The following is a 57,671-nucleotide window of genomic DNA, read 5'->3' on the forward strand; positions in this document are numbered from 1 at the left end:
GCATAGCCCATCCAGGGATTTCATCGTCGGGTCTGTTGACCAGCAAGATCTTCAACTGGCTTTCAACAACTGCCACAATCGCAAGGTCAACGGCAACACTGGGTTTGGCATATCTGGCTAAGTTGGTCATATCTTATATCCATATCAGTTATTACTTATATAGATATAAGATCAGTAGGCGTCAACCCCTGCGTAAATCGCTTGCAGGTGCGAAATGCTGCATCCTGCACAAACGGCAGCTTTCGGGATGGTGATAGGCCGGATTTGCTGTGGGTCGAATGGCGGCTTCGGGCCGTCCACGATGGTGCCCCTGGTCTCCCACAATGCAGATGCTGCGCCGCATCCGAGGTCGGCAGAGAGCCCAAGGTTACCGATGCTGCAAGGTGCGCTTACGTCCGCTTTGAGAGCGGAACGTAAGGCGCAGGCCTTGCTGATTGGGTCGCAAAACTGGCGTAGGTTGCGCACGGTATTTGTGCATGCAAACACCATTTGGACAAGCATCAGAATACAGTTTGATGCCGCTAGCTTGGCTCACTCCTATTTCACCACATCAATCTTGCTACGGTTAAGTGAAATCGCAATGGCCGCGATGAGCAAAATACCGAGGGCAACTTGGCTCCAGGACGGTGGCACACCAGCGATCGTTAATCCGTTGCGCACAATCGTCAGGGTTAAAGCGCCGATAATCGTTTTGACAACGCTACCATATCCGCCGGTCAGGGGGGTCCCTCCGAGTGCGACTGCAGCGATTGCGTCAAGCTCCATCATCATACCTGCCTGCGGTGTGGCCGCTCCGGCGCGGGCCAGGTTGATGCAGGCCGCGAGGCCCACCATCAACCCGGCGGCTGCAAACACTTTAATTTTGAAGGTCGTGACATTGATGCCCACGAGGCGCAGCACTTTCTCGTTGCCGCCGACGGCGCGCAATTGCTGACCAAACACGGTTTTCTCGTAGAACGCCCACATAAGAAGCGAAACGATTGCCGCGAGGATGAAGATTGCCGGGAACTTACCCATCGAAAGCAGCCAAGGTGCCGCCACCGAAGAAATATTGCCCCCGGAAGCCCCGCTATCCGACGTGATATAGATCGATGTCCCATCAGACATGATGATGACCAGCGCGCGGACGATGATGAGCATGGCCAGCGTCGTGACAAAGGACGGGATCTTGAGAAGCGAGATGATACAGCCGTTGACCATGCCGACAAACCCGCCTGCAAGGACACCGAGGATCAGGCCGACATCACCAAACCAAAGCATCCCAAGAGCCCCTAAGAAGGCCGAAAAGGCCAAGCTTGAGCCGATGGAGATATCAATCGACCCGGTCGTGACAATCATCAATTGCGCAAAGGCAAGCAGCAACAAAACCGGTGTTTGCTGGGCAATGAATGTCCAGTTACGTACGGACATAAAACGGTCGCCCGAGATGGCCCAAAACATCAAGATCACCAATGCGATGGCGATGAAGGGCACATAGTCTCGCAGTTTCTCAACCCTCTCAGGATGCAGGAATGGTTTGGTTGTTGTTGTGGTATCTGACATGGTGTTTCTCCTCATTCGCCCAGTGTGATGGCTTTGACGAGCCGGTCTGAAGTGATTTCGTCGCGTTTGAATTCACGCGATGTGACACCGTGGTGGGTGACAATGATCCGATCGGCTAAGCGCCGCACTTGATCAAGGTTGTGACTGATCAGGATAAATGATGTGCCGTGTTGATCGCGGACATCCTCGACCAATCGCTCCACTTCGCCGGTTTCATTGGGCCCCAAGGCCGCGGTTGGTTCATCAAGAATGACAATGTCGCTGCCCCAGGCGATGGCGCGGCCGATGGCGATGCTTTGCTGCTGCCCACCCGACATCGATGAAATCGGCTGAGACAGGTCTTGAACTGTTGTGACGTTGAGTTGCTTCAGTACCTCGCGCGTCTTCGCACGCATCTTTTTTTCGTCAACGAACAGCCCCCACTTTCGGGGAATACGGCCAAGAAACAGATTGTAGGGGGCAGTCATATTGGGAACCAGCGCAAGGTCCTGATAGACGACTTCGATCCCGCTGGCCTGCATATGAGACACGCTATGATCTGCTCGTGAAACCTCGACCCCTTTGATGCAGATGCGTCCGCTATCTGGCACGTGGGCACCGGACACAATCTTGGCCAGAGTCGACTTGCCGGCTCCGTTTCCGCCGACAATTGCAACAACCTCGCCGCGTTTAAGGTCAAATGACCCATCCCGCATGGCCTGCACACCACCAAAGGATTTCGTCACGTGTTCCACCGTCAAAAGTGGTGCTGTGTCTGATCCATCCATTTCCATTCTCCCTGTCACCCAGTATCGCTGGTGATTTTGTCCTGAGTTTCTCGCGCCGGCCCCAAATAGGTCTGTGAAAACACGTCAAGAAACGTGCCTTTGAGCACGGTGTCTTCGGTCAAACCGCTGAGTTCGATGTCGACCGAGCGGTACACGCTCGGAAGGACCGCCTTTTCCACATGGCGTTTGATTGCGTTCAAAAACGGCTCACCCAGCAAGGCATATTCGTCGCCAATGACGATTAGATCCGGGTTCGCGAAATTGATGCAGTTGGTGATGCCCTGAGCCAGATAACGCGCGACCTTGTTTACTTCTTCGGTCGCAACCGGGTCGTGATCTGCATAGGCATCCACCACGTCCGAGAATGTGGCATCTTTGGTCAGGCGAGCCGTCGCCCGTTCGCGAATGGCTCGCAGAAGTGCAATTCGAGAGGCAAATATTTCAAGACAACCGGTATTTCCACATTTGCATTGTGGGCCATCAACCTTGATTGACATATGGCCCATTTCGCCCGCCAGACCGAGCGCTCCTCGGTAAACTTCACCGCCGACAACAAGGGCCGAGCCGATGCCCTGACCGGCAGAGACATAAAGCAGGACTTTCGCCCCGCTGGTACGCGCGGTGTGCCTCCATTCGGTGAGTGCCGCAGCCTTTGCGTCGTGGGTGGAATGCAATGGTATGTTAGGGAAACGCGCCCGAAGCTCTGGAATAAGATCAAAACCCTGCCACTCGGGGCTTTCGGTAATCAGAATGACACGTTCATCGCGTTCAAGAAATGGTCCGGGCACCGCGATACCGATACCATCAATCTGCTTGAAACCTGAGATCCGCCGCTCCATCGCCTGCGCAATACCGGAGAATGTCGCGGCAGCGGGCTGCCCCCTTGGAATAGGAAATTCTTCCAGCTCGACGGGTTCTCCACGCAGATTAAAACCCGCTATTGAGAAGCTGCGTCTTTGCAGTCGCAAGCACAGGATATGCCGCCCGCTTGCGGAAAAATCGAGGTTGATCGACCGCCTGCCGCGCCCCCCTTTGACAAGACCCACTTCTTCAACAATCCCGTCGTCCAGCAAAGGGCCAATGGCGCGCGTGACTGTCGCCTGGTCAAGTCCTGACACCACGCTGATGTCCTTGCGCGAACATGTGCCGAGGTCGTGGAGTGCTTTCAATATAACCTGTCGATTGTGGCCCTGTACGCCTTCAATCGACAATCCTTTTTGTGTCGCCCTCATTGCTCGCACCCTCCAAGTTGCTGATATTTCCAGCATAGTGGGAGTTGCTTGCAACCTACAATGAATTGATGGCCGCGATCAGTCATCTGCGCGCTCGTAGAACAGAATGTCTTCGACCTGTCGTTCGTTTCTGATGGTCTGGGCGTTTGGCATATCAGTGCGATCGATCTTTTCAAGCGCTTCGCTTTGCGCCCGCCCGCTTTTCTGGTGCCGGTTCAAAAGCCTCTGGCGAAGAGTTTCATCCGGTGCATCGACAAAGATGCGAAGGTTGAACGCGTCGCCTGCCGCACGCCAGGGCTCTGCTTCCGAAAGCACGTAGTTTCCTTCGATAACATATACGCCCTCGGCCCCGGAAATGCTGGTCCCTTCAGGTATGGCATCATGTCTTTGGCGCGAATACACCGGCCACCAGAAAGAGTCTCTGGCCGTCAAACGCTGGACGGCTGCGACAAAGGCTTCTGCATCAAACGTATCAATGCGGCCTTTCGCCTCGCGCAGATCCTGCGCGTCCAGCTGTGCATTTGTCAGGTGAAATCCGTCCATGGGACAGAAGCATGCTTTTGTCCCGGCGACGTTGAGATCGGTGACAAGGCGCTCCGAAAGGGTGGATTTTCCGGTCGCAGGTGGCCCCGCGATCCCGATCAGGAAAGGCGCAGCGGCGCCTTCAACCCGATCCACGATGATTTCCATCAACGCGTCGTATGAGTGAATAATCTCAGGCACGCATCCAGCTCCGAGTGCCAGCAAATTCGCAAGACTTGGCGGCGATCCGGTTGGCACTGTTCAAGGCCTCAACAAATTCGCCACTTTCGGCGTAAGCGTGGCAAAACGCGCCGTGAAAGATATCACCAGCTCCAAGCGTATCTACAGCGGTAACCGGAATTGCCGGAATTTCCCCTGATGAGCCGCCATCATGCCAGATCACGCCATTTGTCCCTCGTGTAATGGCCCATCGCGATAGCCCGAGATCGTTACACATCTCGGCGAATGCATGGGGTCCTTCAGGAAGGAATACTTCCGAGACGACAGGCACATCAGCAAGCCGAAGAAAATCGGGCGACCATTCTTTCCAGCTTCCCCCATCTAGAATTACCGGACCGTCAAAGGCTCGGATGTCGTCAAAGTTCTGTCCGACGAAGGGGTGCTCATATTGATCCAACTGGATCAGGTTGTAATCACTTGCGAACAGATCACGTCCATCTTTTAAGCGGCTACAGTCATCCTGCGCGCCGTTGACGATCATTCGCGTACCGAGGCTGCGTGTCGAAACGACCGTCGATAGTGGGATATGATAGCTGGGGTCATCGCAAATGTCGCGCAGATCGATGCCGTACTTCTTCAAGTCATCGGTCACAAAGTTTCGAACAAGCCCCTCTGCACCCATAGAAGTTGCCAATGTCGCATCGCCACCCAGATGCGAGAACACAATGGCGGCGTTCAGCGATGATCCACCCGGTATCAGATCATTTGCCAGCGCCTTGGTTTTCCCATCTGGACCGGGAAAGTCATCGACCAAGGCTAAGACATCCAACACAGAGCGTCCGATGAAAAGTGCGCGGCTCACGACGCTGCGACGCGCGGATCAAGCACGCCCTCCGCATAGCGCTTTGCCATGTCGGCCACGGTAATTGGTTTGATTTTGTGCGCCTGTCCGACGGTTCCAAAACGCTCAAACCGATCGCGGACCAGAGTTTCAAGTTCCTCCATCGCTGCCAGAATGAACGCGCGCGGATCAAAGGACTGCGGGTTTTCCTGCGCAAACTGGCGCATTGCCCCCGACATCGCCATCCGACAATCAGTGTCGATATTGACCTTGCGAACACCATGGCGAATGCCGCGTTCGATTTCTTCAACTGGCACGCCCCATGTTTGTGGCATCTCGCCACCATGGGCATTGATCACGTCCTGCAAATATTGCGGTACAGAACTGGAGCCATGCATCACCAGATGCGTTTCGGGCAGGCGTTTGTGGATCGCCTCGATTTGGGCCATCGACAAGATGTCGCCATCGGGTGCACGGGTGAACTTATAAGCTCCGTGAGACGTCCCACATGCAATCGCCAACGCGTCAACTTTGGTCGCCTTAACAAACGCAGCGGCCTCGTCCGGATCGGTCAAAAGCTGATCGCGGTCCATTTTGCCTTCTGCACCTGATCCGTCTTCTTGGCCGGCTTCGCCTGTCTCCAGAGAGCCGAGCACGCCAAGCTCACCTTCAATTGACGCACCAATCCAGTGGGCGATCTGTGCCACCCGCCCGGTGATATCGACGTTGTGTTCGTAGTCGGCCGGTGTCTTTCCGTCACCCATCAACGAGCCGTCCATCATCGCCGAGGTAAACCCCGCACCGATGGCACTGACGCAGGCCTGTTCATTGTGGCCATGATCCTGATGCAGACAGATCGGATTGTCGGGGTACATTTCGGCCAGTGCCTCTACGATCCCGACAATCATCCTGTCGCCCGCATAGACGTTGCGCACATTCAGGCTGGCCTGCAGGATCACCGGTGCGTCGCAGCCACGCGCAGCGTTCATGATTGCTAACCCCTGCTCCATATTCGAAATGTTGAAAGCAGGCACGCCATAGCCATGTTCGGCAGCATGATCGAGCAATTGTCGGAGGGTTATTAAAGGCATGTGTTTGGCTCTACTTTCGGAATTTCAGGTCATGGAATGTCGCGTCGCCTTCTTGAACGAAAAGCCCCCAAGCATCCGTGTTTGAGATGTCGTAGACTCGGAACGAGGCGACCACCTGTCCCGCCACGAAACATTCGATGGCAGACCCGTTTCGCAAAATCTGAACGCGATAACGTCCATCTTCGGGCGTAAAGGCCAGTGGGCGATCCACCAACGGGCTGTCGATTTCTTGGCTGACTTCGATCCCGTGGCGCTCGTTCAGAACCAAACTGTCCCAGAGCGGGTCCATAGCGGCAGGCCAGCGATCAAAAACCACGCGTTCCTTCATCGGCTCAATGGCTAGGCTATAACCACTGTCGAGGTGATCACCGCCTCGCGGTTCGAGCAGGATGCCCACAGCTTCGGTGTTGGCAGTGGGCTCAATGACAACATCGAGCAACACATCATCACGGTCAGGGCCATCCAGAAACGCGTAGGCATAGGTGCCGGTGGCGTCGCATTGTGGGCTATCGCCCTTAGTCCAATCGCCCAACACCGGGCGAACCTTGTGTTCGACAGGCGTGTCGTAGCTGTCATCCACCTCTTGCGGCAGCCGACTGACCAGCGTTCCGTCCGGCAAAGAGAGCAGTTCACGCGGGCTGCCCAGTTCTCCGCCCCAGACCCAACTGCGCTTGGGACCATGGTGTTTGCGGAACGGTATCCAGGCGAAACTAAAGCGGCGGTCGCCATCGCTCGCGGATTTGGCCGCATAGAAGCGACGCCCATCAAGGCTATCCAGCTTTCGGCTTTCCCAAGGGCCTTCGGGCGATTTTGCCACACGGTAAAGCGTTTGCATCCGCTCGGAATAGCGGCTTTCCACCAGATACCACCAATCCCCGAGTTTGAAGAATTCGGGGCATTCCGGGCAATGGGTCAACATGGAAGAGGCCAGCGGAGGGCCGACCTCCCAGTGGTCCAGATCGTCGGACGTGGCAACCGCCACGCAGCCACGACGAAATTGCGGGCCCTCCTTCAAGCGCGCCGAAATCAGCATCTTGAAGCAGCCTGCCTCTTCATCGCGGTAGACAAATGGATCGCGCCAATCGACGGTCTCGTACCATTGCGGATCAGGCGAGATTAGGGGATTGCCGCCGGATTTATCCCAGGTTTTCATATCAGTAGAAGTCGCCTTGCAAATGGTTTGCGGCGACGCGGATTGGCGATTGTAGCCCGTGTAAAAGAAGTGAAAGACGCCTTCGTGCTCAATAACCGAGCCGGTCCAGATGCCATCACCATCGCAATCCCCATGTGCACCGGGGCCGAACGCATCGGGCATAACTTTCCAGTTCACCAGGTCATCGGACTGCAAGTAGGCCGTTGAGACCCGGGCGCGCTCTACATATTCCCATGCGCCGACGGGGGGCTGGGAAAAGAACAGGTGCCATTTTCCATCATGGTAAAAGGGCATGGTATCGCCAGCAGCGGCACCTCTTTTGGGAGCATAGCCGAATAGTCTCATCGCGGACCTCAAAGTATTAGTTGATTGGGTGGTGCTCCCGACCTTTGTGGTCGGGAGCGCCTCGTGCATGGGAGATTATTGCACGTAGTTCTGCCAGTTCGCCTGCCAGTCATTGATGAAGCCCACCAGATCAGCATCGGGATTATGAACCTTGCTGAGGCTGCGCACAGTTTCGGGGGATAGGATACACCCGTTCAACAGGCCGTTTGCGTAGGTTTCAACATTTTCAGCCGTGACCGGGATGAGACCAACCTGTGGCTGAGTATCCGTGATCGGGTGGCCATGCAGGTAATCATAAAGCTGGATCAAGCCAAAACCGCCAACCATCCAGTGACCGCCGATCGAGAAATCAAGCTCGCCTTCAGCAATGAACTGAGCGACCTGTTCGTCAATATCCGTGGTGATGACGGCGATATCGTCGCGTCCGGCCTGATCAATGGCAAATTTGCTGCCCAGACCGGCAACCGCACCGATCACGATAAACGCGTCTACTTCACCGGGGGCAAAGCGCGCGATATACTGTTCAGCATATTTCTGACCGTTTTCACGGCTCAGCACATCCCATGCTTCCGCCACAACTTCGACGCCACCGGCTTCGAGTTCGCGCGCAACACCTTCCCAGATTTCGGTCGCAGAAATATTGCCCTTTTGGGTCCAGATCATGGCCACTTTTTCGTAACCAAGTTCAACGGTCGCCCGGCCCATGGCCTCGCCCCAAGTGGCGTTGTTTTGTGTGACCTGTGCGATGAAATCCTCGCCCTCATAGTCGTCGTCGTAGCTTGAAACGACCAGACGGCCGACCGCGATACCAGGAATGTCATTTTCTTCGAGCAGGCGTGCAACCTGAATACCCGCGGGTGCGGTGAGGGGGTTGAAGATCAACCCGTCAGGTTGACTCGACATGATGGATTCTGCTCGCGCGACATGCTGTTCTTCAGAGTTCTGATCGTCAAACTCTTTGAGTTCAACGCCAAGTGCGTCGGCGACGCAACGCTCAAACCGGTGACGATTGATCACCCATGGGTTGGTTTCGGGTTGGCCAAGGTCCGCGATCACCAGATCAGTGCGGGCATGGCCATCTGCGATTGCCGCGCTAGCGAGTGGCAGCAAAGCAGCCGTCGCAAGCAGAGTCTTTAGAATATTCTTAGTCATGTTCTTTCTCCTCCCTGGAGAGTTTCTATTTTGTAAGGCAAAGGTCGAATCAGCCCACTTAAATGCGTAACGCAATTAATTGCACCTCGCAATAAAGTATTAATCACACCGCAATCCTGTGGTCGTCATGTCGGCATCCGACCAAGCATCTTTGGCCAGTAAAGAAAGTGTGGGAGCGCAAGATAACTCCGTATTGCGGTTTTATCGACAGCGGCCATTGGTGCACATGCAGCGAATTCACAGTTTGTCTCGCAGACTGTTAATTCGAGTGGGCCAGGACTTTGCGCTTGTAGCTAACGTCCGGTTTGGCGGGCCGCACCGCAGCATCTTGATCCATTGACCAACGGCAGGAATGGGCCGGAAACAGACTCGCAGAAACCGAAGCGGCAACGGCCGTTCAGCGGACAAAGCCGCCGAAGGACAATTCATCTCGATTGTCGGCTCCCCAACCCAAAGCTGCCACTCGAAATCGTCAAACACGTTGCATTGCACCATACTCAGCCGCGACCAGCGACACTTGCTTGGTATCGGTTAAGGTCCGAGACGAGCGATTGGCCGGAAGCGACGCCCATCCGTTCGCAGAACTCTGCCCAGACGACAGCGTAAGGCAAGTCCTTGATCTCTTCCGTGACAACCAGTCGGGACGTGTTGTCGAGGCTGTCTTCCGCTGATTTCAGACTATCCCAAGGGGCCAGTAGCGCACGCAAAAGTGCCTTTTGCATGTTGCGCGTTCCGATGACCCAAGCTGCTGTCCTGCTGATCGTTGCGTCAAAGAAATCAAGCCCGATATGGGTGCGTCCTAATAGATCGGCGCTCACCAGTTCCTGGGCCATCTGCAAGATCGCGTCGTCCAAGAGGATCACATGGTCACTGTCCCATCGCATGGGGCGGCTGACGTGGAGCAGGATTTCATCGACGGACAATGCAACCGAGCTCAGTTTGTCGGCAACGTTCTCTGTCGGGTGGAAATGCCCCATGTCTAGGCACAGCAAGGTGCCTTTGCGGATCGCGTAACCCATGTAGAACTCGTGGCTGCCGACAGTGCATGCCTCAACACCGATCCCGAACAATTTGCTTTCAACGGCATCCAGTATCTGCGCTTTGTCGTGTGGCGTGGCCATCATCGCGTCAAGCGAGTTTTCCAAACGCTGGCGCGGTGACATGCGGTCAACGGGCGTGTCTTTATAGCCGTCTGGCACCCAGATGTTATTGACTACTGGCGAGCCTAGGGCCGCCCCCATCTGGGCTGCGATGTCGCGCGACCGTTTGCCGTGTTCAATCCAGAAATCGCGAATGCCCTGATCTGGATGGCTGAGCGTCAGGTTGTCGTCCGCCTTTTCGTGGGCAAAAAACGTCGGGTTGAAATCAAGGCCGAGGCCTTGGTCCTTCGCCCAATCAACCCAAGGTGCGAAATGGCTGTATTCAATCTCGTCGCGGTCAGGGTTCTGGTCGGTATCGAGGTAGCACGCATGCAGGTTCAGCCGGTGCTTGCCGGGGATCATTGAGTAGGAGAACTCTAGATCGGCGCGTAATTCATCAGGCGTGCGGGCACGGCCGGGGTGGTTGCCCGTGGCCTGAATGCCGCCGCCGGAACTACCGGTTTTATGCTCAAAACCAACTACGTCATCCCCTTGCCAGCAATGCATCGAGATTGGGATGTCAGCCAGCCGGTTTAGTGCTGTTTCAGTATCTACGCCCCAGTCTGCAAAGGCGGCTTTCGCGCTGTCATAGCTCATGTTGTCTCCTCCCATGGACGCCTAGCGCGTGAACGCCTCTTTATTGCCTGCATCGACGTTGATGATATTGCCCGTGGATTTGGCGGACAAGTCAGACCCAAGGAAATAAGCGGCTTCTGCGATGTCCTCAGGCAGCACTGAGAGCTTCAGCATGGAGCGATCTCGATACATCTCTTCCAGCCCGTCTTTGTCGGTTCCGTAGGTGTCCGCACGCTGGTCGAGCCATTCACCCTGCCAGATTTTGGATCCCTTCAACACCGCATCAGGGTTCACAACGTTCACCCGCACGCCCATCGGCGCACCTTCAAGGGCAAGACAGCGGGCAAGGTGAATCTCGGACGCTTTGGCGGTGCAATAGGCCGATGCATTCGGAGACGCAGCGAGGCCGTTCTTGGAGGCCACAAACACAACCGCGCCGCCCATATCCTGAACCTTGAACAGCTTGAACGCCTCGCGGCTGACAAGGAAATAGCCCGTGGACAGGATCGACATGTTCTTGTTCCACAGATCAAGGCTCGTCTTCTCGATGGGGGCAGAGCTGGCGATGCCCGCGTTGGACACAAGGATGTCGACGCCGCCGAATTCAGCGGCGATATCACTGTAAGCCGAAGCAACAGCGTCCTCGCTCGTGACGTTCATGTTGACCGTGCGCACCACGTCTGCGGAGTATTTCGCGCTGAGGCCTTCGAAAGCCACGGCAAGAGCCGCATCATCAATATCGGCCAACATCACACAGGCCCCTTCGCGCAGATACCGTTCAGCGGTGGCAGCGCCAATGCCGCCAGCGCCGCCAGTGACCAAGGCAACCCGACCAGCCATGGATTTTGGTGCCGGCATCCGCTGGAGTTTGGCCTCTTCCAGAAGCCAGTATTCGATATCGAAGGCTTCCTGTTCGGGAAGGCCTTGGTATTCCGACACAGCATCCGATCCGCGCATTACGTTGATGGCGTTGACATAGAATTCGCCGGAGATGCGGGCCGTCGCCTTGTCTTTGGCAAAGGTAATCATGCCGACACCGGGGATCAGGTAGACGACCGCGTTGGGGTCGCGGATGGCAGGGCTGTCGTCGTGTTTGCAGCGATCATAATAGGCCTGATACCCGACGCGGTAGTCTGCGATCGCGGCATTAAGGCCCGCAATCGTGGCGTCTACGTCCGGCTTGGCAGGGTCAAAATCGACCACGAGCGGACAGATTTTCGTGCGCAGGAAGTGATCGGGGCAGGACGTACCGAGCGCGGCAAGCCGTTCCATGTCCTTCGCGTTCACAAATTCTAAAACCGCATCGCTGTCTGTGAAATGGCCAACCATATGCTGCTGCCCGGATACATATCCACGGATGGCCGGCATCAGGCGCGCGGCGGTGGCGCGGCGTGCGTCGCCGTCAAGGCTGGTGTGAACCGCCCCGCCGAACGCATCCTTGCCAGCGGTTTCCTTGGCAAACCAATCCATTGCCGTCTGAATGACGTCCAGCGTCAGCTCATAGCAGTCCTTTGCGTCATCCGCCCAGGTGAACAACCCGTGGCTTTCAAGGACGACGCCTTTGGCATCCGGGTTCTTTTCACAGAAATCCGACAGCCAAAGACCCAGTTCGTAGCCAGGCTTCTTCCATGGCAACCAGCCGATGCTGTCACCGAAGATTTGTTGCGTCAGTGCCTTACTGTCCTTGGCCGCTGCGATCGCGATGATCGCATCGGGGTGCATGTGATCCACATGTTTTGCGGACACATAAGCATGAAGCGGAGTATCGATCGACGCCGCACGCGGGTTCAGGTTGAACGTGCAATGAGGCAAATACGCGACCATCTCGTCTTCGAACTCTACTCCGCGATACAGACCCCTTAGCGCGTTCAGTTTGTCCATATATAGCGTCGAAAAACCGTCGATCTTGATTGAGCCAACGTCCCCGCCCGATCCTTTGACCCACAACACCTCAGTTGCATCACCCGTTAGCGGATCATCTTGCATGACTTTTGCTGAAGTATTGCCGCCGCCGTAATTGGTGATTCTTTTGTCAGAGCCCAGCAGATTTGAGCGATACAGCAGTTTCTCCGACTCGCTCATCTTGCTGGCGTGGTCGGCATCCCATTTATTTTCAAGACGTTGGATGTTTTTGGAAGAGGTCATGTGTGTCTCCGTGGACGGCGGGTTAAGACTAACTATTCGAAATCAACGTGACGGCAGGCCGCAGGCAAGTCAATCATTTTCAATCACAAACAATCATGCTGCGGCGCAGAGTGATTGAAGATGACAATTAATGATTGACAAACTGTCGCGATTCGCCCCACGTTCAGAGCAATCAAAGGGACACCCCATGCACGAAAAAGATCGCCACAGAGTCATCCTATCTGCCGTTCAAGACCGCTCACTTGTGACTGTCATTGACCTGTGCACGTTGACTGGCGCATCCGAAGCGACGGTGCGTCGTGACATCAATACGTTGGACGAGAAGAAGCAATTGCGCCGGGTGCGCGGTGGTGCCGAGGCTCTGACGACTACGCCTTTTGTCGGCCTTGCCGGACGGCCATTTTCTGTCAACGAGACGCTGAACAGCGCTGAAAAGCAGGCGATTGCCGCCGCCGCTGTCGAGCTATGTGAAGACGGTGAGCCGATCATCATTAACGGTGGAACCACGACATTCCAGATGGTTCACCCCCTGGCATCGCGTCGGATGCAGGTCTTTACCAATTCATTCCCAATCGCCGAACATCTTCTGAAGAACACCCAAAACACGGTGATGTTGTCAGGCGGGATCATTTACCGCGAACAAAACATCATCCTGTCGCCGTTTGACAATGACGTGACACGCAATTTCTACGCCAAGCGGATGTTCATGGGCGCGCAGGGCATCGGCCCGCTGGGCCTTATGGAAGGCGATCCTTTGCTGATCCAGGCCGAACAGAAGCTGATTGGCCAAGCCGAAGAATTGATCGTTCTGGTGGACAGCAGCAAGTTTGAACAACGCTCCAGCCTTGTGCTGTGCCCACTTGAGCGGATCGACACAATCATCACCGACGACAAGATCGATGACCGCACTGCGGCCATGCTGGAATCGGCGGATGTAACACTGATCGTGGTGCCCACTGGCGCCGCGCAGAAAGAGGGGGTGGCAACACTGCCAGCCTGACCACAACCACTCCAGGGAGGAAACCATGAGTGTACTGAAGAAACTAGCAGCATCCGCTGCAATGGCCGCCGCGACATTCGCAACGCCAGTATTCGCACAAGATGATGTTCGCATCGCGATTGTCGTCAAAGCGCTCGGCATCGGGTTCTTTGAAGCTGCCGCAGAAGGCGCTGAAGAGGCCGCCGCAGAGCTTGGCAACGTCGAGATCATCTACACGGGTCCGACCGACACGACTGCCGAAGGTCAGATTGAAGTCATCAACGCGCTCATCGCCCAACAGGTCGACGCGATTGCAATTTCCGCCAACGACACAGACGCCCTTGTGCCCGCCCTGCAGCGCGCGATGCAGCGCGGCATTACAGTGATCAGCTGGGATTCCGGCGTTGCCCCCGAAGGTCGCCAATTGCACCTGAACCCATCTTCCAACCCGCTGATTGGTAACATGATCATCAAGCTGGCCGCCGACCACCTGCCAGATGGCGGTGAGGTTGCGTTGCTGTCCGCGACAACCACATCAACGAACCAGAACATCTGGATCGATGAGATGATGGCCGTCATGGGCGACTATCCCGGCATCGACGTGGTTGCGACGGTTTATGGTGATGACCTTGCCGACAAATCCTACCGCGAAGCCACAGGCCTGATGCAGTCCTATCCTGATCTAGACGCAATCATCGCACCGACGTCCGTTGGTATCGTGGCTGCTGCACAGGCTGTCGTGGATGCTGGCAAAGTTGGCGAAGTGAACGTAACGGGTCTTGGCCTGCCGTCTGAAATGGCTGGTGCCATTGAGTCCGGTGCCTCGCAGTCATTCGCGATCTGGAACCCGATCGATCTGGGTTACTCCGCGACGATGCTCGCCTATGAGCTGAGCCAGAACGGTGTCGAAGCCACCTCAGGTGCCGAAGTGCCAATGGGCCGCATGGGCAGCCTGACGTTGGATGAGAACAGCGAAGGCGCAATGGCGGACCCGTTCGTCTATGACGCAAGCAACATCGACCAGTTCAAGTCGATCTTCTAAAGCTTCTCCCCAGCTCGGTCCGGCGCACCACTTGCGTCGGGCCGAACTACTCCAATCCCCAATCCTGAGAGAGTGTTCGGATGTCGACTCGCCCCGCGCCCCCCATATCGCCTGACGTGTCCCCCATGGTCTCGATGGACATGATCACCAAGACATTTCCCGGGGTAAAGGCCCTGGATGAGGTCAAACTTGACCTTTACCCCGGCCAAGTGACCGCCCTTGTCGGTGAGAACGGCGCCGGAAAATCCACGACCGTCAAGATCCTGACAGGCATTTACCAACCGAATGGCGGGACGATCCGCATCGACGGTGATCCGATTTCCTTTGCCTCCCCCAATGACGCCGCCAAAGCGGGCATCACGGCCATCCATCAAGAGACTGTTCTGTTCGATGAGCTTTCCGTGGCAGAAAACATTTACATCGGCCATGCCCCCCGCACGCGGTTCGGCCTAATTGATACCGCTCAAATGCACCGCTCGGCCGCAAAGCTGCTGGCCGACATTGGTGCGCCGTTTAGCTCCCACACCCAATTGCGCGACCTGGGCATTGCCAACAAACACCTTGTCGCGATTGCCCGCGCTTTGTCAGTCGACGCGCGCGTGGTGATCATGGACGAGCCGACGGCGGCCCTGTCCCACAAAGAAATCGAAGAGCTGTATGAGCTGGTCGAGACTTTGAAATCACAAGGCAAAGCGATCCTGTTTATCAGCCATAAGTTCGATGAGATCTTCCGCATAGCCGACCGTTATACCGTGTTTCGCGATGGAGCCTTTGTTGGCGATGGCCGGATCGATGACATCTCTGAAGGCGATCTTGTTACGATGATGGTCGGGCGATCCGTCGATCAGATATTCCCGCAAAGCGACCATGCCATCGGGGATGAAGTCCTGAAAGTCGTGGGATATGAACACCCGACAGAATTCGCCGACATCAGTTTCAGCCTCAACAAGGGCGAAATTCTGGGCTTCTACGGCCTTGTCGGTGCTGGCCGATCCGAGTTCATGCAATCTCTTTTCGGGATCGCGAAACCTTCAAAAGGGGTGTGTCGGATCAATGGCGACATCAAGGTGATCCGCTCTCCGGCAGATGCGGTGTCCAACGGGATCGTTTATGTCCCCGAGGATCGCGGCAAACAGGGTGCGGTTATCGGATTGCCCATTTTTCAGAACATAACTTTGCCGTCCTTGGACAAGACATCCCGAAGTGGGTTCTTGAAGCTCGCCGAAGAATTCAAACTTGCACGCGAGTACTCGCAGCGGCTGGATCTTCGGGCGGCATCACTTGATCAAGACGTCGGCAATCTTTCGGGCGGCAATCAGCAAAAGGTCGTTATCGCCAAATGGCTGGCGACCCAGCCCCAAGTGATCATTCTGGACGAACCCACCAAGGGCATCGACATCGGATCCAAGGCGGCCGTGCATGAATTCATGTCCGAACTGGCCGCGCAGGGCCTGTCCGTCATCATGGTCAGCTCTGAAATTCCCGAAATCATCGGCATGTCAGATCGTGTGATCGTCATGCGAGACGGCCGTATCGCCGCCGAATTGACGAAAGACGAATTGTCCCCTGAAATCCTCGTGCGCCACGCAGCCGGCATTACATCTGACGGAGCCGCAGCATGACCCGCTTTATTCCCGTACGCGAAACGATTTTGGGGGGTGCCATCTTGGTGCTGCTCCTTCTGATTTCATCCCGCTTCGCAGGCTTTGTCGCGCCCTCAAATCTGGCCAATGTGTTCAATGATACCGCCCCGTTGATCATCCTCGCACTTGGGCAAATGGTCGTGATCTTGACCCGCTGCATTGATCTATCTGTGGCCGCCAACCTTGCTTTGACGGGCATGGCGGTGGCGATGATCAATGTCGCGATGCCGGGCCTGCCGATCCCTGTGATCATCGCGATTGCGGTTCTACTGGGTGCGCTTATGGGGGCCATCAATGGCGTGCTGGTCTGGAAGTTGGCGATTCCGCCAATCGTTGTTACCCTTGGCACGATGACTATCTTTCGCGGCATTATCTTTTTGATCTCTGACGGCAAATGGGTGAATTCCCACGAAATGTCGCCGGCCTTCACCGACTTCCCGCGCATGGTGCTGCTAGGTCTGCCCGTGTTGTCGTGGGCCGCGATCATCACGATCATCCTGTTCGGGATCATGATGGCGCGCACGCAATTCGGGCGGTCCATTTTCGCAGTGGGCGGCAATCCGCACGCAGCCGTCTACACCGGCATCGACGTTGGCAAAACCCAGTTCTGGGCCTTCGTTGCGTCCGGCGCGTTGGCTGGCCTGACGGGATACCTTTGGGTGTCGCGTTTTGCGGTGGCCTATGTCGATATCGCGGGTGGGTTCGAGCTTGAGGTTGTCGCAGCCTGCGTCATCGGAGGCATCTCGATCGCTGGCGGCGTCGGCTCTGTCGGCGGCGCGGTGCTGGGCGCTATCTTCCTTGGCGTCGTCAAAAACGCGCTTCCGGTCGTGAATATCTCACCCTTCTGGCAGCTCGCCATCTCTGGCAGCGCGATCCTGATTGCCGTCGCCTTCAACGCCCGTGCAGGCCGCACCAAGGGCCGAATTATTCTCAAAGAGGCGGAGGCCACACAATGACGGACGCAACCCAAACCCGCCATGTACCCGACCGCTTGAACAGCCGTGCTGCACGTATCTTCAAAAGCTGGGAGGCCCTGCTGCTGGCCGTGGCCATCGCAATCTTCGTGATTAACAGCTTCGCCTCGCCCTATTTCCTGAGTGCATGGAACCTCAGCGACGCGACATTCAACTTCACCGAAAAAGCGATGATTGCCTTCGCGATGGCGTTGCTGATCATCTCAGGTGAAATCGACCTGTCTGTCGCGTCGATTATCGCGCTGGCCAGCACGGCGATGGGTCTGGCCCTGCAATACGGGGCTGGCACGACGGAGCTTGTTATCATCGGCCTAACGGTTGGTGTGCTCTGCGGTGCCTTCAACGGGTTCTTCGTCACGGTGCTGGGCCTGCCGTCTATCGTGGTGACCATCGGCACCATGAGCTTGTTCCGTGGCATCAGTTTCATCATCCTTGGAGATGACGCATTCCGCGGGTATCCCTCCAGCTTTTCATGGTTCGGGCAGGGCTATATCTATTGGGTCTTCACGGTCGAGATGCTGCTCTTTGTGATCATTGCAATCATCTACGGTGTCCTTTTGCACAAAACCAATTTCGGCCGCACCGTTTACGCCATTGGCAACAACCCGACCGGTGCCTTGTTCAGCGGCATCCGTGTGCAACGGGTCAAATTTATCCTGTTCCTGTTAACGGGCCTCATGTCGGGTATCGCAGCGGTCTGTCTGACGTCCCGCCTTGGATCGACGCGGCCCAGCATTGCGACAGGAATGGAGCTAGAGGTGGTGACAATGGTTGTCCTTGGCGGCGTCAACATCCTTGGCGGGTCCGGCACCATCCCCGGTGTGGTGATCGCAGCCTTCGTGATGGGCTTGGTGACCTTCGGGCTCGGTCTTCTGAACGTGCCCGGCATCGTGATGTCGATCTTCATCGGCCTGCTTCTAATCGGGGTGATTGCCCTGCCGCGCCTCTGGGCGATGGCTGCCGCGCGGCGCAAATCATGAGCGAGCGTTACGTCTTTCGCATGCGGCTAAACGACGGAATGGCCGGCGAATACAAGCGCCGCCATGATGCGATCTGGCCCGAATTGGTCGACTTGCTGCACGACGCTGGCGTCAGCGACTATTCGATCCATCTGGACGAGGAGTCAGGCCACTTGATCGGCGTGCTGACCCGCACGTCAGATCACAAGATGGACGCTATGCCGGACCATCCGGTGATGCAGAAGTGGTGGGCCCATATGGAAGACATCATGGAAACCAACACGGACAACTCGCCCGTGGCCGTGCCCCTCACTCCGCTGTTTCATATGCCATGACCACACTGCGCCACATCGCTGTCATCGACATCGGCAAGACCAATGCAAAACTTGCGCTGGTCGATCTGTCGACCCTGACAGAAATGGCCGTCGTAACGCGGCCGAACATCGTAAAATCCGCCCCTCCATATCCACATTACGATGTCGATGGGCACTGGGCGTTCCTTTTGGATGCTTTGGAGACGTTCCATCGAGATCACCGTATCGACGCGGTTTCCGTGACCACTCACGGGGCCAGTGCCGCACTGCTGGATTCAAATGGCGCACTAGCGACGCCGATTCTGGACTACGAACATACCTATCCCGCCGAGGTCGTTGAGGCCTACGATGCTGTCAAACCCGACTTTGCCCAGACTGGATCGCCCAAGCTTGCCAGCGGTCTGAACATAGGCGCACAGTTGCACTGGCTTTTTGCAGCCGATCCAACTCTCAAGGGGCGCACCGCCCAAATTGTGACTTACCCGCAGTATTGGGGGCACCGCCTGACAGGCGTGACCGCGACCGATGTCACATCGATTGGATGCCATTCGGACCTGTGGAACCCCCACGATGGGACGTTCTCCGATCTACCGGAGGAGCTCGGGATTCGCGACAAGATCGCACCTGTGCGCCGCCCCAGCGACATCTTGGGGTCGATTTTGCCCGAAATAGCAAAGGCCACCGGCCTTGCGCCCGATACGCCTGTTTGCGTCGGCATCCACGACTCCAACGCCTCGCTCTATCCGCACGTTGTGTTGCAGGACAGGCCCGTCTCAGTGGTCTCAACTGGGACGTGGGTGATCGTCATGTCAATGAAAACGGGTGGTGCGGCCACACTCGACCCGGCCCGCGATACCCTCGTCAACGTCAACGCGTACGAACAGGCTGTGGCCAGCGCGCGCTTCATGGGTGGACGTGAATTCGAAGTGATTCAACAGGGCCAACGGGTCGAACCAACGGAACAAGACATGTCGGCCGTGCTGAATGGACCTCGCATGCTATTGCCATCAGTCGAAACAGGTTCGGGCCCGTTTCAGGGGAGCCAGATGCAATGGCACGGCGGTGAACCTGCGGTCGGTACGGGCCAACGGTCGGCCGCGCTTTCGTTTTATCTAGCCTTGATGACAGGCACCTGCCTGAACCTCGTCGGAGGTGCCGGACCCACGATCGTGGAAGGGCCTTTCGCTAGAAACCCTGAATACCTCGCAATGCTGCATGCCGTTACGGCACGCCCGGTTCTCACGAATGCAGCCGTCACAGGAACGAGCATCGGCGCAGCCATGTTGCTCGGCGGCGATGAGTTTCCTCCTGAGCTTGACCAATTTGAGACAAGTTTGCCTTTGGACGCGCTCAGGACTTATGCGGATCTGTGGACCGAACTGGCCGGCGCCGTGTAGCAGCGAGACGTACGGAACGACAGATCACAGTCGGTTGGATCGTGATCTCCCCACCGCAGTGAACGTCCGCTTCCCCACCGAAACTGACATCTAGGCGCTACGCAGCATTCGACACTCTGGGCTCATTGCTGTCATCCGACGCTTTTGGTCGGACTTGCTCACCCGCATGAGGGCCTCCAAGGTCGGCAAGGCGGACCAAGCCGCCATTGACCGCTTCTAACGGAACGGCCGGTTTCGGCAGTTCGCGACACCAACCGGCTAAGTCAGCCAGAAATTGGCTGCGCAAACATGCCTCGACGTTCAGCAAAAGCCGCCGTTCGAGCGGATTGCAGAAAAATGGCCACTTAAACGACCGGGTCGCGGGACAAAGCTGCCGTTGGATTTCTGGCTCCAGAAGTCCGCTCTACTCGCTTCGCGACCGAGAAACCTATAGAGCGGTTCCGCGAAAGCTGCCACCTTTTGAAGAGCTGAGCTCCGGTACACTGCGGTTGTTCTTATGTCGGAAACAAGACCGGAACGCTTGCTGCGACAGATTGAAAGCGAAAGCTGTATCCTAATGTTTGGCCGGACATTCGGTCAAGTTGACTCAACCGCTGCAAGCGCTGGTCGGTAGGCTCGTCTGAGGCGCAACTGGTGCTCCACTATCTGGAAAACTTAGGCTACCAAGGCCAGAACCGCCCGCCTCAACACTGAAAGGCGCGATGCCAATTCCTCTCGATTTGAAAGGTTGTACTTGGCGTTGACTGCAGTGGAATAGATGAAAGCCGCAAGTGCGGGAATATCGCCGGAGTAGGATGTGGCCGATCGGATCTGTTGGGACCAAAGTTCTTCCCACTTGATACGCATCTCGTTCAACTCTTCAGCGGCAACGGCATTTACGCCATCCAGAAGATCCGCTACTTCAGGCGCTGATTTGATCGTGTCGAACCACGCCAGAGGGCATAGAGCAAAGAACTGATCCAATTGACCTGCAAAGGTAGGTTGTGATTTCCACGCCTCCTGCACCTGCCTAAGCGACGTATCCGCGTATTGACGCACGCAGGCCCGCAATACTTCGGATTTCCCCGGATATTTATTGTAGAGTGTCTGTCGTGCAATCCCCGCTTCGCGCGCAATATCGTTCATCGTGGTCTTACTGACTCCATAACGGGCAAAGACCGATTGGGCGGCATCGAGGATTTGGCTGTTTTTTTCCGTCATCACATTGATCTTTTAGGCGGTTGACGAGGTAAGTCAATTTCTGACATATGTACTACTAATGACCAAATGTCCAACTAACAGTTAATCGAAGGAGCCCTCATGCAGCTATTCGTGAATGGTAAGGAACGCGAGGTCGATGTCGAAAACGACATGCCCTTGCTTTGGGTGCTTCGGGACGAACTGGGTATCACCGGCGTGAAGTATGGTTGCGGCATAGCGCAATGCGGCGCGTGCACCGTGCATATGGACGGGGTCGCTGTGCGCAGCTGTCAGGTGTCGGCTGCTACGGCAGAAGGTGCAGACATTGTTACGATCGAAGGGCTGGGAACGCCCGAAACGATGCATGCCGTTCAGGAAGCGTGGGTTGAGCATCAGGTCGCGCAGTGTGGCTACTGTCAATCGGGCCAGATCATGCAGGCCGCAACGCTGCTGGATATGAATCCCGACCCAACCGACACGGACATTGACCTAGTCATGAGCGGCAATCTGTGCCGCTGTGGAACATATCCCCGCATCCGGGCAGCGGTGAAGTCTGCGGCCAGCAAGATGAAGGAGGCTTGATCATGGGACGTGCACGCACAGTTACCCGCAGAGCCTTCTTGATCGGATCGACGGCCGTCATGGGCGGTGTTGCGTTCGGGAGCTATATGGTTGCCCGACCACATGACAACCCCTTGGTGGCGGGATTGCAGGATGGCGAGGCCGCGTTCAACCCATTCGTGAAGGTCACCGCCGATGCGATCACTTTGATCGTGCCCCATGCTGACAAAGGTCAGGGGGTGCATTCGTCCCAAGCCGCCCTTATCGCGGAAGAATTGGACGTCGATCTTGACCAGGTGACGCTGTCGTTCGGCAGACCAAGCCCCGCATACTACAACACGGCTATTGCAGCTGAGGCAGTGCCATTCATGTCATTTGACGAAAGCACCAGCGCCCAAATTGCACGCCGCGCCGCAGGCGGCCTTGTCAAGGTATTGGGGATGCAGGTCACTGGTGGATCGTCAGCCATGCCAGATTCGTTTGACAAGTTGCGGATGGCGGGTGCCGTCGCACGCGAAACGATCAAGGCAGCGGCCTCGGCGAAAGCGGGGCTCCCCGCGGCTGATCTCAAGACGGCGCGCGGCATGGTGCAACTGCCCGACGGGACCGAGTTGGCCTACACGGAACTAGCAGCCGATGCAGCCGAAATCGATCCTGTTGTGGTTGTCACCTTGCGTGACCCATCTGAATGGCGGCTGATCGGGAAGCCGATGCAGCGGGTCGACATCGTTGCAAAATCCACGGGTACGCTAAAGTATGGGATCGACCTGACGGTGGACGGCATGGTCCACGCAGCGGTTCGTGTAAACCCGCGTCGTGGTGTGATGAACGGCTATGATGCCAGTACAGCCGAGGGCATGCGTGGCGTGTCCAAAGTTGTGCCTGTCACCAACGGGGCCGCTGTCATCGCCGACAATACATGGCGCGCAATTCAGGCTGCGAATGCGATTGAGTTTGACTGGGGGCCGTCGCCATATCCTGCCGAACAGCAAGGGCATTGGGATGAAGTCGCAGCAAGCTTTACCGATGATCGCCTTGACATGGAGTGGCGTTCTGATGGCGACGTTGATGCGGCGCTTGATGGTGCTGATGTCATCAATTCTGAATACCGCGCGCCCTATGTGGCCCACCAACCGCTTGAGCCGATCAGCGCGATTGTGCGTGTCGATGAAAACGGAGCCGAAGTTTGGGCCGGCCATCAAATCCAAGGTTTTGTTCTTATCAAGGTTGCTGAAATTGCAGGTTGTGATCCGGAGCAGGTCACGTTCCACAATCAGTTTATCGGCGGCAGTTTTGGACATCGACTCGAGTTTGAAAACATCACACTTGCGACCGAAATCGCGGCCCAAATGCGCGGCACCCCTGTCAAATTAACGTTTAGCAGGGAAGAAGACTTTGCTCAGGATTTTGCGCGCCAGATCGGCATGTCGCGGTCGTCGGGCGCAGTGAAAGACGGAAAGGTCGACAGCTGGTCTTTGGATATCGCAACGGTGTCTGCCTCATTCTCCCAGATGGGACGCATGGGCTTTCCGCCTGCAGGGCCTGACGTTCAGATCGCCGCAGGTGCGTGGAACATGCCATATGATATCCCGAACCTTCGGGTGCGTGCCTATCTCGTCCCTGAGCTTGCCCCGACCAGTTCTTGGAGATCGGTTGGCGCATCAACGGCTGGCTTCTTTGCAGAGAGCTCTCTGGATGAACTCATCCATGCGGCTGGTGCCGATCCGCTGGCCGAACGCATCCGTCTTTGTAACAATGATGTCCACCGCAAAGTCCTTGAGGCTGTCGGGGAGATGTCCGAATGGGGCAGCGATTTGGGGCCCAATCGGGGGCGTGGTATCGCCATGGTCGAGAGTTTTGGTGTCCCGACAGCCGAGGTTGTTGAGGTCACCATGACAGAGGCTGGCATCAAGATTGACAAAGTCTTTGTTGCCGCTGACGTGGGCCGCGTGGTTGATCCCGTGAACTTTGAGAACCTGGTGCAAGGCGGCGTTATCTGGGGGCTTGGACACGCGATCAACTCCGAGATCACGTTTAGCGACGGTATGGCAGAGCAAACGAATTATCACGCACATGAAGGCATGCGGATGAATCAAACCCCCGAAATATTCGTGAAGGGACTTGAGAACGCCGAGCACATCCGTGGAATTGGAGAGCCTCCGGTGCCACCCGCACCTGCGGCTTTAGCCAACGCAATTTTTGCGGCCACTGGTCAGCGCCTGCGTGAGATGCCGTTCTATAACCAAATCGATTTTGTTTGAGGGAAGAGTTATGCGCTATTTTGTTTTGATCGCCGCCCTTCTTGCCTCTCCTGTTGTGGCGGAAGAGACAGCGATAACGCCACCCGTCTCAGCTTCGATTGAAGAGGGTCTTATCGCTTGGGATCGGGTGTACGAAGTGACGTCTCATCCGCGTTGCTCGAATTGCCATGTTGGCCCGTCGAATGTCCCGATGTGGTCCGGTCCAAGCTATGACCGCACCCGGCCACATGGCATGAACATCAACGCTGGCGAAAGTCGCATTGGTGCAGAGGCGGTTTTGTGTAGCACTTGCCATGCCTACCGCGAAGATAATGCCAATAACTTGCCGCATATGGCCCCACAGGTCGCAATGAATTGGCAACTCGCTCCGGTCGAGGCAGAATGGTTTGGCAAGAGCAGCGACGAGATATGCAATCAGCTGCGCGACCCCGATCGCAATGGCGGTCGTACGCTGACCGAACTGATCGAGCACCTTAGCCACGATCTGATCTTGCACTGGGCTTGGAGTCCGGGTGGTGGGCGTGAAGTTGCTCCCTACAGCCTAGAAGAGCACATGAACGACCTGTTGATCTGGGGTTCGGCTGGCTTCCCCTGTGCGAATGACTAAGGATTTCACTATGGAAAATCAAAACCCTTATCGCAGCAGCGCAATGTTCCTTTGGCTTAGCGCAGCTTTGAGTGCGATCGGACCCGTTTTCGGTGCTCCATTGGGCTACATCATAGTAGCTTTGGTTATGGGGGTGCTTGCAATGGGATTGGTGCGCGGCATGCGCTGGATCGCATATATTGCTTTCCCGGTCGCTGGAATCTCGGGTGCTATTGTGCTGGGCTGGATCTGGTCAATCGGAGGCCCGCCCACATGGTGGGCGATCATCACAACGGCTACCTGTTGGCTGACAGCGTCTATGTTGTTTGGCGCGCTATGGCGCCCAAACGAAAGTACGACTTCCACTTGATGAACCAGCAGTGGTGCTCCGGTTCGATGCAAAAAAGGCTGCTTCGGTGAGCCTTCAATGAATTGGCGGGAATGCACATCAACAGGCGCTTCACGGCCCAAGATTGTTCCGGTAAATCAAACGGTAGCAGCGAACCCACGACGGACATGACGCTTCCACCAACCTTCTTTTCGGCGAAAATCCGAAAGGCGGGTCGCGCCCGCAGCATCGCGAATGCGCGATAGATGTCGGCTTTGTACGCTTCTTATCCAATAGCGCTTTGTGCAGCATTTGGGAACTCTGGGCTCAAAGCGGTCATTCGCTGCGGCCAACTTGCACGTCTTCTTTGTCCCTGATGATGTTCAGCCCTGCCTTACCCAATCTATTCTGCCGAGTAACTGGTCTATGATCTCAAGAACTTTTTCGACTTGAAGTTTTTCTTCTTGCAGCTGGGCTATCCGCTCAGGTTTGCGCGCGCGTTTGAGCATATCTTCTATGTCGCAGAGCTCCTCTTGGAAGTCTTGCTGCCGTCCGCGCCATAGTTCAACTTGCGCGACTTGCTCTTTTGTCGCTGGCCCTTCGATATGAGCCAGCCCAGTGTTCATGTTAATCTTGACCTGATCGGGGTGCGGAAGCGGCGGCGGCAAGTTCGTAATGCCTAGCGCTTGGCGCCGGTGAAGCTCACGTTCCCATTCTACCTTGTATTCAATAGCTGTGCTCAGCCAATCATCAGCAAGTTGCTTGTTTTGCCGCTCCGTGCTGGACAGCATTTCAGCAAAGAGACGTTGCGCGCGATGCTGTCCTTTCGCAGCATTCACCGCCATCGCACGCACGACCGCTTGTGCCATTGGGATCGACACATTCCGATCGCCGTCGCGCACAGTGATATTGCGATAGGCCTCATCAAGAACGATATCTTTGAGACGCTCCTCGTTGAGCGCAGGCCGCCTGTTCTTTGATCCGCGTGGCCGCCCTTTCGGATTGCCGGATTGACCGGGTTTGAACTGCGTTCTCGCGGGCGGTTTTGCAAAGCCAACGTCATATGGTTTGTCGGCTTGCGCTGCTGGGTTAGGAAGTTTGGGTAACTTCATTCAGCCGCCTCCAGCGAATGCGTATTCTTTGCTGGCGACCAACCACACAGCACCTGCTCCGCATCGTCTTTGGCATAGGCCTCCCATCGAGAGATGATGCGATCGCAATAGGTCTCGTCCAACTCACAAAGGCGCGCGCGACGACCAGTTTTGTCCGCCGCGACTAGTGTCGATCCCGACCCACCAAAGATATCCAAGACAATGTCACCGCGCCCAGAGACATCGCGGATTGCATCGGCAATCATCTGCACGGGTTTCACAGTGGGGTGAAGCGCCAACTCTTCCATCCGACCAGATCGCATGGTGTTGACCCCACGATACTCCCAGACATTTGTGCGGTACCGGCCATGCTGTCCGAGCTCGAAGTTATTGATGTGTGCAGCAGTCCCGCTCTTGAATGCGAAGACCAGCTCATGCCGCGACCGATAGAAGGTTCCCATACCGCCATTGTCCTTTGCCCAAACAAGCAGGTTCTTGAGCTCGGTATAGACCCCCCGACCTGCAGCCAAGATCTCGGACATGTGCCGCCAGTCCATGCAGATGAAGTGTATCGATCCATCCACGCTATGATCGACGAGATTCTGGAATGCGCGCTCCAAGAAGCGCATGAACTCTGATGCTGACATCTCTCCGGATGCCATGGCAAACTCGCGATGCTGGATCTTGCCAGAGTTACCAACATGACCATCAATCGGCACGTTGTAGGGCGGGTCTGTGAAGACCATCACGGCTTCTTCACTGCCCATGAGATCCCTGACGACCTCCACGTCCAACGCATCACCACAGATCAGTCTGTGCTGACCCAACACCCAGATATCACCCCGTCGCACCCGCGGAAGGACGTCGTCCGGCAAGACGTCCTCCTCGGGATTGCCCTCATCCTCTGGCGCAACGGTGTCCATCAGGCTATCGATCTCTGGTATTGAGAACCCGGTCACTCCCACGTCAAAGTCCAGATCATCGCTCATCAACGCCCCGAGTTCGGCTGCAAGCAAATCTTCGTCCCAACCTGCGTTCAATGCCAGCTTATTATCAGCCAGTACATAAGCGCGCTTTTCAGCGTCCGTCATGTAATCCAAGCGCAGGCAAGGTACGGTTTGCATCCCGATCAGCTTGGCACCAGCGACCCTGCCATGCCCTGCCAGGATGGAAAGATCTTCATCAATCAGGACAGGATTGGTGAAGCCAAATTGCGTAATGCTATCGGCAATCTGCCTGATCTGTTTTTTGGAGTGCGTCCGCGCATTGCGGGCCCACTGTTTGAGATCGCGAACCGCGATCTGTTCAATGTTCAATTGGGCCATTTTGGCTCCTCTTACTGCACGATGGGAATCGTCACCGACCTGTATCGTTAGATTTATCTAACCATTTGACATCCGTCAAGTGTAGGAGCATTGTCTCGTTCGACAAAGCGTACGGAGGGAACACATGAGCATTGGAGAGCGACTGTTCAGCTTGCGTCAAAAGAGTGGTGAGTCCTTGCAGGGAGTGGCCGACAAGGTTGGCGTTTCAAAGCCCCATATCTGGGATTTGGAAAAAGGGCGCAGCAAGAACCCATCCTTTGAGTTGGTGCGTAAACTGGCAGCGCACTACGGCGTTACTATCGATGTGTTGATGGGCGAAGCCAAAGAACCAGATGTGGAAGCACTACAAGTCGAACGTATTCACCGCGGGTTAGACAAGCTGGAGCCAAGAGATCGCGAGATTGTCGAGGACATGATCAAGAAGATGCAGCAATCATCACGCGTCAGCACCTGACGGCCGTGCAAATTGATCGCTTTGAGCTAGCAGACATCCACCATCCTGTTGTTCTCGCCAAGACGATTCACACTCTTTTAGGGGAGTTAGAAAAAGCTGTGCCGATCACCGAGGTGGCCCGCGAATTGGACATCCAAGAGGTGCGGGTCGACCGTTTCGGCGGGTTTGAAGGCATGTTGCTGACAGACAAAGCTCGCAGCACTGGATGCATTCTTGCCAACTCATCCAAAGGCAATCGGCGCGCCCGCTTCACGATCGCACATGAGCTTGGTCACTTCTTAATGGAGCGGCACCAGCTGTCAGATGGCAACGGGTTCAAGTGTATGGCACAGGACATACGTGAGAGCCGCGAAGGGCGCATGCATCTGCGGCAAGAGACGCAGGCCAATCAGTTTGCCATTGAACTGCTCGCACCAGCGTATTTGATGACGTCACTGTTCAAAACTGATCCAGATCTGCGAGACGCACAGCGCCTTCGCGATCACCTCGATCTCAGCCTGGAAGCCTGTGTCAGGCGAATGGTCTCGTCGCGCGATGAGCCCTTGGCAGCCGTTTGGTCATTCAAAGGCCAGGTCCGTTACTTCGTGAAGAACGATGGGTTTCCATTTATTGCCATAACAAGAAATGGACCTCTTCCAAAAACAACCGTTGCGCATCATGCAACAGCTAACGGAAGGCAAGGGTTCACTGAGATGGATGAAACCGACCCTTACGTGTGGACCGGGCGATCTCACGTAGAACTCTTTGAGCAAACAAGGGTCGCACCGAATGGGCATGCCGTCACCTTGCTTTGGGCGGAGCTTCCGGACGAAGACGATGGCAGCGGGCTGCGAGAACTGGGCATGCCGGGCTTCCGGTAAGCAAATCTCGGCCCCATTTAGAGGTCGAAAGTGCGCTGCCTGTTTTGGAGCGATGCGCTCCCTGATACTTAGCGTCATTTCCCTGTTTTGTCGTGCGGATTTCCCTGTTATTCTACAATAGGGAAATCGCTGATAACACACTGATATTGCGTGTGCTTTGGTGGTTAGAACTGGCCAGACCGCCCGCAAACGACAAATAACTCATCAATTACCCTGTTAATTCCCTGTAAATCAGCGAATTGCAGCCCAGACTGACTAGCTCGAGACTGCCTGCACAGCCAGCATTTCCCCTCAAACCGCTGATACACTGCGTTCCGGTAAATAGTGCCGTTGTTCCCGCAGGTTGCGAGGGTGCGCTCCGAAGGCAAACGGCCTGCGGCCGCATTTCTCTGCCAAACAACTGCATCAGTCTGCGTTTGCATTTTCCACGATACACTTCGGAGGTGTTTTAGAGATTTGCGATGCGCTTGCGCTGCGCATCCCAACCGGCGGGCATGCCGTGGCGCAGTAGCCAGTCGGAGGTCAGACCCATAGGCTGTCTGCCTTGCGTGATCTGACGGACAATGTCCGGGGCAAGGAATGCGAGATGGATCATCTGCTGGATGCGGCGCTTGGATGTTCCGGTCTCAACTGAGATCTGATCGAAGGTCGCTCCCTCTTTGATCCGTTTGTACCAATGGTTGGCATTGGCAATATTGCGCAACAACCGTCCATCGACTGTGGTATCGCCTTCAATGATGAGCTTCATCTCAACACCCCGACGGCGTTCAGTGAACGGCAGGATCAACTGCAACGGATCTGAGTTGATGGGTGTTTTGGACTCATGGCAAGCTTGGACGCGTTTCGGATCGAGCTGGATCGTCAGCCCACCAGGTTTGATCTTTACAGACCCGATCATCTCGAGTGCGCTGTTGTGGTCAATGATCATGTCTTCACCAGCAGCGATGATTTGATCTGAACCGCGAACACGAAGATCACGGATATGTCTTTGCACTGCCCGCCCGATGGGTTCTTCCAATTGCTTTGCCGGGATTCGCCATGTCCGCTGCTTCTCATCAGCGTGGCCAACACCCGTCACCAGTTTCTGTGAGATGTAATACCGGTAACATCGGTCGCCTTTCTTGGTATGACTCGGCGTCAGCTTTTGGCCTGCCTCATCGACGATCTTCCCTGCTAGCGGGGATGGATCGCGATGCTGTTTAGTATTCCGTTCTTTTGCACTCTGGCAGGTTAGCTGCTCCTGAACGCGATCCCACCTTTCTGGATCAATAATGGCGGGATGCTGCCCCTCAAAGACCTGTCCTTTGTGCCGAATGCGCCCTGCATAGATCGGGTTGGTCAAGATGTGATGCAGCTGTCCGCGTGACATCACATGTCCACCGCGCTGGCTTCCATCGGCAAGCCTACACCGCTTTGACCGTAGCCCAAGGTGTTCGGCTTGCTCGCGCACCTGGTTCATCGCGTGGTGTTTTTCATAGAGGCCATAGATCGTCTCGATTGTTTGGGCTTCCGTATTGTTGATCTTCAATGTTCTGCCATCCGGATCATATCCCAGTGGCACATTGCCCCCCATCCAAAGTCCTTTGCGTTTGGAGGCTGCGATCTTGTCGCGGATGCGCTCAGCTGTGACTTCACGTTCAAACTGCGCAAAGCTGAGCAGCACGTTGAGTGTTAGCCGGCCCATGCTGGTCGAAGTGTTAAAACTCTGGGTCACCGACACAAACGACGCGCCTGCCTCATCCAGCCGATCCACGAGCTTGGCAAAGTCAGCCAGCGATCTGGTCAGGCGGTCGATCTTGTAGACCACAATCTGATCAATCTGCCTGGCATCAACCTTATCCATCAGTCGTTGCAACCCGGGACGTTCCAGATGACCCCCTGAGATGCCGCCGTCATCATAGTGATCAGCTAACAGTTCCCAACCTTCCTGACGCTGACTAGCCACATATGCTTCACAAGCCTCGCGTTGCGCATCCAACGAGTTGAAGTCCTGCTCTAGCCCGTCCTCAGAGCTCTTACGGGTATAGATGGCACAGCGGATGCGGTTCATTTGGATTTGTTCAAGCCAAAGAAGCGCGGGCCACTCCAATCCGCCCCTGTGATCCGCTTTGCGATGGCGCTCAGCGACCTATAGGTCTGTCCGTCCATCTCAAACCCGTCATCCGTCACAAGAACCCGATAGATGCGGCCGTTCCATTCGCGCACCAGCTGAGATCCCGGTGTCAGCGTCGGCTTAGATGGTGTAGTGGTGCCTCGCTCAGGATTGTTCTTCATCATCCCACGCAACTGCTGCTTCACGGGAGCGCTGTGACCACCTAGCGCCTTGCATTGGGTCTCGAAGGCCAGCGCGCGACTCAAGAATGTTGGTGAGAGGTGCCGACCGACGACCGTACCGGTCAGTTTCAACCACCCATCAGCACACTCAGCCTTGCCCCATTTGGTGATCTCCTCAGCAGGTCCCCCAGTCATGCGGACTGCTCAGATGATTGTACCTGGTAGGTGGGGCCCTTGGTCGAGGCGGTACAAATGACGTGCAGCCCACATTTGCGCAGCCGTGAGATCTCCGCACGGATAGTATGGGGCTGCCACGCCAGTTGCTTTTGCAAGGTATCAATTGTTGCACCAGATTTACGGCTGATCAGTTTTGTTAGTTGAGCGCGCTTGGTTGTCGGTTTGGTCATCTCTGTCTCCAGTTTTAGACTGCGGACGATCCGCGGCCTTGTACTGAGACGGGCCCGGGGGTTCCGGGCTTTGTAACTGGCGTTGGCGACGCTACCGATCGAAAGCGCCGCCTAGTTCTTCAAGGATGTTGCTGGCATCTCGATGCAAAGCGCTCAGCTGACCTGCAAGCCTCATCTTCCGCAATCGCGACAAACCTGCCGCCTGCCCCTCGCTGGCAACACCAGCAGCATCTTCAAACACGCAGGTCAAACGCGCAAACGCTGCCGCAAAATCGTATGAGCCGTTCTGTTCCATGGCTCCACACATGCTTGCCGTGCCAACGAAGTCCAGTGGTTTGTTGAAGGCAAGACATTGCAACGGAAGGGGGCGGGAAGCTGACCTTCACTGCAGGTGCGAAGAGTTGAGAGAAGCATGCAGAAGCGGACATCCATTCGTGACCTGATTGTACACTGTCAGTCCAATCATCATCCATTCAAGAATGCGGAAACCCTTGCTTTGCGGTTCATGACGTACTCTCGAAATCCGTTCAAAATGTCAGGCATTGGTTGATCGTCATTTCGGGCATCTTCTAACTCTTGGATTTCGTCGAGACACCGTGTCAATGACATTGGTTTGTCGTCTGGATGTGCCAGCCGCTCTGCAGTTTCACGATCTAGCCGGTCAACGACTTCTTTAGGCAGGCAAGAGCGGGCTTCAAAAAATATCAAGCGCGTTCCGAATTCGCGCACCCGCTCATCCTCCATAGTCTGGACGATTTCGTACCTGTCAGGCCACGGTGTCTTATGGAACTGGCGTGCACGCGCTGAGTCTGCATCGCTTAGCCAGATGCCGTGCAGTTTTTCTTCGATATGTGTGGGTTCAGCAAATAGTTCGCGGCTATTTGAGTAACTCTCAACCAGTCGATGCTTTAGTTCGTCGTCTTCAGCCACCTTAATTGCTCGATCTTCTAGCGCGTCAATGCCAAGATTGCCCAGCAATCCTCCCTCGGCTTCCCATAATGAGGTTATTGTTGGACCAGCATTTGTTTGGATTTTTCGGATAGGACAAGGTTTGCGAGACAGAAACGCGTGCAACTCCTGAGCGGTCAAAGATGCAAGTTCATCAAAGTGTAGCCGTAAGTCGATACAAAGTCGCCCATTTCCAGAGTTTGGGTCTTCTCCAATGAACGCGACTGGCGTGTGGTAAGCTCTGTTCTGATAAATTTCTGTTAGAAGAAATCCTTCTTCTGTCGAAATGAACTCTGAAACAGCTGCTTTGTTCGAGAAGCGCACAAAACGCTGCCATAGCTCCGGGCATCGTTGCATTATTCTCTTACATAGCGTTAGCGTTGTTTCCGCATCAAACATCGCGTTATGAGCGCTGCCTACAGGTACTTCATTTGCAGCTGCCAACTCGGCGAGGCGAAAGATGGGCGACCCATCGTCCCGCAACGGTACCGTGATAGCATCTTTATCGATGGCGTAAGCAGCCAAAGCTAATGACAAGACGTCATTCCTGCCGTTGTTATGAAAACTGGTCAAATAGGCTGGATGAAGAGTTTGAAAAAGCGCATGCCGAAGCATCTCTTCATCAAACTTTATAGAGTTATACCCAAGGAAAATAGAAGGTGACCAACTACACAGTTTCGCCTCTAAGTGCCGCATCATTTCATAGTGAGACGGCTGCTCTTTGTTGAGAAGCTGTTCTATTGGTAGCCCATTGACTGCCAATGCCGTGGGGTGTGGAACAACGTTCGGGTTGAGTCTGGAACGCACCTCGAAACGATCGATTTCATTGAGGTTTTCATCGGTCCTGATCGCAGCAAAGTGAACGATCTGGTCGAAGCCTTTGTGAAGACCAGTCGTCTCAGTGTCAAAGAATACAAACGCCAAGAAAACTACCTCAAATCAAACCACCCAGGCGGAACTTCATTGCCGCAACACTAACTCGGAACCTTTTTGCCAGTTTCTCGACACTTGTTTCGTCTTCCATGTCCAGACCATCCGGCCCAATTTCTTCGAGTAAGAAATTTTCAGGCATTAAGAGTTCGGATGCAAATGTGTTAGCGTCAATTTCTAAAGGGTCACTGCCTTGAGAAGATACGGGATCACGCCTCAGTGCGCGCAAGCCCTTTGAAACATGGACTGTTTCTTGTATCTCTGCAGCATGTAGTACGTGATGCCCCAACTCATGCGTCCGCCAATTCCAGAAACATTGCTCAAAAGTGGCCCATAGAAATGGGGCTGGACACATGTAAAAAATCAATGCTCCAGATGTGATTGGGATGTTGCGGTCGGAGCCGGATGATCGAGCTGTCCTTGTGGTACAGCCGTTTACGTTTCTTGTGCCGTCGTGGGAGTTGCAGGCCTTCTTCGCGCCACAGGCGTTCGATCTTCTTGTGATTGACGGGCCAGCCTTCAACGCGCAGCAGTTCCGCAACCTTGCGATAGCCGTAGTGGCCATATTGCTTGGCCAATCGGATCATTGCCAAACGCAACACCTCATCGTCCGTGGAAACGGTATCATCTGCGCAAGTTCATTCGCTGGGGTCGGTCTTGGCTCAATCCTGCGGACGGAAAGGACTTTGGTGCCACTGAATGACGATGACAGACAAGCCACCGGGCAATTGATGCGCCTTGGACCTAACTAGTGGTTTTTCGGGTTCGCGTAATTGTCCCGTTTTCGAATAGCAATTCCCGATCATCAGATGGAAACCCCACTAGCGAGGCAGAGTGGACCAATTCGTTTTCCAAATCGACGACCAAAAACAAGAGATCGCCAATACTTTTCTCGTATAGGGTGACCTGAAACAAACCGGGTCGGATTTCCTTGCTATGATAGGGTATATTCTCGTTTCGGTTTGATACTCGATTGTCAGTATCGGTGGACTGGTAAAAAGCTATCGCACCTAGAAAGCCCACCACGTTTCGCGAGCCGAATGCGCATGTGTATTCGATTGTCAAGCCGTCTAATACCGTGACTGCTGTTTGGTGCCTTTCAGCTTGAGAAACTGTGTGTTCATCTTCCACGAGGATCGCCCCCATTGGTGCCTCCATGTTGCGCAAGGCACAAACACGACCACCGCCGACTGAACTCCCTCTTGGGGTGCCTGCTTCGGCAGATAGGCCCACAGTCTCGAGTGCACTAAGCGCAGACTGTCCCAATTTGCATCTTGGTTGACGATAGCTTCGCCGCGACCTCAGATTAGCCGAAGCCCGCACTGGGATGAAATTGCATTTTCTTTTATTAGTTGTAAGCTTTTGCTTATGAAAATATCTCTACGCCATCTCTCCTATTTCGAGGCCTTCTGTGAGGTCGGACATTTTGGTCAAGCTGCCGACAACAAGCATGTAACCCAACCAGCCCTCTCGACAAAAATACGCGAATTAGAGGACATTCTTGGAACCCCTTTGGTGGATCGGTCATCACGTCCTTTTCAGCCGACACCCTTTGGGCGAGAGGTGCTCGAAAGAACGCGGGAAATCTTGTCGGGTGTAAGCGCGCTGGAGGCAAGCGCCAGATATCGACGCGGGTTGGAAGGGCCATTTCGGTTGGGCGCTATTCCAACAATTGCACCGTTTTTGCTGCCCAGAGCATTGCAGGTGGCACGGAAAAAACTGCCCGATCTTGAACTGCAAATACTGGAAGCCACAACAGACGTTCTGATGGAAGAGCTTGAATGCGGCAGAATCGATGCCTGCATTCTCGCTACTCCTGTTCCAGGGCAAACCTTTGCGCAACACTTCTTGTTTTCTGATCGGTTTGTCTTGGGGCTTAATGTTGAACAGGCTGAAAGGCTTGGATTTTGCGACCGTCACATTGTGCTGGACAATATGCCGCCGGTCAGGCTGCTGCTTCTTTCAGACGGACATTGCCTCCGAGAGCAGACCCGTGACTTATGCAAATTTGCAAGTCAGCAGTCGTTGAACCAAATCGGATCAAGTTCGCTCCAGACGGTGATGGGTTTGTCGGCGAGCGGATATGGTGTGACCCTACTTCCTGAACTGTCTTTAGATGAGACTGTTTTTGATGGCTCTCTCGCGGCGCTTCGGTTGGCAGAACCCGAACCAGATCGGGAAATCTCTTTGGTCACAAAGTCTTACCTGAGGGAGGCTATGGATGTTCAGCCGCTGGCAAACATCCTGTCAGAGACCGGCAAAGCGCGTGTTTCAAGGTTGCGTGCAACGCTGGAAAGGATGCACCATACTTGAGAACTGAGTGCAGTTTTCCTGACGATCAGATCAGATACTTCTTGGCATTCCTTGCCTGACGCAGGGGCACGAAAGACGTAAGTCTGGGCCAAAAACCGGCCCAGATCCGCGGGCGACATATCAACGCCAAACGTCAATCGATCTGCCATTAGATGTAGTGAATTCTAGCCCACGCGGGCTCAGAGCTGTATCCAGCTCTTCGTCACCACACCGTTCTCCGACGCCTTCAACGCTCACAACTCCAAATTCAACAACGGCTCCAACACAGTCCGTCCTTGTATTCGCGCGCGCATGAGCCCAATCGGCGATTGCCCCGTCAAATCCAACAAGATAAGCGTAGACATCGTATCTTTTGACTTGGTCGCCAGTCGTGAGGCTGGCAAAACCAGAATCCCGTTTCTCGTTCAGCTGGGCATGGTAGTAGACCGTATTGCCGTCGGCAACGGGCTCTTTGGCTACCAATTCACCAATGGTTGGGACAGTACGGGGCGGAAACTCGGAGGTCATCCGCGTTCTGCTGGAGAGTACGGCGTACGATTGGCCGACGTAATTCGACGCAATCGATCGCGCGACATTGTCAGCGAGGTTTTGTCCGGCATTATTTATGCTGTCGCAGCTGGCTAGAAAAAGGGCCGCGCAGACAGTCAGGATCTTCTCGGTTTTGTTCATAGCAATAATTCCTTTCTTGTTGCTCAGAGGTCGATTTGAAAATCCACTTATTGATCAACGTCACGCGTGAATTGCTATGAGGTTGTCGATCAACGAATTTGAAATCTGAAGATGAAGGTGGCCATATGGCCGATGAAACCACCGAACGCGTGTTTTTCATTTTAAACCCAAAGTGCCGCACAGTTCGGCATCACACCGACCGAACATTTTTATAATTCACATAGTCAATTATCAATTACAAGTGATACTATGCACTTGTAGGGAGCAATGACGCCCTTGGCGCAATCCGGCCAACCTGCGGAGTACCACAGATTACTCCTTGTTATCTCCGTTGCGCAACTCTAACCGCCATTGGACAAGACACGAACTTATTGGATCGATTCCAGTTTCATAACCGCGTCACTAAATCCTTCAAGCGACAGGTCCACCTGCAGTTTTTGACCACTCTCAGCTGTCATAAGGACACTAAGTGTTTCGGATGATCGAATTTCTGCTAGGTCTTCTGCATTGAAAAAGCCCTCCGCAACACATCCCATTTCGGGCAAGCATGTTCTAAAAGCACTACTGGGCAATTTGCGCTCGCCTACTGACAAGTCGATACCGGCTGTGAGTAACAAGCCAAACGGTGTGAAGAAGGTTATCTTGACAGGGTCAGTCTTGAATACAGCAGTAATGACGCGACTGCCACCGTCAGATTGCCTGAGCTCTTGCGAAACCTGACATATGCGACCCACTTCACCAGTATCCAATGGTGCATCGTTTGTCACACATTGCAGCGTCCAATCGCCATAGGTTTCAGAAAGCGAACTGGGTTCCTGCGACAATCCCATGGTGGCGGCGGCACACAATCCGGCAGCCAAGGTCGAAGCCCGTTTTACGGTTTTGGTTCTCTCTGGAATAGGCATAGTCATTAAAACCCGAACTCGATGCCAACGCTGCCGCTGGCACGTTGGCCTGATCCCCAGCCGGACCCCAGATGTGATCCAACGGACACCTCGGCGAAAAAGGCAGAGCGCGCGCCGTGGTCGTTGGACCATTCGCGGACAACACCGAGGCCAAGCTCACCGCGCCAAGGATACAATTCAGTCGACAGTGCTTCATCAGCCGCATTGATTGCAGTGGCCATATCTATCCCGCGGAACAGGTTGGCCGTCACATACAAATCCCCTTTATCGGCTGTTTGTGGGTTCCAGGAGTATTCCAACGTCCCACCAATCCTGAGTTCAGAAGTGATCCCATCCGTTATGCCAACCTCATCACCGCCCTCGGTAACGAGGTCGTCAAAGTCCACCGCATAGACCATGTACTGCAACTCTGGTGTGATTGTGTAATCCTCGTTCAAAGGAACCACTTTTCCGATCTCCAGCGACGCAGCATAGCTGTTCGCATCGTTCGTTGATCTTTGCGCGACACCGGCCACCGTGAACTCACTTTCCGCACGTGCGATTTGAAGCTGTGCGTCAACGTAGACACCTGTGTCATCATACCACGTCAATCCGGCGCCCAGTCCCAGAGATTCGGAGGAGATGGCAACGTTACCTTCGGATGATTCACCAGCAAGCGTGCCCGCGCCATAGAAGATCATAGCACTGCTTACAAAATTCCCCCCATCATAGTCGCGGGGCGGGGCCTCATAGCCGATTTCTATGTGCGTTCTATGTGCATCATAGTTCATGTCGGATGTCTCCAACTCTGCTTGCGTCGTGGAACGGTGTGGGCTGAGGTCGGCAACAGTACCACGCGCCGCCACCCAGATGCCCTCACCCCTGCAGCGGCTCAGGTCGCCCAAGGCATCGCGGGCATCCTGTTGACATACATGATCTCCCTCCGTCAGCCAGTTACGCCCCAGAAGACGTTGGCGGTGGCTCCGAAGCTCATTCAAACCGCGGATATGCTGGGGGTAGGCTTCGTAGAACAGGTTTTCTGACAGGGCGACCTCCTGCAAAAACCATTGGGTGCCGACCAGATTCAATGCGTATTGTGTCCCACCCAGATCAATGCGGTCCTCAGACAGCAAGAAGTCTCCTGCGACGCTGGTGCCGGTAACATCAACAATTAGAATATCATTCCCGGAGGCATCACCCGTTGAAATATCTTGTATGAAGAGTGTGGTGCCACCTGTCACAACGCTGCCACTGATGACCAGTGTGTCAGCCATGTCACCGACAGCATCCACATCAATCAGCAAACTGCCGGCTCCAGTGTAGTCCTGAGAAACAGTAATGGTGTCTCCCACAAACCCATCCTGCACATCAAAGGTCCCGGCATTGCGCAGGCTTCCAACAATATCGATCATCGCGGCGTTGCCGGAGACGTTCTGATATCCTCCGTCTACTTGGGTCTCCAAATCGCCCGTCAGCGAGAAATCTCCAATACTGCTTACAAGGCCACCAGATCCGACGATCAGGCCCAAGTCAGGGCCACTACCGACCTCGATAGATGTTCCAAAGTCGATCGTGCCATCAAGCACCGTGACACTTTCCCAATTTGCAATCCCGCCAGCGTTGACGGTCACGCTGATGCCATCAAGGGTTAAGGCATCATTGAAACCATCGCCCAGACCAACATCGTCACCGCCATCAAGTACTTGCGAACCATCATATTCCGCCGCCGCAACTGTTGCGGTGTCCGACCCGTCGCCGCCGTTAATCTGACCACCAATGGTGCCGCCCACCCAAGTAATCACATCATTTCCGTTACCGGTTGCGATGGATCCGCCAACAGAGGTGCCGTTCACGGTGACCACATCGGCATCGTTGCCGGTGGTGATGGTTCCGCCGACGGAAGCCCCCGTCTCGACGGTGATGATATCGATGCCGCCGGTGCCGTAGATATGGGTATTGATCGTCCCGGTGTTAATCGTGGCCGTGTTGGTGGTGCCGGCATCATCTGTGGTCGCCCAGCTGGAATTGTTCCGAAAGCCCAGCCGAAGTTCATTGATACTGGTCCCATCCATGGTGAAGATATCAGTGCCAGTGCCCATGGTCACAATGCCGTTGACCCCGCCCGTCCCCGTGATGTCGAATGTGTCGTCACCGCCGCCCAGATTAACACTGCCACCGATGATCGTGCTGTTCACAGTCAACGTATCGGTATCATTGCCGGTGACGATAGACCCGCCAACTGTGGCTCCCGTCTCAACGGTGATGATATCGATGCCGCCGGTGCCGTAGATATGACTGTTGATCGTCCCGGAGGTGATGGTGGCAGTGTTGGTGGTGCCCGCATCATCGCTCGCCCAGCTGGAATTGTCCCTGAACCCCAGCAACAGCCGACCGATCGTGCCGCCATCCTGAGTATAGGTGTCATTACCGGTGCCCATAACGACTTCACCCGTGACCACATCCAGCCCGTCGACAGTAAATGTGTCGTCGTCGCCGCCCAGATTAACATGTCGTCCAATTGTGGCGTCATTCAGCGTGACAATGTCGGAACCACTGCTCGTGCTGATATCAAAGGCAACAGAGGCCCCAGCCTCGACGGTGATGGTGTCCACCCCGGTGCTGCCCACAATACTGCCGGTTATTGTGCCCGCGTTGATCGTTGCGACGTCGGGGGCCGTATCAACGGATGAGCCTGCCGTGGCCAGCCGCAGATCATTGATCGTGCCACCATTCATGGTGAACACATCCGCCCCGGTCCCCATCACCACGTCACCGCTAACCACATCCATCCCGTCGATGGTGAATGTGTCGTTGTCGCCGCCCAGATCGACATTGCCGCCGACCGTCGCATCATTCAGAACGACTGTATCAACGCCGTTACCGGTTGCGATGGATCCGCCAACAGAGGTGCCGTTCACGGTGACCACATCGGCATCGTTGCCGGTGGTGATGGTTCCGCCGACGGAAGCCCCCGTCTCGACGGTGATGATATCGATGCCGCCGGTGCCGTAGATATGGGTATTGATCGTCCCGGTGTTAATCGTGGCCGTGTTGGTGGTGCCGGCATCATCTGTGGTCGCCCAGCTGGAATTGTTCCGAAAGCCCAGCCGAAGTTCATTGATACTGGTCCCATCCATGGTGAAGATATCAGTGCCAGTGCCCATGGTCACAATGCCGTTGACCCCGCCCGTCCCCGTGATGTCGAATGTGTCGTCACCGCCGCCCAGATTAACATGTCGCCCAATTACGGCATCATTCAGCGTGACAATGTCAGAACCACTGCTCGTGCTGATATCAAAGGCAATGGACGCCCCTGCCTCAACGGTGATGGTGTCCACCCCGGTGTCACCAAAGACACTGCCTCCGATTGCGCCTCCATTCATGATGAAGACATCCGCGTCGGTCGAGGTGAAGTTGGTTTGGCCCAGATAGACGTTCCGTCCTACGGTTCCCGCTGTCAGCGTGAAGTCGTCGGCTCCGCGTTCAAGAATCACATCAACCGTTACTGCGCCGCCGCTCATATTGACGGTGTCATTGTCGAGACCGGCATTGACCGTGTTTGCGGTTCCGCCATTGATCGTAATTGTATCGTTGCCCGCCAGACCGGTGACATTTGCCCCCGAAGGGTCATTCGTGGGGTCGCAAAGAATAACGTCACTTCCACCCGTGCCCGAATTTGTTGAAGTCGTTCCGTTCAGTAGGCACGCGGCGTTAGCGGTGTTGGGAACAACAACGGAGAAGGCCGCTGCGATTGCTAGGCTGATCATAGGGGAACTGCCAAACATGTAGTTTACTATCGAACTGCATTCCTTACCAGCGGTCACACCAGACTGAGGTAGAGATGCAAAAACATGCTTGCTGTCCAGATCACCTTTATTTGCATGCATGGTTTCAATTTCTTCTTTCTTATTCTGGTTAGCCTGGCACCGCGTTGGGCAAACCCTTTTGGAAATGACAAGAGTTTCTTTGCATTGACTTTCGATCACTCCGGTTTTGTTGACGGCACAGTAAGCAGCTGCATCACCGTTGAGCGAAACCACATATCGAAGACCGTTCGACACCCAGAAATTGATCGTCATTCGTTTCACTGGAAGAATCCTAGCTATCCCGTTCACAGACGTCGTCAGGTCTCGCCGATGGCCATGGAGCGTCTTCGATACACATGAATCAACCCACTGACGTAATCACAGTTTATTAATTAATTATGGTAATTGTTTGACACAATTATCTATGATATCCAAACGATGATTGCTTACGCAGGCTCAGCTTTGCTTTACGATTGTGTCGTCTCTCTTGGGTCGGCACGAAAACTTGGTTCTGCGATCTGTCGGCCTGGTATTCGTCCGGGTCAAATATGCATCGCCCAGTCTTTGGGTGCTGACCCGAAGACAAGGAAAGGAAGGTTCTATTGTGCTAAACCGAATCTGACGTCAAACACACCACAAGGACATGCGTCTATTCGGGGCTCGGGCTGCAAGGTTTCTGTGCTGACCATGAATATTGTAACGCCAGTAATACCTTGCCAACGTGTCAATCCTCTCCACTCACAATCGGAATTTATGAAATGAGGTCGATATTCTTACTCATCCCGGCATTAGCATTAACCGCCTGCGCAACACCGCGCGAAAGCTGTATCTATGACGCGAATAGACAGTTGAATTCGCTCCGGAGCCAAATCAGTACAGCGCAAGGCAATATCGATCGAGGTTTTGCCCTTTTCGAGCAAATAGGTACCGTCGTGACAGAGAAAACCTGCCAAGAACTGACACCGGAAGGTGATATTCGTAGTTTTGATTGCGACGAAACGCAGACCTCGCAAACCTCTGTTCCGGTGGCAATCGATGTCGCGGAAGAACGCGCAAAACTGAAAAACTTACTTCAACAGCTCGCGCCTTTGCAACGCGCAACAAATGAAGCCGTGCAGCGATGCATCATGATTCACCCAGAGTGATCAGTTTGCAGCTACATTCCTCATTCCACTAGGTTCAGACATGTGGCTGTTGGGTGATCCGAATGCACCAGCAAGGTTGTGAAAAGCAATCTATTGGCTTCCGGCTTGTCGTCATCTACCCACTCTTGAGCGGTGAAGGTGTCGACGAACGGGAGTTGCGCGGTATTTGTCCTAGGCTAACGGACAACCGTTCTAGCAATTCGTATTGAAGTGTGGCGGTCGTTTTGCACAAGTGCAGGCATTCCCTCCTTTTGCGCATCCGACCCCACCAGGCCCTAAACATGCGACCGCCAGTTCCAGAAACCTTGCTCAAAGGTGGTCCATACAATTGAGGCTGGGCACTGTTCGGTTTGAAGACGCCAAGCTTCAGGGAAGCCTCCAACGGTCACCTCTGAAAACAAGCCTACTATGCGGAAATGAAAACTTTGCTATTGGGCAAGAATGTTTGGTTAGAAAGTTGCTCGAAGCTCTGATTGCTCTATGTTCACATGAGGCAAGAAAGTGAAGGTTTGAAGTGGGTTTTTCTGAGTACAATTTGAACACCGATGGAGTGAACACTTCCTTGAGCTTTCTGCTGCGTCACGCTTCCCTGAATCTTAAGGAAGTCATTGGCCCGACTCTGAAAGAAAGCGGGATTTCGACACTCGAATTCTTTACCTTGCGACTTATCCAAACCAACGAATCCAGTATTCTAAGAACGCTTGCCAATGCGATCGGTGTTGAACCACCAGCGATGAACCGCATCATGAACGGTCTGGAAGACAAAGAACTGGCATCACGGAACAAAAGTATCGATGATGCCCGTTACACCTACTTCAAACTTACCAATAAGGGTGTTGAAATTCTCCGCGCCATCGAAGCGCAGTTTGACGAAGCGGAACGCGGCGCCGTGAAGACTCTTTCCAACAAAGAGAAAGAAGCGCTGATTGCCCTCCTTCAACGCGTTATCCGAACTCGAACCGATTCGTGATCTGTCGTAGACATCCCGATCATGGGATAGCGCCGCTGCACCTCTCACCGAAACCTCGATCACAAATTTTTGCCTTTGTAGATTAATAATTGCCTTTTACAATTAACTAGGTTAACTAAGTGTTAACACACTCAGCGCACTCACTCACTTTACGATTCTCATCCAGAAAGAGGGCACGTGAACACTCAATCCTGAGGCAACTATTCTGATCTGGTGGTGATCCGGCACCGCCGAGCGTGGTCATGCTAACTCGCTTCCAACGGTTGTTTGGCAAGTTCGCTATTAGGCCACGAGCATTTGTCGTTGTCACAATGCAAGGGATCAGCACATGGCAATTGGTGAATCAGGCACATTTGTAACTGACGGTTCGGTGGACAATCCACCGTCGTTTACTATCACCCTGACCGAACCCTTGACTGACCCGGTCTTCGCCTTCACCGCGACAGGAAACGGCATCGACAGTTTCAACCTGCGGCTTACCAACCAGACGCTGGATGCAGACGGCAATGCCCCTATTTGGACCCATAAACCATGACGTTAGACATTTGACATACATCCATTTGCGTCCCACATGCTAATGTAAAGTGCGCTTTGAGTATTCAACATAGAGGTGGGTCAGTTCTCGCATTGAGTGCAATTTTTGATCCATGAGATGAAAAAGGCGCGCGCGCTGATCAAGACTAACGTACTCACCAGCGACCATCGGATCCGTGATAGCACGGATATCGGCCCAGTCTTCTACCGCCTGTTCCAGATGCTCAGCAATCTCTAGAGTCGGTGCCGTTTGGACACCAATGGACGGTTGCCCAAAACGCAACGCAAAGAGAGCCCTTTCGAAATGAGTGACTGTGTTTTCTAGATCGGCGGTGAGTACTGGATCAGCCGTCAAGGAACCGAGCCGACACGCGTCATAGGCTAGGCGTTGCGAGTTCACGACTTGCTGTCCTACGATATCCAGTACTATGGCATCTGCCTCGAGCAACTCTACTGAGTTGGAGTACTCTCCGGAAATATGCACGAAAGTGTCGTCGGCCTTCGTAAATAACCGCTGAATCTCAAGGTAGATCAACTTTGCTGCATCAAAATCTGCTGGGTTCTGCAAGAGCGTTTCTGATGCCGTCATTATTGGAACCCAAATATCGTGAATCTCCAGAATGTCGCGAAGAACGCGAGGTTTGTGTTCAGCACCGATCAAGCCCAGTGCCGGGTCTCCATCACGAAGTGCAATAAGGCGAGTATCAAATCCACCAATTGCTTCACGTAGTTGCTCTTTGCTGCGGTCCACCTCAACCAGACTGTGGAGATGGCATGCGGCTGATGCAACTTCTTGTGTTAATGAGCGCAACTCATCAGCCAATTCAATACGTTCAGCCGAACCACTTTCCTGTATCATGCTGAATTGGTCCGCATACGAAGTTGTGGCGAGCTGGCACGCTACAAGCGCCACGGCTCGGTAAGTCATTTGCATGTATATTCGTCCTTGGTTACTCGTGCGTTGCGTCTGTCGGCGCTGGCAAGGTGTAAACAGATTTTCTGGCACTAGGTTGGCGGCTTGTTGGCCTTTCGAATGCTCAATCCGGCCTGAGTGTCCAACCAACCTCGTAACGGGTTAGCTGAGAGTAGTTGCTCGCGCAGCATCAACTCGCACTCATTTCGAATGTGACTCATCGAATCTCGCTCATCATGAACAATGACGTCTGACGAAAACTCTTGGGTAGGGGTTGAAGCATCCGGGCCGCCCCATTGACAGTTCCTTTTATGCCATATGATGACGCTCACAATGATTCTCCGAACAGGCTACTGGCGAAGAGAGCGTGTTGGAGTGATTGCGCGCTCTTTGCCTTTGATGCAAGTGAGACATAATCAATGTGAGTTTGCCTCAACTCGTCCTGAACTTGACTTATTTGCAAAGATTCGATTGGTTCTTCGTCGGTGGGAACGTACGCGCCTGATGGTATCCATGCACCAGAGTGAGGGTAAAATATGAAGGTACTTCTCGCCGATGATGATCCTGGAATCGCCGATTTACTTTCGCGCAATTTGCGCGAGTGCGGATGGTCCGTCGATGTCGTAGAGGACGGTCGCGATGCACTTCACTATCTTTTGGATAACGCTTGCGATGTGGCCATTATCGATCGCCAAATGCCGGGGCTTGACGGTGTCAGTGTTGTAGAGGCGGCTAGAGCAGCACGTGTTGGCGTGCCAATTTTGCTGCTGACGGTCATGAGCGACATTAGAGATAGGGTTGTGGGGCTGAAATGCGGTGCTGACGACTACCTAGTTAAGCCATTTCATTTTTTGGAGCTTGAGGCCCGAATTCAGATTCTTCTGAAGCGAGGACAACTAAACGAAGTCAAGCAGTCGACGCAACTGAAGGTTTTTGATCTTTCACTGAATCTATTGACCCGAAAGGCTGAGCGAGGAGGTGTCAAAGTTGAACTGAAGGCCAAGGAGTTTTCTTTACTCGAAGTCCTTATGAGAAATCCTGGGCACGTCATCACGAAAACAATGTTGCTCGAGCAAGTTTGGGATTTTGCCTTTGCACCAAGTTCAACCGTCGTCGAGACTCACATCAGCCGGCTAAGGGCCAAGGTTGATAGACCCTTTGATGTAGCGCTGATCCATACAATCCGAGACGCTGGATATAGCATTCATGGACCAGAGTAGCATCACTTCAGGGTCAGCGTTCAAGACCAGCATTATTGTGGCGACCGCCTTCCTGGCGGCTATTGGCCTTTTAACCTATTTGCTCGTCGATGATGTCCGTACTGCACTGCAAGCTGAGCTTGATGACCAACTACTCGACGAACAGCGATTCATCGAAGAAATTTTGGACGACACTGACGAAAATAATGACGTTAGTGTAACTCAGGTCATAAATGATGTCATCAGCCCGTCTCCCAGTCATCAAAGTCTGATCGGGCTTTTTGATCAAACAGGAACCCGAATTGCCGGCAACGTAAGAGAATTGCCGGAATTCGTGGGTTGGGGGCTCGTAGATGAGGGAACAAATCTTGACGGTGAACCTCATGCACATCGTGTTCACGTTCAAAGATACAAGAATTTCACGACGGTGGTCGGACAAGAGCTAACGCAGATTGATTCAACTCTTCGGCTGATCCTTCGTATTATCATCGTGGTTTGCCTCGCGACGACTGCTGTCGCGTTTGCGATAGGATACTTTCTAAGTCGCAAAACCTTCCTGAAACTACTAACCATGGAGGGTATACTCGCAAGAACATCTCATGGTGAAGTGGGACTGTCACTGCCCATAAGTACTGCGAATGATCAGGTCGATCGCATTTCTCGTCAAATGAACGCACATCTAGATCGGCTAACAATTCTTATCGAAACCGTACGATCAACTGGTGCTGCAATCGCACATGAATTGAAGACACCTCTAACCCGTAGCTCTCTAGCGGTGCAGAATGCGCGCACGGCCTTGCAGCAGGGCAATGATGTAGAGCCATTGCTCACCCTTGCATTAGAGGAGCACGAGCGTCTGGCATGGACCTTCGAGACGATCTTGCATATTGCGCGAATAGAGAACCATTCCGGTGGATATGAACCAGTTGCAATCTCTTTGTCTGAGTTGGCATCTGAGACCGTAGAGGACTTCGAACCGATAGCGCATGAGAATGCGCAGTTTCTTGCGGTTCGTTCGGACACGTCACACGGGCATGTTGTGTTGGGGGATCGACTAATGATCCGCCAACTTTTGGTCAACTTGGTCCAGAACGCGCTATCCCACTGCCCTCGGGGCACCAGAATAACGGTCTCCGCCACCACAACGAACGAACACCCAACACTATCCGTATGTGACGACGGACCCGGGGTACCAGCATCACTGCGCCCAGAGATTTTCGAACCTTTCGTTCGTGCGGAGGGCAAGGCCAAAGGAGATGGAGTAGGGCTTGGGCTGGCACTAGTCAGGGCGATCGCTGAAAGGCATGGCGCCGTTTGCACAGTCGAAGACGCATTACCGGGGAGTTGCTTCAAAGTCGTGTTTCCCCGCAAAGGTGGTGGGAAGCGTTCCGCACCATTGAACCATCACAATACAACAAACTAGATCAGAGTGTTCTGGCAAAGCGCCTTAAAGTTCACCTTTTGCAGAGCGTCTGCTTGTTTGATGACCTCCAATTTACATCAAAGATAACAACATAGTTAAGATTTTCCTTATGTATCCTGTAAGGAACCACGTAGCGCGCCCGATTGTTAGAACCGGGACGCGTCATAAACAGATAGATAGTTCTGCAGTTCGAAGCTGACTAATTCAGACAGCGACATCGTCGCGCCATTGATCGTGAATCGCTCAAAGTCGGAAATGCGCAAGATGATGTTGGAGGATTTGGACCCGACCGATAGATCAAAGGTGTCTGGGGTGGAGCGGGTTACCATTATGTCGGTGATTGTGCCGAAACCGGTCAAATCTAAGTGGTCATCGCCCAAACCACTTCCACCATCGACCATAAAATCGATGGACGTGTCACCAAATGAACCTTCGCCAAGAAGAAACTCGTCACGACCAGAACCAAGAGCAACAGTGCCCAGGAAGCGTCCACCGGACATTAAGGAAACCGAGTCCTCCCCTGAACCAAGTTGAATTGAGACACCCGATGTTCCTTCGATAGTTCCCATATTCAAAATCTCCTGAGATCCTGAGTTCTCGGGATCAGTGAGAACACCGACCTTACCCGCGATGACGCCACGGTTAGTTACAAGGGCGTACTCATTACTGCTATCAAAATCGATGGCCGCATCTAAAATAGACCTGATAACACCAGACTCCTGATTGATGATCACACCTGAGTCGATGTCGATCGCATCTTGCGGATCATCAACGTCAGTTCCAGTGTTTTCAATCACACCAAAGTTTACGATCGTACCACGTGCGCCAATTTTGATTGCATCGTCCGCGGCGGCCAGTCTACCGCTGTTGAATACAAAGGCGTTGGAATACGGTCGAGTGGGCGGATCGTCGGCAGCAATTCCCTCGTCACCCGCAATAATTGCTCCATGGTTGTAGACGCTAAGTCCGTTGCCGCTCTGGATGGCATCCTTTTGTTCGCTGACAATCGTGCCGTGATTGACGACGGACAAACCTGATGCTTCAACTTTGATTGCATCGCCATGGTCATGCACCGCTGCCTCGTCACTCACAACGACGGTGATGTTCTCTTGGTCGTGCCTATAGCCATCGTCGTCCTCTCCAGTGCAAGTCACGCGACTGTCTTGTAACAAGCAGTCTGCGGCGGCCTGTTGAAACGACAAAAGTAGGGCGCAAGCGGAGGTCAACACGAGTTTGCTGCTACTTCTTTTCATTCTACCACAGTCCTCAAAATAAATGGCAACAGAGTTCGAGCGGGGAGCGATCACTCCATAGTAAGAAGTTAGAAAGATTGGTTTTCATCGGTTTCGCCTCAACCTAACCGGCGCACTAAAGATAGATTGCGTATGCTGGCGTTCTAGCCTTGGGGTTGGTAGCCCAGCAAACCAATATCCGTTCGCTGGGCCAGTAGGCTGCCGATTGCACGCCTCAAGAGCATGTCATCCGTGAGTGGCGGCCCGGTGTTGTTTGCGTTCTGATGAATTGGTTTCGACTTGCTTTAGCGAACCCAGACCTCGACACGCCGATTGCGTGAACGACCATAGGCATCATCATTGCAACTCACTGGCCCGGCTTCGCTCAGGCCAACAGTAGACATGTTCATGTAGCGTAGTGGCCCAGCGTTGGCATGGCTCTGGACGCGCTGCAGGACCTGCTGCGCACGGTTCCGCGACAATTGAGTGTTGTAAACATATTGTCCAACCGTATCAGCGAAGCCTACAAAAATGAACTCACGGTCAGCGTTTTCCGGGCGGCCCATGTAGTTGACTAGACGATCGAGATCTCGCAATGCCTTGCTATCCAAGGCGAACTCGTCGGTATCAAATCGAATGGTCAGCGACAAACGACTAGCACCAACGAGTTGGGTCTGGACATCGCGGCGCGCGGCACGGCCGGTCGATGCTGGTTGCCCGATTAGTGCTGCATCGGACAAACGGGCCAAGGCGCGATCATCTTCAACGATACCAAGACTGAAATACCCTGACTCTGCAACATAGGGGTCAGCTGCCGGCGAAACCATAAAACTCACCAATTGCTGTACCTCTGGCTTGGGATTCTGATTGTCGACATACAACCGAATGCGTCGGCCAAGCAGGTATTCTTCCGCCTTGCTTTTGAACGGTGTCGCTTCGGTGACGACGCCACAATCAAGGATCAAGTCAATCGGCTTGGTATCACCGATGTTGTCGCTGATGGAATAGCCTATGGCACCAGGGTTGTCCTGAACGAATTCCCGCATGTCGCGGCCTTTGTCCAGTTCGGCGGTGCCGGGTGATAGATCACGCCCTTGCCCGAACGCCCAGTTTTCGAAGTTCCTGCGCGCAGATCCGCCGTCACGTGCGCCAGGCATGATTTGTAGATTGGCGCCACCAACCTGCGACCAATTGACTATTTCATCTGTATAAATCTGCACCAGCCTCTGGCGCGAGAGCGCATCCACTGGGTTGCTCGTATGCACAGTCATCAGCACGGAGTCGACGCCCACAATGTACTCTTGTGACGCATCGAGCAAGTTGCCACGCCCTTGCGCGGCAAGCGCAGCAATTTGATTTTGGTCCGGCGGCCCTGATGCCATGGCTATATCTGCCGTGCCGTCAATCAGGCGATCAATTCCTATCTCAGAGTCGTTCGATTCAATCTCAATGACAAACGGGGCACCACCACTGATCGGCATGAACACAAATTGCGCAATGTCATCTGGGAACTCCACTGGTCCAGACACGGTGGCATTTAAGATTTCTGCGAATGGTTCCATCACCAAAGGCATCAGGTCTTCGCCCACGTTGTCTGATCCGACCATGACTAGATCCGCTGGAAGGCGTACCGGCGTGGACTCCTCAACGACCTCATCCTCTTCAGTCAGGTTCATGCTGCTGGCGAGCAACTCCGGCGGCGGGCACCCTATTCCGGTGCACGTCACCTGATCTACGTTTGCTGTAAGGACAGAGTTTGCACTTTGCACGGTGAAGACACCGTCAGTAAAGTCAATCAACTGACCGGAAAAACTGTGAGCGCCATCCTTGGTGGCTAAGGTGACCTGCCCTCCGGGTTCGAATGCCTCGTCTGGGCAACCTGGTCCAAAACACGCCACCAAACTCGACATGACGCGCATTTCACCTAGGCCTGGAACGTGCACAACATACTCCTCTCCATCGAACGAGACAAACTCACCCTCAATGTTAAGAAGGCCATCATCAGACCTTAGCGAGATTTGATCAGCAAGGGCTACGCTCGATATCAGCAATGAAACCATTCCCGTAGTAAGCATGCGCCTTAGGCGCCCGCAGCCCCAAATTGCCTTCCCGTTGACTCTCATACCTGTTCCACACGTTCTGAATTTTAATAACCCGATTGAGCATCGGAAACGAATGACGCCGCAGCTTCGCTGACCACCGATGTAACTTGGGTTTACGTTGCTGCACGTCCCAAAAAACTCCAGCCCCAGCAGGGCTTTGTCGGACTGATCTGATGCCGAAGTTTGCGGACCGGACGCGTTTCGTCTTAGGGTCTCGCCTTTCGTCTGATGATCTGATCCACCGTTGTGCCTGCGCTGCGGAACCAAAAACTGACTTGTTAGTTTTCCAGTTTGTGGCCTCAAACAAACCAAGTTCATCTCAGTTCCGGGCCGGATTTGGCACAACATCGTAAATCACCATTTTCACTCTTTAGATTTCGCTCGATTCGAGCGCTGCACAGTTTAGAACCGCGAAACTTTTCGTGAGTTATTCGCGAGGTTGAATTTTTTGTAAGGTTCGACTGTATGTTGACGTCAGTGCCTGAAGGCGTCGGATGAGAAGATCAAACTTCCCTAGAGGGTGTATGTGAGTTAGGGTTCGAACCTCTTGTAACCGATCCTATGGCTGTTTGACTGAGCATGATCCGCCCCAAGGCGAAAAGTCTCCGATGTATCTTCTGACGGCTAAGTGCAATTGTCGGGTCCAAGTATTGCGCAGCGACACAGCTCTGCATTGCTGTCTTCGCCACGAAGGCCGTCCTGCACGATCCGGATCTTCTCTTCCGACGAATAGTGCTTGCGGGTCGCGCGCTTGATGTCTTTGACGATCTTCTCGCCGGACTCTTTGTAGTCTTTCTCATCGTCCACTCCTTTGAGACTACGATGAGCAACCAACCGTATCTTAGCAGATAACCCATTTGGCCCCATGAGCGCTGACGTCAGACAGAATGGATTTTTAATCCGGCCTTCGAATGTGACACCTCAGCGAGCATGCCCAGTGCTGTCGCTAACGGTATCGCAATCTCTATGTTGGCGCGCAGTTCCATTCCGGCGGGGTGCCGTGAGTTAGCGACTGAGGACGGTTTTCATAACCATCGATAACGCCCGCGTCGTGTTGCACCGCAGGCACGCTGACCGCGATCGAAGCGATGGTCGTCACGCTGCGCAATGCTTTTTGCCAGTCGGCCTCCAAAGGTAACGGAGATCGCTCATAATCGTACGCACCAAATTAAGAAAGCGCGGCGAAATCGACATTCACTCAGAGCACAGTGTCGGTAACATTGGACTCATTTCAGTCATTTGCTACACTTGGCTCGAACGTCGGCTTCAGGAATTTCGGGCAATCTATTCGCCATACAGCGAAAATCAGACCCGGTATGCCTTCCCTGTTCGCTCAAATCAATTCGCTGATGCCAATCCAAAATTCCCTGCTAAATAGTATAGGGAAATCGTGCCTAGGTTCCAGACTCATAACCAGAATATGACGGTTGCGGCGAGAGCGATAGCTGAGAGGAAGACTTTGGGGCACCTGTCATAGCGCGTTGAGATGCGTCTCCAATCTTTGAGGCGACCGAACATTCTCTCAATCCGATTGCGGCGTTTGTAGCGGCGCTTGTCGTATTTGATGGTCTTGCTGCGTGACTTACGGCCAGGGATACATGGAGTGATACCCCTGTCGATTAAGGCTTCTCTGAACCAGTCTGCGTCATAGCCTCGATCCGCGAGCAGCCATTCAGCATCTGGCAGACTGCTCAACAAGGCCGCGGCACCAGTATAGTCGCTGACCTGACCGGCGGTGACAAAGAACTGAATTGGGCGCCCACTTGTATCCGTGACGGCATGCAACTTGGTGTTCATACCACCCTTGGTCTGCCCTATCAGACGTCCGCGCCCCCCTTTTTGAGCCCCAGGCTTGAGGCTGTGCGGTGTGCTTTGAGATAAGTCGCGTCAATTGAGATGGTCTTATGGTCGGGCGCCTCTGCCGCCAATCCCGTCATGATCCGCGCGAATACTCCCATATCGCTCCACCGCTTCCAACGGTTGTACAATGTCTTGGGTGGACCATACTCCGGAGGCGCATCACACCAGCGTAAACCATTGCGATTAATGAAGATAATTCCACTCAATACACGCCTGTCATCTACGCGTGGTCGACCTCGGCTTTTGGGAAAATACGGTCGCAATCGCTTCATGTGTTCTTCAGTTAGCCAGTAGAGATTGCTCATCGTTCCCCCCAATATTTGGGGAACCTGAATCACAGCAATGATTCAGCATCAAGCCAATTAATGGGTCCTGACCCTAGCGTTACAACCGCGAATGGCCTAAAGCGGACATAACAACCAGAAAGTCAAACGGCAGCTTCGTCCGCCTTGCGCCATCTAAAGACTTTGCGGCAAAGGTCCGCAGCGAGCCCATATTGACTGTCCCTTTACGACCTCTAAACAGAGTTCGCGCGCTCGTATGACGCCTTTACATCTTCCCAACCTTCGCCCTTTAAATTCTTGCAAACTCGGACATCGAACATCGTGATCGTAACATCTGTGGAACTCAGATGCGCCCTGCCCAACCGGTGTGATTGCAGAGCAACTTTGTGAATTTCTTGATAAAACGACCAAACAGCCAAATTGTGTAAGTCATTGTAGACATTTCTATCTTCAACTGCGGCTTCTGCTTGGTCGTTGGCTTTGACGAGTTGCGGAAACCGAGCCGAAGTTTCACTAAATACGACTGCATCATCGATGGCTATTTTTTCTGGCCAATGACTTTGGACTAATTCGTATAGATTTTCGAGTTTCATGGAGCTGAGATACCGTATTTCGTCTTGTATGCGAATACTCGATCAGAAATTTCTAAGGCAGCAATGTCCGCGGTGCGGTCATCCATCCAGGGTCAAATGCTGCGAACTGCACCCTTGACGGCTTTCGGGAAGGTGGTTGGCTCGATTTTCCGCCGGTCGAATGTCGGCAATGGGCCGGGCGTGTCAGGCAACTTGGTGCGCAACGGGCTGATTCTGCGCTGCATCCGATAATCGCGAAGAGCCCAAGGTGTCCAATGCTGCGCGATGTTTGAATGTCCGCCCGCCACATTCTTGCCAGCAATGCATGGGACCTTGAGGCAGATTGTTAAGGTGGTTCGATGAAAGATCAAAACTCGACGGCTGGCCCTGAGCTGGCCATGAAGCGCATAATGCGACACTTCGATAACTGTAGTCTTGAAAGTCTCGCCACAGTTGAAAGAGCCTTCCCGGTTACTGTACAGCCAGACCTTGAGGCAGCGATTGATACCGTACTTCCTGGTGCAACATTCGCAGGCATCTCTGCACGACGTGGCTACGAGACAATTACTTTCTCCTATCTCGTAAATGAGCGTCGGGAACCTGCTGTGATCTCTGCACCGGAGTACCTTGATATCGATATTGGCGAGGATACCGCTGCGAGATGTATCGTCAGCGGGATTTGGATGTTCAAGATTGGAGGCGCGCCGGTGGCACTCTTGATCAGTCAAGTTGGTCGAATGGAACAAAACCCCGGTATCCACGCTCAAGTTATCGCATCCGAGGCCGCAGGAGGTCGCGAAGAAGCGCAGGCGATCCTAGCAGCGTTAGCGAAGGCTTTGAATGCAAAGTCTGTCTATCGAGGCAAGGCGTTGTCCTTCGAAACGCAGCGTAGTTACATGGGCGGCCTTGGATCTCTCCGGGTTCATGACCTTCCTCAACCCTCACTTGACGATGTCATCCTTCCAGAGGCGACATTGGAAACTCTAGACCGAACGGTCTTTCAATTTGTCAAAACACGTGAAAAACTTAAAAAGAAGGGCTTTTCTACTAAACGTGGGCTGCTCTTGTATGGCCCTCCCGGTACTGGAAAAACACACTTCGTACGATATGTTCTGAGCCATATGACTGGTCATACCTCGCTTCTCGTTACTGCTGAACAAGTGGCGTTCTTCGACGATGTGATGGGCATAGCCCGAGCACTTCAACCCTCAGTCGTTGTGATTGAAGACGCAGACCTCTTGGCTGGTACACGAGAAGACAGGGGCGATTGCTCTCAACTTCTCTTGAATAGCCTGCTCAACCACATGGATGGGCTTACGGAAGACGCCGAGATCATGTTCATCTTGACCACCAACCGACCGGAAACTTTAGAAGAAGCGGTTCGTGATCGGCCCGGACGAATAGATCAAGCTGTCGAGATTCCGCTTCCAGACGCCAATTGCCGAGCACGTCTTCTTGATCTCTATAAAGCTGATATGACGCTTGAGCCCGGCGTTGTAGAAGAGTGCGTCAAACGCAGCAAAGGTGCATCGGCGGCCTTCATGCGCGAGATTGCCCGTCGGATGGGTCAGTTCGCTATTGTTCGTGACTCCGACAGCGTCTCACTCTCAGATTTGCACGAAGCACTGGGCGATATGGTGTCAGACGGTTCGTTCACGAAGAAGGCATTGGGCGCAGAGACCATAACGGACACATAGACCCCACTGTTTTGAAATTGTCTCTATCAAGTTTATCGGGAAAGCGGACTTAGGCGCATCTGCAGCGAAAGCCCGCTTCGTCCCGCATCGTTCCAATTCATGCAAAGCGCAGCGAAAGTCGATCCATCCCAGACCGGCCCTTGGCGCAGATCGCGGCGAAGGTGTTAGGAGAGCCCAAGTCTCCGATGCTGCAACATGCACGAGTGTCTGCTGTGCGAAATGTCGGGTTAACGAGGCCAATCACCCGCCGAGTCTACGATTCGCTCAACCTCGACCTCGGATAGCCTTCTATGCTCTTCCGCATAGTCGTTCTTTCTCTGGACGAACTTCAGTGCAGCATATCGGGTGCCACCTCTTTGAAATATCCCTTCGACGTGATCCCGATAAAACTGATCCCAAAATGGCTTAGACTGGAGCTTGAGCTTTTTTATCTCGCCGTCCTCCGCATAGCCAAAGTGATCCGTGAGGACTTTGTTTGTCACTTCCTCCGGTACTTTCAGTGAGTCTGCTCGCTCAACAAATTCTAGCGGAGTTTCTCCGCCAATGGGTCTGATGGTTACCATGATAGATCACTACCACAGCAAAGTTTCCGTACAAAGCGGTCGTTGTCGCGGCACTATCAACGGCAACAAAGTCCCGCTGAACGGCCGTTGCCGCTTCGGTTTCTGCGAGTCTGTTTCCGGCCCATACCTGCCATTCATTGCTTAAGGGTTTGCCGTAACGCGGCTTACGGAAAGCGGACGTCCCTACGCGAAATGTCAAATCAAGTGTCGTTGCACCAACCAAATCAACCATAGCGTTTCGTTATCACAATACGAATAATATCGGCAAAACCCTCGTCAAACTTCTCTTGCGGAAGAAAGTGACCAGCCATCCAACCATTCAGGAATGTTCTGAACTGGGTTCCCATCATGACAAAAAGCATGGCTAGCAAATGGTGCCAGTCTTTTGGTCGGTGCCTGATCAATTTTGAGATCATTGCTCCAACTAGTTTGTGCTTCGTCGCTTTTGGTATCCCCCTCGCTTTCCACAATTGCCGAATTGTCGTGCTAGCCACTTCGTAGTGTGAAGAGATGTCAGCATTACGAATACCGATTGCATTTGCCAATACTTCAAATTTCTGGAAGTCATCCTCGCCATGTCTCAAGCCAACGCTGACTAGCACATGGGCGTTAACGGTCAAATGCCCATGCTTACCGCTGGCCAACGCTACGCACAGATCACAATACTCTGCGAACTCAATCAACTTCTCGTTTAGTGCAAACATGTAAACCGATTGTAGCCAAATGCCCGTAACATCATACTCCGCCTTTATCATTTGACGGTAAAATAGATCTTCTGATAGGAACAGACCGCCTTTGGCCGCGCAAAACGCGGGGTCTAACAGGTCACTTGAAAAGTTGTCGATTAGTGTTCTGGAAATCTCTGGGATTAAATCTGGAGCCTCACTAGGGACGACGGCACATCGATTAACTATATCGTCTCTGACCGCTGAGATTTTCTTGTGGAAATCATGAGCTTCCTCTTCAGAAACTTCATCTCTTAGAAATCGACCATCCTTCCAACCAATCGACATTTTGCCGCCAGAGGCCTCCTCTGCGTCCACAACCAGCTTTGTAATCTCGTCGATACAGGACTGCGCAATGCGCACTTCACCGAACACTTTTTGAACGACGTCAAAAGCATTCGCCCAATGCATGGTCCAAGCGGTTAGGGCATCAATGGTTACGCCCTCTAGTCGTTTTTTGGAAATTGCGTCAAGGGCAGTCAATCGTTCTTCAAGCAAGCCACGACATGCTTGGATGTCACTGCCCAAATCTCGCAAGTAACCCGCATATTCTATCGATGAGGTGCCTTGCATCGCGGCCAGCACATTGATCGGAAAACCTTGATCTGTGTAATATTCCGAAACCTTTTTCCTTTGTTCGGCATGATCTCGAATGTGTTTAAGGACGGGTTCAACATCGTCACCAACCATCGTCATCTTGCCCATGAGGCCGGAGTTTGGAAAACGAACATCAAACTCATTCATTATGATGTAGCTTGCCTGCGCGTATTTATGCTTCAACCCAACAATGGCCCAGTTGGATGTCTGTAACGCCATTCCATCTGAATGTTCGAACTGTTCTCCAACTTTCATACCCAAACATTTCTTGACCAAATTATGGTCCGTGCCAGTGACCATCTTAAATAAGTGCTGAGGTTCCGCTTGCGGTTCGTTTGATATCAAAAATTCATGGCGCTCACCTTCGTCATTCCGAATCTCAAACCAGCAATCCTGTGCGATTTCATCCATGACTGGAATGATATCAGCGTTTGATCCGGTTCGAGTATTCATAAGCACTAGCCCGCAATACGCACTGTGTATCGCTGCGTCGTGTGGATCATCATGCAACGCAGCATACGCTACAGACATGGCTTGTTCATAATGCTGATGTTTCATCAAAAATTGAGCAAAGCCCATATGTTCTATCGGCTCACCCTTAAGGTCTAGTTTCAGCATTTCTTCAATTAGAGTGGCCACATCCGCGAGTCTTTGTCTTCGGACCAAGAGCGACAACAAAGGAAGATAAAACCCCAATTCAGCGCGGTCAGCAGAGTCGATTGCTGCGCGATAGCAGCGTTCGGATTGCGCAAGTGCTCCACGGTTGAAGTGGAAGACCGCTTCACGCTCTAGGTAGTACGGCTTTTGAGCGAGCCCCGGAGACAAATTTCTGTAGAAGCCAACTGCTGACTTAGTAGCAGGCGTGAGGTTCACATAAGCCGTCGCCAGCAACCGAAGTAGTTTCGTGTCTTTCTCATCATCGACATATCCGGCCAATAGTTGACTTACGCGGTCCCATTCATTCCGATTGGCCCCACGCTGCGCCA

General features: G+C 53.8%; 51 protein-coding genes (1 of these 51 running past the window's edge). 20 read left to right on the forward strand and 31 right to left on the reverse strand.

Annotation, left to right across the window (positions count from 1 at the left end; all coding sequences use genetic code 11):
* Positions 1 to 537 precede the first annotated feature (537 nt).
* The 10 genes from DHN10_RS18850 to DHN10_RS18895 all read right to left on the reverse strand — a co-directional run bounded on the left by DHN10_RS18850 (position 538) and on the right by DHN10_RS18895 (position 12,685).
* The gene (locus DHN10_RS18850; protein WP_108816908.1) at positions 538 to 1,542 is read right to left on the reverse strand and encodes an ABC transporter permease; all 1,005 of its coding nucleotides are present in this window, start codon (positions 1,540 to 1,542) and stop codon (positions 538 to 540) included.
* 11 nt (positions 1,543 to 1,553) lie between these two features.
* On the reverse strand, positions 1,554 to 2,309 hold the full coding sequence (locus tag DHN10_RS18855) for an ATP-binding cassette domain-containing protein (protein ID WP_108816956.1): 756 nt from the start codon (positions 2,307 to 2,309) through the stop codon (positions 1,554 to 1,556).
* 14 nt (positions 2,310 to 2,323) lie between these two features.
* Positions 2,324 to 3,427: an ROK family protein gene (locus DHN10_RS18860; protein ID WP_199910727.1), complete on the reverse strand. Its 1,104-nt coding sequence runs from the start codon at positions 3,425 to 3,427 to the stop codon at positions 2,324 to 2,326.
* Positions 3,428 to 3,619: 192 nt separating this feature from the next.
* A complete protein-coding gene (locus tag DHN10_RS18865) occupies positions 3,620 to 4,264 on the reverse strand; it encodes an AAA family ATPase (RefSeq protein ID WP_199910728.1) in 645 nt (214 codons plus the stop codon).
* The gene (locus DHN10_RS18870) at positions 4,257 to 5,105 is read right to left on the reverse strand and encodes a PfkB family carbohydrate kinase (protein WP_108816911.1); all 849 of its coding nucleotides are present in this window, start codon (positions 5,103 to 5,105) and stop codon (positions 4,257 to 4,259) included. The genes DHN10_RS18865 and DHN10_RS18870 overlap by 8 nt, the downstream gene beginning before the upstream one ends.
* On the reverse strand, positions 5,102 to 6,175 hold the full coding sequence (fba, locus tag DHN10_RS18875) for a class II fructose-bisphosphate aldolase (RefSeq protein WP_108816912.1): 1,074 nt from the start codon (positions 6,173 to 6,175) through the stop codon (positions 5,102 to 5,104). Before fba ends, DHN10_RS18870 begins: the two co-directional genes overlap by 4 nt.
* 10 nt (positions 6,176 to 6,185) lie before the next feature.
* A complete protein-coding gene (locus DHN10_RS18880; RefSeq protein WP_306419278.1) occupies positions 6,186 to 7,742 on the reverse strand; it encodes a family 43 glycosylhydrolase in 1,557 nt (518 codons plus the stop codon).
* Positions 7,743 to 7,748: 6 nt separating this feature from the next.
* A complete protein-coding gene (locus DHN10_RS18885; protein WP_108816914.1) occupies positions 7,749 to 8,825 on the reverse strand; it encodes a sugar ABC transporter substrate-binding protein in 1,077 nt (358 codons plus the stop codon).
* A gap of 497 nt (positions 8,826 to 9,322) precedes the next feature.
* Positions 9,323 to 10,561: an L-rhamnose isomerase gene (locus tag DHN10_RS18890; RefSeq protein ID WP_108816957.1), complete on the reverse strand. Its 1,239-nt coding sequence runs from the start codon at positions 10,559 to 10,561 to the stop codon at positions 9,323 to 9,325.
* 21 nt (positions 10,562 to 10,582) lie between these two features.
* Positions 10,583 to 12,685 (reverse strand): bifunctional rhamnulose-1-phosphate aldolase/short-chain dehydrogenase, encoded by a 2,103-nt coding sequence (locus DHN10_RS18895; RefSeq protein WP_108816915.1) that lies wholly within the window; start codon positions 12,683 to 12,685, stop codon positions 10,583 to 10,585.
* A 187-nt stretch (positions 12,686 to 12,872) separates the two neighbouring features.
* On the opposite strand from DHN10_RS18895, the gene DHN10_RS18900 reads away from it, so the two are divergent.
* The 7 genes from DHN10_RS18900 to DHN10_RS18930 all read left to right on the forward strand — a co-directional run bounded on the left by DHN10_RS18900 (position 12,873) and on the right by DHN10_RS18930 (position 19,993).
* A complete protein-coding gene (locus tag DHN10_RS18900) occupies positions 12,873 to 13,685 on the forward strand; it encodes a DeoR/GlpR family DNA-binding transcription regulator (protein WP_108816916.1) in 813 nt (270 codons plus the stop codon).
* Between the two features lie 25 nt (positions 13,686 to 13,710).
* Positions 13,711 to 14,706, forward strand: a complete 996-nt coding sequence (gene rhaS / locus DHN10_RS18905) for a rhamnose ABC transporter substrate-binding protein (RefSeq protein WP_108816917.1) — start codon at positions 13,711 to 13,713, stop codon at positions 14,704 to 14,706.
* 80 nt (positions 14,707 to 14,786) lie between these two features.
* Complete coding sequence (locus DHN10_RS18910) at positions 14,787 to 16,328, forward strand: sugar ABC transporter ATP-binding protein (protein WP_108816918.1); 1,542 nt, start codon at positions 14,787 to 14,789, stop codon at positions 16,326 to 16,328.
* Positions 16,325 to 17,305, forward strand: coding sequence for an ABC transporter permease (locus DHN10_RS18915; RefSeq protein WP_108816919.1), 981 nt, complete (start codon positions 16,325 to 16,327; stop codon positions 17,303 to 17,305). Before DHN10_RS18910 ends, DHN10_RS18915 begins: the two co-directional genes overlap by 4 nt.
* On the forward strand, positions 17,302 to 18,303 hold the full coding sequence (locus tag DHN10_RS18920) for an ABC transporter permease (RefSeq protein WP_108816920.1): 1,002 nt from the start codon (positions 17,302 to 17,304) through the stop codon (positions 18,301 to 18,303). Before DHN10_RS18915 ends, DHN10_RS18920 begins: the two co-directional genes overlap by 4 nt.
* On the forward strand, positions 18,300 to 18,617 hold the full coding sequence (gene rhaM, locus DHN10_RS18925) for an L-rhamnose mutarotase (protein WP_199910729.1): 318 nt from the start codon (positions 18,300 to 18,302) through the stop codon (positions 18,615 to 18,617). Before DHN10_RS18920 ends, rhaM begins: the two co-directional genes overlap by 4 nt.
* Positions 18,614 to 19,993, forward strand: a complete 1,380-nt coding sequence (locus DHN10_RS18930) for an FGGY-family carbohydrate kinase (protein ID WP_108816921.1) — start codon at positions 18,614 to 18,616, stop codon at positions 19,991 to 19,993. Before rhaM ends, DHN10_RS18930 begins: the two co-directional genes overlap by 4 nt.
* Positions 19,994 to 20,647: 654 nt before the next feature.
* On the opposite strand, the gene DHN10_RS18935 is transcribed toward DHN10_RS18930, so the two are convergent.
* Positions 20,648 to 21,193 carry a TetR/AcrR family transcriptional regulator gene (locus tag DHN10_RS18935; protein ID WP_108816922.1) on the reverse strand — a complete coding sequence of 182 codons (546 nt, stop codon included), beginning with the start codon at positions 21,191 to 21,193 and terminating at the stop codon, positions 20,648 to 20,650.
* Positions 21,194 to 21,292: 99 nt separating this feature from the next.
* Between DHN10_RS18935 and DHN10_RS18940 the strand changes: the two genes are divergently transcribed.
* Genes DHN10_RS18940 through DHN10_RS18955 form a run of 4 tightly spaced genes read left to right on the forward strand, consistent with a single transcriptional unit; the run spans position 21,293 to position 24,950 of the window.
* Positions 21,293 to 21,754: a (2Fe-2S)-binding protein gene (locus DHN10_RS18940; RefSeq protein ID WP_108816923.1), complete on the forward strand. Its 462-nt coding sequence runs from the start codon at positions 21,293 to 21,295 to the stop codon at positions 21,752 to 21,754.
* A gap of 2 nt (positions 21,755 to 21,756) precedes the next feature.
* Positions 21,757 to 23,994, forward strand: a complete 2,238-nt coding sequence (locus tag DHN10_RS18945; RefSeq protein WP_108816924.1) for a xanthine dehydrogenase family protein molybdopterin-binding subunit — start codon at positions 21,757 to 21,759, stop codon at positions 23,992 to 23,994.
* A gap of 10 nt (positions 23,995 to 24,004) precedes the next feature.
* Positions 24,005 to 24,601, forward strand: a complete 597-nt coding sequence (locus DHN10_RS18950; protein ID WP_108816925.1) for a hypothetical protein — start codon at positions 24,005 to 24,007, stop codon at positions 24,599 to 24,601.
* Between the two features lie 10 nt (positions 24,602 to 24,611).
* Entirely contained in the window at positions 24,612 to 24,950 is a 339-nt protein-coding gene (locus DHN10_RS18955) for a hypothetical protein (RefSeq protein ID WP_108816926.1), read from the forward strand.
* 341 nt (positions 24,951 to 25,291) lie between these two features.
* Here the strand turns inward: DHN10_RS18955 and DHN10_RS18960 are convergent, their stop codons facing one another.
* Positions 25,292 to 26,020 (reverse strand): DUF5681 domain-containing protein, encoded by a 729-nt coding sequence (locus tag DHN10_RS18960; protein WP_108816927.1) that lies wholly within the window; start codon positions 26,018 to 26,020, stop codon positions 25,292 to 25,294.
* A complete protein-coding gene (locus DHN10_RS18965) occupies positions 26,017 to 27,324 on the reverse strand; it encodes a site-specific DNA-methyltransferase (RefSeq protein ID WP_108816928.1) in 1,308 nt (435 codons plus the stop codon). The genes DHN10_RS18960 and DHN10_RS18965 overlap by 4 nt, the downstream gene beginning before the upstream one ends.
* A gap of 124 nt (positions 27,325 to 27,448) precedes the next feature.
* Here DHN10_RS18965 and DHN10_RS18970 point away from each other — a divergent pair, with 124 nt between their 5' ends.
* Entirely contained in the window at positions 27,449 to 27,778 is a 330-nt protein-coding gene (locus DHN10_RS18970; RefSeq protein WP_108816929.1) for a helix-turn-helix domain-containing protein, read from the forward strand.
* A gap of 5 nt (positions 27,779 to 27,783) precedes the next feature.
* Positions 27,784 to 28,638: an ImmA/IrrE family metallo-endopeptidase gene (locus DHN10_RS18975; RefSeq protein WP_159087092.1), complete on the forward strand. Its 855-nt coding sequence runs from the start codon at positions 27,784 to 27,786 to the stop codon at positions 28,636 to 28,638.
* A 448-nt stretch (positions 28,639 to 29,086) separates the two neighbouring features.
* Here DHN10_RS18975 and DHN10_RS18980 read toward each other — a convergent pair whose 3' ends face one another.
* The 7 genes from DHN10_RS18980 to DHN10_RS19010 all read right to left on the reverse strand — a co-directional run bounded on the left by DHN10_RS18980 (position 29,087) and on the right by DHN10_RS19010 (position 33,799).
* Positions 29,087 to 30,688, reverse strand: coding sequence for a recombinase family protein (locus DHN10_RS18980; RefSeq protein ID WP_108816931.1), 1,602 nt, complete (start codon positions 30,686 to 30,688; stop codon positions 29,087 to 29,089).
* Positions 30,685 to 31,107: a DUF2924 domain-containing protein gene (locus DHN10_RS18985; RefSeq protein ID WP_108816932.1), complete on the reverse strand. Its 423-nt coding sequence runs from the start codon at positions 31,105 to 31,107 to the stop codon at positions 30,685 to 30,687. Before DHN10_RS18985 ends, DHN10_RS18980 begins: the two co-directional genes overlap by 4 nt.
* On the reverse strand, positions 31,104 to 31,319 hold the full coding sequence (locus tag DHN10_RS18990) for a DUF3489 domain-containing protein (protein WP_108816933.1): 216 nt from the start codon (positions 31,317 to 31,319) through the stop codon (positions 31,104 to 31,106). Before DHN10_RS18990 ends, DHN10_RS18985 begins: the two co-directional genes overlap by 4 nt.
* 91 nt (positions 31,320 to 31,410) lie before the next feature.
* Positions 31,411 to 31,614: a hypothetical protein gene (locus DHN10_RS18995; protein ID WP_108816934.1), complete on the reverse strand. Its 204-nt coding sequence runs from the start codon at positions 31,612 to 31,614 to the stop codon at positions 31,411 to 31,413.
* Positions 31,615 to 31,784: 170 nt separating this feature from the next.
* A complete protein-coding gene (locus tag DHN10_RS19000; RefSeq protein WP_108816935.1) occupies positions 31,785 to 33,191 on the reverse strand; it encodes an exonuclease domain-containing protein in 1,407 nt (468 codons plus the stop codon).
* A 10-nt stretch (positions 33,192 to 33,201) separates the two neighbouring features.
* Positions 33,202 to 33,486: an ImmA/IrrE family metallo-endopeptidase gene (locus DHN10_RS19005; RefSeq protein WP_199910730.1), complete on the reverse strand. Its 285-nt coding sequence runs from the start codon at positions 33,484 to 33,486 to the stop codon at positions 33,202 to 33,204.
* Between the two features lie 31 nt (positions 33,487 to 33,517).
* Positions 33,518 to 33,799 (reverse strand): IS3 family transposase, encoded by a 282-nt coding sequence (locus DHN10_RS19010; protein WP_159087093.1) that lies wholly within the window; start codon positions 33,797 to 33,799, stop codon positions 33,518 to 33,520.
* A 766-nt stretch (positions 33,800 to 34,565) separates the two neighbouring features.
* Between DHN10_RS19010 and DHN10_RS19020 the strand changes: the two genes are divergently transcribed.
* Positions 34,566 to 35,510, forward strand: a complete 945-nt coding sequence (locus tag DHN10_RS19020) for a hydrogen peroxide-inducible genes activator (protein ID WP_108816939.1) — start codon at positions 34,566 to 34,568, stop codon at positions 35,508 to 35,510.
* A gap of 120 nt (positions 35,511 to 35,630) precedes the next feature.
* Here DHN10_RS19020 and DHN10_RS19025 read toward each other — a convergent pair whose 3' ends face one another.
* The 3 genes from DHN10_RS19025 to DHN10_RS19035 form a co-directional block, all read right to left on the reverse strand.
* Positions 35,631 to 36,179, reverse strand: a complete 549-nt coding sequence (locus DHN10_RS19025; RefSeq protein ID WP_108816940.1) for a hypothetical protein — start codon at positions 36,177 to 36,179, stop codon at positions 35,631 to 35,633.
* Positions 36,180 to 36,547: 368 nt separating this feature from the next.
* The gene (locus DHN10_RS19030; protein WP_159087094.1) at positions 36,548 to 37,090 is read right to left on the reverse strand and encodes an invasion associated locus B family protein; all 543 of its coding nucleotides are present in this window, start codon (positions 37,088 to 37,090) and stop codon (positions 36,548 to 36,550) included.
* On the reverse strand, positions 37,090 to 40,830 hold the full coding sequence (locus DHN10_RS19035) for an autotransporter outer membrane beta-barrel domain-containing protein (protein ID WP_159087095.1): 3,741 nt from the start codon (positions 40,828 to 40,830) through the stop codon (positions 37,090 to 37,092). The genes DHN10_RS19030 and DHN10_RS19035 overlap by 1 nt, the downstream gene beginning before the upstream one ends.
* A 797-nt stretch (positions 40,831 to 41,627) precedes the next feature.
* Between DHN10_RS19035 and DHN10_RS19835 the strand changes: the two genes are divergently transcribed.
* The 3 genes from DHN10_RS19835 to DHN10_RS19050 all read left to right on the forward strand — a co-directional run bounded on the left by DHN10_RS19835 (position 41,628) and on the right by DHN10_RS19050 (position 43,519).
* Positions 41,628 to 42,014 carry a hypothetical protein gene (locus tag DHN10_RS19835; protein ID WP_159087096.1) on the forward strand — a complete coding sequence of 129 codons (387 nt, stop codon included), beginning with the start codon at positions 41,628 to 41,630 and terminating at the stop codon, positions 42,012 to 42,014.
* 562 nt (positions 42,015 to 42,576) lie between these two features.
* Positions 42,577 to 42,984: a MarR family winged helix-turn-helix transcriptional regulator gene (locus tag DHN10_RS19045; RefSeq protein ID WP_159087097.1), complete on the forward strand. Its 408-nt coding sequence runs from the start codon at positions 42,577 to 42,579 to the stop codon at positions 42,982 to 42,984.
* Positions 42,985 to 43,312: 328 nt separating this feature from the next.
* Positions 43,313 to 43,519: a hypothetical protein gene (locus tag DHN10_RS19050; RefSeq protein WP_108816945.1), complete on the forward strand. Its 207-nt coding sequence runs from the start codon at positions 43,313 to 43,315 to the stop codon at positions 43,517 to 43,519.
* A 39-nt stretch (positions 43,520 to 43,558) separates the two neighbouring features.
* Here the strand turns inward: DHN10_RS19050 and DHN10_RS19055 are convergent, their stop codons facing one another.
* Entirely contained in the window at positions 43,559 to 44,452 is an 894-nt protein-coding gene (locus tag DHN10_RS19055; protein WP_108816946.1) for a type IV pili methyl-accepting chemotaxis transducer N-terminal domain-containing protein, read from the reverse strand.
* Positions 44,453 to 44,967: 515 nt separating this feature from the next.
* Between DHN10_RS19055 and DHN10_RS19060 the strand changes: the two genes are divergently transcribed.
* Together DHN10_RS19060 and DHN10_RS19065 are read left to right on the forward strand one after the other, a co-directional pair.
* The gene (locus DHN10_RS19060; protein ID WP_108816947.1) at positions 44,968 to 45,651 is read left to right on the forward strand and encodes a response regulator transcription factor; all 684 of its coding nucleotides are present in this window, start codon (positions 44,968 to 44,970) and stop codon (positions 45,649 to 45,651) included.
* The gene (locus DHN10_RS19065; protein ID WP_108816948.1) at positions 45,638 to 47,053 is read left to right on the forward strand and encodes a sensor histidine kinase; all 1,416 of its coding nucleotides are present in this window, start codon (positions 45,638 to 45,640) and stop codon (positions 47,051 to 47,053) included. The genes DHN10_RS19060 and DHN10_RS19065 overlap by 14 nt, the downstream gene beginning before the upstream one ends.
* A gap of 146 nt (positions 47,054 to 47,199) precedes the next feature.
* Here the strand turns inward: DHN10_RS19065 and DHN10_RS19070 are convergent, their stop codons facing one another.
* The 5 genes from DHN10_RS19070 to DHN10_RS19090 all read right to left on the reverse strand — a co-directional run bounded on the left by DHN10_RS19070 (position 47,200) and on the right by DHN10_RS19090 (position 53,124).
* Positions 47,200 to 48,306 carry a hypothetical protein gene (locus tag DHN10_RS19070; protein WP_159087098.1) on the reverse strand — a complete coding sequence of 369 codons (1,107 nt, stop codon included), beginning with the start codon at positions 48,304 to 48,306 and terminating at the stop codon, positions 47,200 to 47,202.
* 284 nt (positions 48,307 to 48,590) lie between these two features.
* Positions 48,591 to 50,360: a phosphate ABC transporter substrate-binding/OmpA family protein gene (locus DHN10_RS19075; protein ID WP_159087099.1), complete on the reverse strand. Its 1,770-nt coding sequence runs from the start codon at positions 50,358 to 50,360 to the stop codon at positions 48,591 to 48,593.
* 651 nt (positions 50,361 to 51,011) lie between these two features.
* Positions 51,012 to 51,194: a hypothetical protein gene (locus DHN10_RS19080; RefSeq protein ID WP_108816951.1), complete on the reverse strand. Its 183-nt coding sequence runs from the start codon at positions 51,192 to 51,194 to the stop codon at positions 51,012 to 51,014.
* A gap of 600 nt (positions 51,195 to 51,794) precedes the next feature.
* A protein-coding gene (locus DHN10_RS19085; protein ID WP_108815104.1) for an IS5 family transposase occupies positions 51,795 to 52,552 on the reverse strand; the annotation gives its coding sequence in 2 pieces (ribosomal slippage) (positions 51,795 to 52,234 and positions 52,234 to 52,552; 759 coding nt in all).
* Positions 52,553 to 52,764: 212 nt separating this feature from the next.
* Positions 52,765 to 53,124 carry a hypothetical protein gene (locus tag DHN10_RS19090; RefSeq protein ID WP_108816952.1) on the reverse strand — a complete coding sequence of 120 codons (360 nt, stop codon included), beginning with the start codon at positions 53,122 to 53,124 and terminating at the stop codon, positions 52,765 to 52,767.
* A 338-nt stretch (positions 53,125 to 53,462) separates the two neighbouring features.
* Here DHN10_RS19090 and DHN10_RS19095 point away from each other — a divergent pair, with 338 nt between their 5' ends.
* Positions 53,463 to 54,800 carry an AAA family ATPase gene (locus DHN10_RS19095; RefSeq protein ID WP_108816953.1) on the forward strand — a complete coding sequence of 446 codons (1,338 nt, stop codon included), beginning with the start codon at positions 53,463 to 53,465 and terminating at the stop codon, positions 54,798 to 54,800.
* Between the two features lie 227 nt (positions 54,801 to 55,027).
* On the opposite strand, the gene DHN10_RS19100 is transcribed toward DHN10_RS19095, so the two are convergent.
* Both DHN10_RS19100 and DHN10_RS19105 read right to left on the reverse strand, forming a co-directional pair.
* Positions 55,028 to 55,363 carry a hypothetical protein gene (locus DHN10_RS19100; protein ID WP_108816954.1) on the reverse strand — a complete coding sequence of 112 codons (336 nt, stop codon included), beginning with the start codon at positions 55,361 to 55,363 and terminating at the stop codon, positions 55,028 to 55,030.
* A 224-nt stretch (positions 55,364 to 55,587) separates the two neighbouring features.
* A protein-coding gene (locus tag DHN10_RS19105; protein WP_108816955.1) for a tetratricopeptide repeat protein crosses the window boundary here: on the reverse strand, positions 55,588 to 57,671 show its 3' portion. The gene runs 1,852 nt beyond the window's last position; only the last 2,084 of its 3,936 coding nucleotides appear in the window; the start codon falls outside the window, past its right edge — the gene reads right to left on this strand; the stop codon is at positions 55,588 to 55,590.

It is taken from the genome of Loktanella sp. Alg231-35, from assembly GCF_900143545.1.
GTDB lineage: Bacteria > Pseudomonadota > Alphaproteobacteria > Rhodobacterales > Rhodobacteraceae > Yoonia.

Coding starts and splice junctions, on each gene's coding strand:
- DHN10_RS19055 (WP_108816946.1), bottom strand. CDS start 44,452: ATGCAAATGACTTACCGAGCCGTGGCGCTTGTAGCGTGCCAGCTCGCC.
- DHN10_RS18930 (WP_108816921.1), top strand. CDS start 18,614: ATGACCACACTGCGCCACATCGCTGTCATCGACATCGGCAAGACCAAT.
- DHN10_RS18950 (WP_108816925.1), top strand. CDS start 24,005: ATGCGCTATTTTGTTTTGATCGCCGCCCTTCTTGCCTCTCCTGTTGTG.
- DHN10_RS19835 (WP_159087096.1), top strand. CDS start 41,628: ATGAGGTCGATATTCTTACTCATCCCGGCATTAGCATTAACCGCCTGC.
- DHN10_RS19030 (WP_159087094.1), bottom strand. CDS start 37,090: ATGACTATGCCTATTCCAGAGAGAACCAAAACCGTAAAACGGGCTTCG.
- DHN10_RS18855 (WP_108816956.1), bottom strand. CDS start 2,309: ATGGATGGATCAGACACAGCACCACTTTTGACGGTGGAACACGTGACG.
- DHN10_RS18990 (WP_108816933.1), bottom strand. CDS start 31,319: ATGACCAAACCGACAACCAAGCGCGCTCAACTAACAAAACTGATCAGC.
- rhaM (WP_199910729.1), top strand. CDS start 18,300: ATGAGCGAGCGTTACGTCTTTCGCATGCGGCTAAACGACGGAATGGCC.
- DHN10_RS19025 (WP_108816940.1), bottom strand. CDS start 36,179: ATGAACAAAACCGAGAAGATCCTGACTGTCTGCGCGGCCCTTTTTCTA.
- DHN10_RS19070 (WP_159087098.1), bottom strand. CDS start 48,306: ATGAAAAGAAGTAGCAGCAAACTCGTGTTGACCTCCGCTTGCGCCCTA.
- DHN10_RS19065 (WP_108816948.1), top strand. CDS start 45,638: ATGGACCAGAGTAGCATCACTTCAGGGTCAGCGTTCAAGACCAGCATT.
- DHN10_RS18985 (WP_108816932.1), bottom strand. CDS start 31,107: ATGACTGGGGGACCTGCTGAGGAGATCACCAAATGGGGCAAGGCTGAG.
- DHN10_RS18850 (WP_108816908.1), bottom strand. CDS start 1,542: ATGTCAGATACCACAACAACAACCAAACCATTCCTGCATCCTGAGAGG.
- DHN10_RS18945 (WP_108816924.1), top strand. CDS start 21,757: ATGGGACGTGCACGCACAGTTACCCGCAGAGCCTTCTTGATCGGATCG.
- fba (WP_108816912.1), bottom strand. CDS start 6,175: ATGCCTTTAATAACCCTCCGACAATTGCTCGATCATGCTGCCGAACAT.
- rhaS (WP_108816917.1), top strand. CDS start 13,711: ATGAGTGTACTGAAGAAACTAGCAGCATCCGCTGCAATGGCCGCCGCG.
- DHN10_RS18955 (WP_108816926.1), top strand. CDS start 24,612: ATGGAAAATCAAAACCCTTATCGCAGCAGCGCAATGTTCCTTTGGCTT.
- DHN10_RS18995 (WP_108816934.1), bottom strand. CDS start 31,614: ATGGAACAGAACGGCTCATACGATTTTGCGGCAGCGTTTGCGCGTTTG.
- DHN10_RS18940 (WP_108816923.1), top strand. CDS start 21,293: ATGCAGCTATTCGTGAATGGTAAGGAACGCGAGGTCGATGTCGAAAAC.
- DHN10_RS19060 (WP_108816947.1), top strand. CDS start 44,968: ATGAAGGTACTTCTCGCCGATGATGATCCTGGAATCGCCGATTTACTT.
- DHN10_RS19020 (WP_108816939.1), top strand. CDS start 34,566: ATGAAAATATCTCTACGCCATCTCTCCTATTTCGAGGCCTTCTGTGAG.
- DHN10_RS18935 (WP_108816922.1), bottom strand. CDS start 21,193: ATGACGGAAAAAAACAGCCAAATCCTCGATGCCGCCCAATCGGTCTTT.
- DHN10_RS18980 (WP_108816931.1), bottom strand. CDS start 30,688: ATGAACCGCATCCGCTGTGCCATCTATACCCGTAAGAGCTCTGAGGAC.
- DHN10_RS19050 (WP_108816945.1), top strand. CDS start 43,313: ATGGCAATTGGTGAATCAGGCACATTTGTAACTGACGGTTCGGTGGAC.
- DHN10_RS18890 (WP_108816957.1), bottom strand. CDS start 10,561: ATGAGCTATGACAGCGCGAAAGCCGCCTTTGCAGACTGGGGCGTAGAT.
- DHN10_RS18960 (WP_108816927.1), bottom strand. CDS start 26,020: ATGAAGTTACCCAAACTTCCTAACCCAGCAGCGCAAGCCGACAAACCA.
- DHN10_RS19100 (WP_108816954.1), bottom strand. CDS start 55,363: ATGGTAACCATCAGACCCATTGGCGGAGAAACTCCGCTAGAATTTGTT.
- DHN10_RS18910 (WP_108816918.1), top strand. CDS start 14,787: ATGTCGACTCGCCCCGCGCCCCCCATATCGCCTGACGTGTCCCCCATG.
- DHN10_RS18920 (WP_108816920.1), top strand. CDS start 17,302: ATGACGGACGCAACCCAAACCCGCCATGTACCCGACCGCTTGAACAGC.
- DHN10_RS18900 (WP_108816916.1), top strand. CDS start 12,873: ATGCACGAAAAAGATCGCCACAGAGTCATCCTATCTGCCGTTCAAGAC.
- DHN10_RS19075 (WP_159087099.1), bottom strand. CDS start 50,360: ATGCTTACTACGGGAATGGTTTCATTGCTGATATCGAGCGTAGCCCTT.
- DHN10_RS18970 (WP_108816929.1), top strand. CDS start 27,449: ATGAGCATTGGAGAGCGACTGTTCAGCTTGCGTCAAAAGAGTGGTGAG.
- DHN10_RS18965 (WP_108816928.1), bottom strand. CDS start 27,324: ATGGCCCAATTGAACATTGAACAGATCGCGGTTCGCGATCTCAAACAG.
- DHN10_RS18885 (WP_108816914.1), bottom strand. CDS start 8,825: ATGACTAAGAATATTCTAAAGACTCTGCTTGCGACGGCTGCTTTGCTG.
- DHN10_RS18915 (WP_108816919.1), top strand. CDS start 16,325: ATGACCCGCTTTATTCCCGTACGCGAAACGATTTTGGGGGGTGCCATC.
- DHN10_RS19090 (WP_108816952.1), bottom strand. CDS start 53,124: ATGAAACTCGAAAATCTATACGAATTAGTCCAAAGTCATTGGCCAGAA.
- DHN10_RS18895 (WP_108816915.1), bottom strand. CDS start 12,685: ATGACCTCTTCCAAAAACATCCAACGTCTTGAAAATAAATGGGATGCC.
- DHN10_RS19035 (WP_159087095.1), bottom strand. CDS start 40,830: ATGATCAGCCTAGCAATCGCAGCGGCCTTCTCCGTTGTTGTTCCCAAC.
- DHN10_RS19095 (WP_108816953.1), top strand. CDS start 53,463: ATGAAAGATCAAAACTCGACGGCTGGCCCTGAGCTGGCCATGAAGCGC.
- DHN10_RS18880 (WP_306419278.1), bottom strand. CDS start 7,742: ATGCACGAGGCGCTCCCGACCACAAAGGTCGGGAGCACCACCCAATCA.